The 54420-nt window shown below is 72.5% G+C and carries 53 protein-coding genes and 2 pseudogenes (1 of these 55 only partly in view); 25 read left to right on the forward strand and 30 right to left on the reverse strand.

The annotated features are described in order from the left end of the window. Positions 1-185: 185 nt before the first annotated feature. On the forward strand, positions 186-371 hold the full coding sequence (locus tag ACFHYO_RS08520) for a DUF1674 domain-containing protein (RefSeq protein WP_036700788.1): 186 nt from the start codon (positions 186-188) through the stop codon (positions 369-371). A 98-nt stretch (positions 372-469) separates the two neighbouring features. On the opposite strand, the gene ACFHYO_RS08525 is transcribed toward ACFHYO_RS08520, so the two are convergent. After that, entirely contained in the window at positions 470-1768 is a 1299-nt protein-coding gene (locus ACFHYO_RS08525; RefSeq protein ID WP_394319725.1) for a D-amino acid dehydrogenase, read from the reverse strand. 209 nt (positions 1769-1977) lie between these two features. Next, positions 1978-2814 (reverse strand): 4-hydroxy-tetrahydrodipicolinate reductase, encoded by an 837-nt coding sequence (gene dapB / locus ACFHYO_RS08530; RefSeq protein ID WP_168782751.1) that lies wholly within the window; start codon positions 2812-2814, stop codon positions 1978-1980. Positions 2815-2878: 64 nt separating this feature from the next. On the opposite strand from dapB, the pseudogene rbfA reads away from it, so the two are divergent. The 3 genes and pseudogenes from rbfA to truB all read left to right on the forward strand — a co-directional run. Beyond that, positions 2879-3292, forward strand: a pseudogene (gene rbfA, locus ACFHYO_RS08535) (30S ribosome-binding factor RbfA); the annotation flags it as partial. A 70-nt stretch (positions 3293-3362) separates the two neighbouring features. After that, on the forward strand, positions 3363-4121 hold the full coding sequence (locus tag ACFHYO_RS08540) for a phosphodiester glycosidase family protein (protein ID WP_168782753.1): 759 nt from the start codon (positions 3363-3365) through the stop codon (positions 4119-4121). Next, complete coding sequence (gene truB, locus ACFHYO_RS08545) at positions 4121-5017, forward strand: tRNA pseudouridine(55) synthase TruB (protein WP_394319727.1); 897 nt, start codon at positions 4121-4123, stop codon at positions 5015-5017. The genes ACFHYO_RS08540 and truB overlap by 1 nt, the downstream gene beginning before the upstream one ends. 60 nt (positions 5018-5077) lie before the next feature. Here the strand turns inward: truB and ACFHYO_RS08550 are convergent, their stop codons facing one another. The 5 genes from ACFHYO_RS08550 to ACFHYO_RS08570 form a co-directional block, all read right to left on the reverse strand. Then, entirely contained in the window at positions 5078-6394 is a 1317-nt protein-coding gene (locus tag ACFHYO_RS08550) for an MFS transporter (RefSeq protein WP_394319729.1), read from the reverse strand. Positions 6395-6476: 82 nt separating this feature from the next. Beyond that, positions 6477-6776: an HU family DNA-binding protein gene (locus ACFHYO_RS08555; protein WP_036700771.1), complete on the reverse strand. Its 300-nt coding sequence runs from the start codon at positions 6774-6776 to the stop codon at positions 6477-6479. 228 nt (positions 6777-7004) lie between these two features. Continuing rightward, complete coding sequence (locus ACFHYO_RS08560) at positions 7005-8612, reverse strand: calcium-binding protein (protein ID WP_394319730.1); 1608 nt, start codon at positions 8610-8612, stop codon at positions 7005-7007. Between the two features lie 94 nt (positions 8613-8706). After that, a complete protein-coding gene (locus ACFHYO_RS08565; RefSeq protein ID WP_168782757.1) occupies positions 8707-10191 on the reverse strand; it encodes an AMP nucleosidase in 1485 nt (494 codons plus the stop codon). Between the two features lie 115 nt (positions 10192-10306). Next, positions 10307-10693, reverse strand: coding sequence for an MliC family protein (locus tag ACFHYO_RS08570; protein ID WP_052513195.1), 387 nt, complete (start codon positions 10691-10693; stop codon positions 10307-10309). A 271-nt stretch (positions 10694-10964) separates the two neighbouring features. Between ACFHYO_RS08570 and ACFHYO_RS08575 the strand changes: the two genes are divergently transcribed. Next, positions 10965-11954, forward strand: a complete 990-nt coding sequence (locus ACFHYO_RS08575; protein WP_394319732.1) for an LLM class flavin-dependent oxidoreductase — start codon at positions 10965-10967, stop codon at positions 11952-11954. Further along, entirely contained in the window at positions 11951-12802 is an 852-nt protein-coding gene (locus ACFHYO_RS08580; protein WP_394319734.1) for an SDR family oxidoreductase, read from the forward strand. Before ACFHYO_RS08575 ends, ACFHYO_RS08580 begins: the two co-directional genes overlap by 4 nt. A gap of 36 nt (positions 12803-12838) precedes the next feature. On the opposite strand, the gene ACFHYO_RS08585 is transcribed toward ACFHYO_RS08580, so the two are convergent. Further along, positions 12839-13471 carry a COG3650 family protein gene (locus ACFHYO_RS08585; protein WP_394319736.1) on the reverse strand — a complete coding sequence of 211 codons (633 nt, stop codon included), beginning with the start codon at positions 13469-13471 and terminating at the stop codon, positions 12839-12841. A gap of 355 nt (positions 13472-13826) precedes the next feature. On the opposite strand from ACFHYO_RS08585, the gene ACFHYO_RS08590 reads away from it, so the two are divergent. After that, the gene (locus tag ACFHYO_RS08590) at positions 13827-14717 is read left to right on the forward strand and encodes a cation diffusion facilitator family transporter (protein ID WP_036699991.1); all 891 of its coding nucleotides are present in this window, start codon (positions 13827-13829) and stop codon (positions 14715-14717) included. Between the two features lie 77 nt (positions 14718-14794). Here the strand turns inward: ACFHYO_RS08590 and dxs are convergent, their stop codons facing one another. The 10 genes from dxs to bioB form a co-directional block, all read right to left on the reverse strand. Further along, a complete protein-coding gene (dxs, locus tag ACFHYO_RS08595) occupies positions 14795-16765 on the reverse strand; it encodes a 1-deoxy-D-xylulose-5-phosphate synthase (RefSeq protein WP_081969416.1) in 1971 nt (656 codons plus the stop codon). 60 nt (positions 16766-16825) lie between these two features. Then, positions 16826-17704, reverse strand: a complete 879-nt coding sequence (locus ACFHYO_RS08600; protein ID WP_394319739.1) for a polyprenyl synthetase family protein — start codon at positions 17702-17704, stop codon at positions 16826-16828. Between the two features lie 3 nt (positions 17705-17707). Beyond that, entirely contained in the window at positions 17708-17950 is a 243-nt protein-coding gene (locus ACFHYO_RS08605) for an exodeoxyribonuclease VII small subunit (protein ID WP_036699987.1), read from the reverse strand. Continuing rightward, on the reverse strand, positions 17947-18864 hold the full coding sequence (locus ACFHYO_RS08610) for a histone deacetylase family protein (protein ID WP_036707753.1): 918 nt from the start codon (positions 18862-18864) through the stop codon (positions 17947-17949). The genes ACFHYO_RS08605 and ACFHYO_RS08610 overlap by 4 nt, the downstream gene beginning before the upstream one ends. A 120-nt stretch (positions 18865-18984) precedes the next feature. Beyond that, complete coding sequence (locus ACFHYO_RS08615) at positions 18985-19263, reverse strand: I78 family peptidase inhibitor (protein WP_036707714.1); 279 nt, start codon at positions 19261-19263, stop codon at positions 18985-18987. A gap of 11 nt (positions 19264-19274) precedes the next feature. Next, complete coding sequence (locus ACFHYO_RS08620; protein WP_394319742.1) at positions 19275-19661, reverse strand: hypothetical protein; 387 nt, start codon at positions 19659-19661, stop codon at positions 19275-19277. Positions 19662-19843: 182 nt separating this feature from the next. Continuing rightward, positions 19844-21085 carry an adenosylmethionine--8-amino-7-oxononanoate transaminase gene (locus tag ACFHYO_RS08625; RefSeq protein ID WP_394319744.1) on the reverse strand — a complete coding sequence of 414 codons (1242 nt, stop codon included), beginning with the start codon at positions 21083-21085 and terminating at the stop codon, positions 19844-19846. A 61-nt stretch (positions 21086-21146) separates the two neighbouring features. Further along, positions 21147-21839, reverse strand: a complete 693-nt coding sequence (gene bioD / locus ACFHYO_RS08630) for an ATP-dependent dethiobiotin synthetase BioD (protein WP_394319746.1) — start codon at positions 21837-21839, stop codon at positions 21147-21149. Next, entirely contained in the window at positions 21836-22987 is a 1152-nt protein-coding gene (locus tag ACFHYO_RS08635) for an 8-amino-7-oxononanoate synthase (RefSeq protein ID WP_394319748.1), read from the reverse strand. Before ACFHYO_RS08635 ends, bioD begins: the two co-directional genes overlap by 4 nt. 4 nt (positions 22988-22991) lie before the next feature. Further along, positions 22992-24083: a biotin synthase BioB gene (gene bioB, locus ACFHYO_RS08640; protein WP_394319750.1), complete on the reverse strand. Its 1092-nt coding sequence runs from the start codon at positions 24081-24083 to the stop codon at positions 22992-22994. Positions 24084-24247: 164 nt separating this feature from the next. Between bioB and ACFHYO_RS08645 the strand changes: the two genes are divergently transcribed. The 7 genes from ACFHYO_RS08645 to ACFHYO_RS08675 all read left to right on the forward strand — a co-directional run bounded on the left by ACFHYO_RS08645 (position 24248) and on the right by ACFHYO_RS08675 (position 33399). Continuing rightward, a complete protein-coding gene (locus tag ACFHYO_RS08645; RefSeq protein ID WP_394319752.1) occupies positions 24248-25237 on the forward strand; it encodes a BMP family lipoprotein in 990 nt (329 codons plus the stop codon). 45 nt (positions 25238-25282) lie between these two features. Further along, a complete protein-coding gene (locus ACFHYO_RS08650; protein ID WP_394319794.1) occupies positions 25283-26920 on the forward strand; it encodes an ABC transporter ATP-binding protein in 1638 nt (545 codons plus the stop codon). Further along, entirely contained in the window at positions 26917-28011 is a 1095-nt protein-coding gene (locus tag ACFHYO_RS08655) for an ABC transporter permease (protein WP_036699969.1), read from the forward strand. Before ACFHYO_RS08650 ends, ACFHYO_RS08655 begins: the two co-directional genes overlap by 4 nt. Then, positions 28011-28976, forward strand: coding sequence for an ABC transporter permease (locus ACFHYO_RS08660; RefSeq protein WP_036699966.1), 966 nt, complete (start codon positions 28011-28013; stop codon positions 28974-28976). The genes ACFHYO_RS08655 and ACFHYO_RS08660 overlap by 1 nt, the downstream gene beginning before the upstream one ends. Beyond that, entirely contained in the window at positions 28960-29757 is a 798-nt protein-coding gene (locus ACFHYO_RS08665; RefSeq protein WP_394319754.1) for a purine-nucleoside phosphorylase, read from the forward strand. The genes ACFHYO_RS08660 and ACFHYO_RS08665 overlap by 17 nt, the downstream gene beginning before the upstream one ends. A 173-nt stretch (positions 29758-29930) precedes the next feature. Then, entirely contained in the window at positions 29931-32369 is a 2439-nt protein-coding gene (gyrB, locus tag ACFHYO_RS08670) for a DNA topoisomerase (ATP-hydrolyzing) subunit B (RefSeq protein WP_036733922.1), read from the forward strand. A 265-nt stretch (positions 32370-32634) separates the two neighbouring features. Further along, the gene (locus ACFHYO_RS08675; protein WP_394319756.1) at positions 32635-33399 is read left to right on the forward strand and encodes an outer membrane protein; all 765 of its coding nucleotides are present in this window, start codon (positions 32635-32637) and stop codon (positions 33397-33399) included. A 61-nt stretch (positions 33400-33460) separates the two neighbouring features. On the opposite strand, the gene pdeM is transcribed toward ACFHYO_RS08675, so the two are convergent. The 5 genes and pseudogenes from pdeM to ACFHYO_RS08700 all read right to left on the reverse strand — a co-directional run bounded on the left by pdeM (position 33461) and on the right by ACFHYO_RS08700 (position 39953). Beyond that, on the reverse strand, positions 33461-34123 hold the full coding sequence (gene pdeM, locus ACFHYO_RS08680) for a ligase-associated DNA damage response endonuclease PdeM (protein ID WP_394319758.1): 663 nt from the start codon (positions 34121-34123) through the stop codon (positions 33461-33463). 9 nt (positions 34124-34132) lie between these two features. Beyond that, the gene (locus ACFHYO_RS08685; protein WP_394319760.1) at positions 34133-36655 is read right to left on the reverse strand and encodes a ligase-associated DNA damage response DEXH box helicase; all 2523 of its coding nucleotides are present in this window, start codon (positions 36653-36655) and stop codon (positions 34133-34135) included. Positions 36656-36891: 236 nt separating this feature from the next. Beyond that, a pseudogene (locus ACFHYO_RS08690) lies at positions 36892-38436 on the reverse strand (cisplatin damage response ATP-dependent DNA ligase); the annotation flags it as partial. Further along, complete coding sequence (locus tag ACFHYO_RS08695; protein WP_394319796.1) at positions 38433-39428, reverse strand: ligase-associated DNA damage response exonuclease; 996 nt, start codon at positions 39426-39428, stop codon at positions 38433-38435. The gene ACFHYO_RS08695 and the pseudogene ACFHYO_RS08690, both read right to left, overlap by 4 nt. Before the next feature lie 36 nt (positions 39429-39464). Next, positions 39465-39953 carry an Lrp/AsnC family transcriptional regulator gene (locus ACFHYO_RS08700; RefSeq protein WP_036733323.1) on the reverse strand — a complete coding sequence of 163 codons (489 nt, stop codon included), beginning with the start codon at positions 39951-39953 and terminating at the stop codon, positions 39465-39467. A 74-nt stretch (positions 39954-40027) separates the two neighbouring features. On the opposite strand from ACFHYO_RS08700, the gene ACFHYO_RS08705 reads away from it, so the two are divergent. Continuing rightward, the gene (locus ACFHYO_RS08705; RefSeq protein WP_394319762.1) at positions 40028-41425 is read left to right on the forward strand and encodes an aminotransferase class V-fold PLP-dependent enzyme; all 1398 of its coding nucleotides are present in this window, start codon (positions 40028-40030) and stop codon (positions 41423-41425) included. Between the two features lie 166 nt (positions 41426-41591). Then, a complete protein-coding gene (locus ACFHYO_RS08710) occupies positions 41592-41888 on the forward strand; it encodes a hypothetical protein (RefSeq protein ID WP_394319764.1) in 297 nt (98 codons plus the stop codon). Here the strand turns inward: ACFHYO_RS08710 and ACFHYO_RS08715 are convergent. Continuing rightward, on the reverse strand, positions 41885-42598 hold the full coding sequence (locus tag ACFHYO_RS08715; RefSeq protein ID WP_394319766.1) for a helix-turn-helix transcriptional regulator: 714 nt from the start codon (positions 42596-42598) through the stop codon (positions 41885-41887). The two genes, ACFHYO_RS08710 and ACFHYO_RS08715, sit on opposite strands and share 4 nt — an antisense overlap. Positions 42599-42714: 116 nt before the next feature. On the opposite strand from ACFHYO_RS08715, the gene ACFHYO_RS08720 reads away from it, so the two are divergent. After that, positions 42715-43302: a glutathione S-transferase family protein gene (locus ACFHYO_RS08720; RefSeq protein WP_394319768.1), complete on the forward strand. Its 588-nt coding sequence runs from the start codon at positions 42715-42717 to the stop codon at positions 43300-43302. Here the strand turns inward: ACFHYO_RS08720 and ACFHYO_RS08725 are convergent. Next, entirely contained in the window at positions 43263-44174 is a 912-nt protein-coding gene (locus ACFHYO_RS08725) for a DMT family transporter (protein ID WP_036699945.1), read from the reverse strand. The genes ACFHYO_RS08720 and ACFHYO_RS08725 overlap by 40 nt on opposite strands. Further along, positions 44165-44803 carry a molybdenum cofactor guanylyltransferase MobA gene (gene mobA / locus ACFHYO_RS08730; protein WP_394319770.1) on the reverse strand — a complete coding sequence of 213 codons (639 nt, stop codon included), beginning with the start codon at positions 44801-44803 and terminating at the stop codon, positions 44165-44167. Before mobA ends, ACFHYO_RS08725 begins: the two co-directional genes overlap by 10 nt. Positions 44804-44983: 180 nt before the next feature. Between mobA and ACFHYO_RS08735 the strand changes: the two genes are divergently transcribed. From ACFHYO_RS08735 to ACFHYO_RS08755, 5 genes are all read left to right on the forward strand, one after another. Further along, positions 44984-45490: a DUF2478 domain-containing protein gene (locus ACFHYO_RS08735; RefSeq protein WP_036699943.1), complete on the forward strand. Its 507-nt coding sequence runs from the start codon at positions 44984-44986 to the stop codon at positions 45488-45490. Next, positions 45487-45747: a sulfurtransferase TusA family protein gene (locus tag ACFHYO_RS08740; RefSeq protein ID WP_394319772.1), complete on the forward strand. Its 261-nt coding sequence runs from the start codon at positions 45487-45489 to the stop codon at positions 45745-45747. The genes ACFHYO_RS08735 and ACFHYO_RS08740 overlap by 4 nt, the downstream gene beginning before the upstream one ends. A gap of 72 nt (positions 45748-45819) precedes the next feature. Beyond that, positions 45820-46746 (forward strand): AEC family transporter, encoded by a 927-nt coding sequence (locus tag ACFHYO_RS08745; RefSeq protein ID WP_394319774.1) that lies wholly within the window; start codon positions 45820-45822, stop codon positions 46744-46746. A gap of 3 nt (positions 46747-46749) precedes the next feature. Then, positions 46750-47547: a crotonase/enoyl-CoA hydratase family protein gene (locus ACFHYO_RS08750; RefSeq protein ID WP_036699939.1), complete on the forward strand. Its 798-nt coding sequence runs from the start codon at positions 46750-46752 to the stop codon at positions 47545-47547. Continuing rightward, positions 47544-48341: a hormone-sensitive lipase gene (locus ACFHYO_RS08755; RefSeq protein ID WP_394319776.1), complete on the forward strand. Its 798-nt coding sequence runs from the start codon at positions 47544-47546 to the stop codon at positions 48339-48341. The genes ACFHYO_RS08750 and ACFHYO_RS08755 overlap by 4 nt, the downstream gene beginning before the upstream one ends. Positions 48342-48519: 178 nt before the next feature. Here ACFHYO_RS08755 and ACFHYO_RS08760 read toward each other — a convergent pair whose 3' ends face one another. After that, positions 48520-49845, reverse strand: coding sequence for a 4-aminobutyrate--2-oxoglutarate transaminase (locus ACFHYO_RS08760; RefSeq protein ID WP_394319778.1), 1326 nt, complete (start codon positions 49843-49845; stop codon positions 48520-48522). A 220-nt stretch (positions 49846-50065) separates the two neighbouring features. Here ACFHYO_RS08760 and ACFHYO_RS08765 point away from each other — a divergent pair, with 220 nt between their 5' ends. Next, a complete protein-coding gene (locus ACFHYO_RS08765) occupies positions 50066-50476 on the forward strand; it encodes an META domain-containing protein (protein ID WP_394319780.1) in 411 nt (136 codons plus the stop codon). Between the two features lie 136 nt (positions 50477-50612). Beyond that, entirely contained in the window at positions 50613-51338 is a 726-nt protein-coding gene (locus ACFHYO_RS08770) for a rhomboid family intramembrane serine protease (protein ID WP_036699934.1), read from the forward strand. Here ACFHYO_RS08770 and mnmC2 read toward each other — a convergent pair. After that, complete coding sequence (mnmC2, locus tag ACFHYO_RS08775; protein WP_052174834.1) at positions 51335-52033, reverse strand: tRNA (5-methylaminomethyl-2-thiouridine)(34)-methyltransferase MnmC2; 699 nt, start codon at positions 52031-52033, stop codon at positions 51335-51337. The two genes, ACFHYO_RS08770 and mnmC2, sit on opposite strands and share 4 nt — an antisense overlap. A 60-nt stretch (positions 52034-52093) precedes the next feature. On the opposite strand from mnmC2, the gene ACFHYO_RS08780 reads away from it, so the two are divergent. Further along, positions 52094-53131, forward strand: coding sequence for an NAD(P)/FAD-dependent oxidoreductase (locus tag ACFHYO_RS08780; protein ID WP_394319798.1), 1038 nt, complete (start codon positions 52094-52096; stop codon positions 53129-53131). Between the two features lie 20 nt (positions 53132-53151). Here the strand turns inward: ACFHYO_RS08780 and ACFHYO_RS08785 are convergent, their stop codons facing one another. Then, the gene (locus ACFHYO_RS08785; RefSeq protein ID WP_036699930.1) at positions 53152-53472 is read right to left on the reverse strand and encodes a DnaJ family domain-containing protein; all 321 of its coding nucleotides are present in this window, start codon (positions 53470-53472) and stop codon (positions 53152-53154) included. After that, positions 53472-54420, reverse strand: the final stretch of a protein-coding gene (locus ACFHYO_RS08790; RefSeq protein WP_394319783.1) for a valine--tRNA ligase. It continues 2114 nt past the right edge of the window; only the last 949 of its 3063 coding nucleotides appear in the window; its start codon lies beyond the right edge, outside the window; its stop codon occupies positions 53472-53474. Before ACFHYO_RS08790 ends, ACFHYO_RS08785 begins: the two co-directional genes overlap by 1 nt.

Here is a 54420-nt window from a genome sequence, read left to right on the forward strand (position 1 = left end):
CAGCAGCGCCAGCGCCCCGGCGCGAGCATCGGCCGGCCCGGCGTCGCGCCGCGCCTGACGCTGGCCCTGACGCCGCCCGTCCTGCCCGCGCTGCCCGTCGCCCCGCGGCCTGTCCTTGTTCTTGTCCATCGCGTCCCCGGCGCTTAGCTGAGGGTCAGCGTTACGCAATCAGCCGGGGATGCGCCATGAGTGATGAGACTCTGCCGAAACCGGACCTCCCGCCCGCCGCCCAGCGCGCGCTGGCCGAGGCCGAGGCCCGCCGCAAGGCGGCCGCGCCGCTCGACCTGCCGCCCGAACTCGGCGGCCGCGACGGGCCCGAGCCGGTGCGCTTCGGCGATTACGAGCGCAAGGGCATCGCCGTCGACTTCTGACCCGGCCCGCGGTGGCCCGGCCCGCCGGACCCGTAGCTTTCTTTCTGGAAAATAGACCCGCGAGGTCCGGGGCGTCAGCCCCGGTCCCGCGCCGCCGCTCAGGCCGCCTGCGGGTGCAGCGCCGGCGCCGCCGCCCGGCGGCCGCGCCCGTAGCGCGCCGCCGACAGGTCGTCCGACCGGATCGCCGGGGTCCGGCCGCTCATCAGGTCGGCCAGCACCCGGGCCGAGCCCGCCGCCATCGTCCAGCCCAGCGTCCCGTGCCCGGTGTTCACCCACAGGTTCCCGGTCGCCGTGGCGCCGATGATCGGCGTCCCGTCCGGCGTCATCGGGCGCAGGCCGGTCCAGAACGTCGCCCGCTCCAGATCGCCCGCCCCGCCGAAGAGCTCGCCCACCGACTTGGCCAGCGTCGCCCGCCGCCGCGGCGACAGGGTGAGGTCGAACCCTGCCAGCTCGGCCAGCCCGCCCACGCGGATGCGGTCGCCCAGCCGGGTGATCGCCACCTTGTAGGTCTCGTCCATCACCGTCGAGACGGGCGCCCGCGCCTCGTCCACGATCGGCAGGGTCAGCGAGTAGCCCTTGACCGGGTGCACCGGCAGTTTGATCCCGAACGGCGCCACCAGCGCCGGCGAGTGCGACCCCAGCGCCACCACAAAGGCATCCGCCTCAAGCCGCCCGGCCGAGGTCAGCGCCGCGGTGATCCGGCCCCGCGTCCCCTCGAGCCCGTGGATGGTGGTGTCGTAGTGGAACACCACCCCCGCCTCGGCCGCCAGCGCCGCGAGGGCTTGCGTGAAGATGTGGCAGTCGCCGGTCTCGTCGCCCGGCAGCCGCAGCCCGCCGACGAGGCGCTCGCGCGCGCCCGCCAGCCCCGGCTCGGCGGCGATGCAGCCCGCCACGTCGAGCTCTTCATAGGCCACGCCGTCGGCCTTGAGCACCTTGATGTCCTTCTGCACCGCCACGAGCTGCTCGGGCTTGCGGAACACCTGCAGCGTGCCCTGCGTGCGCTCGTCGTAGCGGATGCCGGTTTCCTCGCGCAGCGCCTGCAGCCGGTCGCGCGAATACTCGGCGACCCGCATCATCCGGGACTTGTTCACGGCATAGGCGTCCGAGGTGCAGTTCCCCAGCATCTTCGCCATCCAGCCCGCCCGCACCGGGTCGGCCGAGGCGTGCAGCACCAGCGGCGCGTGGCGCTGGAACATCCAGCGCAGCGCCTTCTGCGGGATGCCGGGGGCGGCCCAGGGGGTCGAGTAGCCGGGCGAGATCTCGCCGGCGTTGGCGAACGAGGTCTCCATCGCCGCCGCCGGCTGGCGGTCCACGACCGTGACCTCGTGCCCGGCCCGGGACAGTTCCCACGCCGAGGTGACGCCGATCACACCCGCTCCCAGCACGACGATCTTCATGGCCCCGCCCCCTTGCGATGATTGCCCGGCAAGGATCGGCGAAAGCCGCGGCAAGGTGCTGCCGAAGTTGTGCGCGTTTGTCGCAGGCGGGCGAAGAAACGCGCGTTTCAGGACCCTTGGGCCGCGGATCGTTGCTCGATTACGCAAATGAGCCGACAATCAGCCCGCCAGCGCCCGCCCGCGCGCAACATCCTGCCGAATCGGTGCGGCTACAGCCCCAGAACGTCGGCCATGTCGTATTCGCCCGGCCCCTTGTCCTGCCCCCACAGCGCCGCGCGCAGCGCGCCGCGGGCGAAGATCGCCCGGTCGGTGGCGAGGTGGCGCAGCACCACCCGCTCGCCATCGGCGGCAAAGATCACGTCGTGCTCGCCCACCACGTCGCCACCGCGGATGGCCGAGAACCCGATGCTGCCCGCCGCGCGCGCGCCGGTCACGCCCTCGCGGGCCGGGGTCCGCACGGCGTCGAGCGTCACGCCCCGCCCCTCGGCCGCCGCCTCGCCCAGCATCAGCGCGGTCCCCGAGGGCGCATCGACCTTCATGCGGTGATGCGCCTCGACGATCTCGATGTCCCAGTCGGTCCCCAGCGCCGCCGCCACCCGCCGCGTCAGCCCGACCAGCAGGTTGACCCCCAGGCTCATGTTCCCCGCCCGGATGATCGGCGCATGGCGCGCCGCCGCAGCGATGGCGCGCAGGTCGTCGGCCGAGAGCCCCGTCGTCCCGATCACATGGACCGCCCGCGCCTGCGCCGTCAGCTCGGCAAACCCCACCGTCGCCGCGGGGCTGGTGAAGTCGATCACCGCCTGCGCCCGCGCGATCGTGGCGATCGGATCGTCGCTGACGGTCACCCCCAGGTCCGCCCCGCCCAGCGCCGCGCCGAGGTCGCGCCCCACCCAGTCGTGCCCCGGCCGCTCGAGCGCGCCCACCAGCCGGCAGGCGTCCGACGCCAGCACCTCGCGCACGAGCATCCGGCCCATCCGGCCCGAAACGCCGGTGATGACGATGCCGGGCTTCTGGGGGCCGGGGGTCTGGGTGCCGGGGGTGTCCATGCGCGCGCTCCGTCTTGATTTCCCCGATGCCTATCCCGTTGCGAGCCGCCCCGCGACCCCCTAGATGGGGCGCATGGCTTCCAATCGCTTCCATCACGGGTCCGGCCCGTCCCAGCGCCAGCTGCGCGTCGGTGAACTGATCCGGCGCACGCTGTCGGACGTGCTCATGCGCGGGGACGTGCACGACCCCGAGCTGAACCGCCACTCGATCACCGTGGGCGAGGTCAAGGCCTCGCCCGACCTCAAGGTCGCCACGGTCTACGTCATGCCGCTGGGCGGCCATGATGCCGACGAGGCGCTGGCCGCGCTGCGCCGCAACACCCGCGAGCTGCGCCACCACGTCGCCCGCGAGATGACGCTGAAATACGCCCCCGACCTGCGCTTCATCCTCGACGAGACGTTCGACCGCATGGACGACACCCGCCGGATGTTCGCCGACGAGCGCGTCCGCCGCGACATCGAGGCCGACGACGACGAGGCCGACGCCGAGGACTGGGACGAAGGCGCCGACCTCGCCCGCGAGACCGGCGACGACACGCCCCGCGACGATGAGCCTCGCTGACCTCAAGCGGCGGCTCGGGCTGGCGGTCGGCGCGCTCGTCGCCATGACCCTGCCCGCGGTCGCCGACCTCTGCGAGCGGCGGGCGTTCGAGGGGACGGGCTACGCCGTCTGCACCGTCACCGGCGACCGGCAGGACCGGCTGCGGCTCTGGCTCGACGACGACAGCGGCAAGACGCTGGGCGACTTCACCGCCGTCCGCCGCACGCTCGGGTCCGGCGAGGTGCTGGGCTTCGCCATGAACGCCGGGATGTTCCACCCCGACTACGCGCCGGTCGGCCTCTACCGCTCGGGCGGGGTCGAGCGCGGGCAACTGGTTACCGCGGGCGGCGGCGGCAACTTCGGGATGCGCCCGAACGGGGTCTTCTGCGTCGGCGCCAAGGCGCCCTTTCAGGTGATCGAAAGCCGCCGCTTCGCCAAGGCAAACCCCGCCTGCCGGCTCGCGACCCAGTCCGGGCCGATGCTGGTCATCGACGGCGCGCTGCACCCGCGCTTCGACGCCACGTCGACCAGCCGCTACATCCGCAACGGCGTCGGCGTCTCGCGCGACATGAAGACGGCGTGGTTCGTGATCTCGGACCGGGCAGTGACGTTCCACGAATTCGCCCGGTTCTTCCGCGACGAACTCGGGGCGCGCAACGCGCTCTATTTCGACGGCTCGATCAGCCGCCTCTATGCGCCGGCGCTGAACCGCGCCGACTGGGGCCGGACGATGGGGCCGATCATCGGCTATGTGGAGCAGCCCTGATGGCACGCAAGAAGGGCCGCGACATTTCGGGCTGGCTGCTCGTGGACAAGCCCGCGGGGGTCGGTTCGACCGACGTCGTGGGCCGGGTCCGCTGGGCGCTGGACGCGAAGAAGGCCGGGCACGCCGGCACGCTCGACCCCGATGCGACGGGACTGCTGGCGGTGGCGCTGGGTGAGGCGACGAAGACCGTCCCCTACCTCGCCGAGGCGCTCAAGGCCTATGATTTCACGGTGACCTGGGGCGCCGAGACCAGCACCGACGACGCGGCGGGCACGGTGACCCGCACCGCCGACACCCGCCCCGCGGCCGCCGCGATCGAGGCCGCGCTGCCCGCCTTCCGCGGCGAGATCCTGCAGGTGCCCCCCGCCGTCTCGGCCGTGCGGGTCGAGGGCGCGCGCGCCTACGACCTCGCCCGAGCGGGCGAGACGGTGGAGCTTGCCCCCCGCACGCTCTGGGTCGAGGAGCTGTCCCTGACCGCCGCCCACGCGGACGGCGCCGACCTGCACATGGTCTGCGGCAAGGGCGGCTATGTCCGCAGCATCGCCCGCGACTTGGGAAGGACGCTCGGCTGCTTCGGCCATGTCGCCACGCTGCGCCGGGTCTGGTCGGGGCCGTTCGATGTGGCCGACGCGATCCCTCTCGACCGCGTGGACCGCGCCAACCAGGCGGAACTCGAGGCCGCGCTCAAGCCCATCGAGGCCGCGCTCGACCTGCCCGAGATGCGCGCGACCGATCAGGGCGCGGTGCGGCTCGGCCACGGCAACCCCGGCCAGGTGCTGGGTCACGCCGAATACGGCACCGAGGTCTGGGTCAGCCACGCCGGCCGCGCCATCGCCATCGGCCGCTATCTCGGCGGCGAGGTCCACCCCAGCCGGGTGTTCGTCCCCGCCGCCTGAAAGCTGGGGTTCTGGACCGGAAAGACGCCGTCTTTCCGGCTCAGATCCCCGCTCGACCGCTCACGCGATCGAGGCGTCCCGCGTCTCGCGCCCGATCATCAGCGAGGCGACCGCCGCCAGCGCCAGCAGCGCCGCAAACAGCCCGATCATCGCGTTGAAGTCGCGGGTGGCGAGCGCCGCCATGACCGACGGCGCGGCGAGGCCGCCCAGCCGCGCCACCGCGCCCGCCGTGCCCATGCCGGTCGCGCGCAGCGTCGTCGGGTAAAGCTCGGGCGTCAGCGCATAGAGCGCGCCCCAGGTGCCCAAGAGCGCAAAGCTCATCAGCAGCAGCGCCGCGCCCACCATCGTCCCCGACCCGGCGGTGACGAAGAGCAGACACCCCGCCGCCGACAGCATCAGGAACACCCTGAGCGTCGTCTTGCGGCCCAGCGTCTCGACCCCCCAGGCGGCGAGCGCGTAGCCCGGCAGTTGCGCGAGCGCCAGCCAGACGAGGAAGCTGTAGCCCTTGACGAAGCCGAAGCCTCCGGCGGCGAGCTTGCCCGGCAGCCAGACGAAGACCCCGTAGTAGCTGAGCGAGACGAGGAACCACACCGCCAGCACCGCGACCGTGGTGCGCGCCAGCGCCGGGGCGAAGATGCCCCCCTGCGGGGTCGGCGCGGTCGGCGGGATCACCAGCCGCTCGGCCTCGGCCAGCGGCGCGGTGCCGTTCACCCGGCGGATGCGGTTGACGATGGCGCGCGCCTCGGGCTCGCGGTCGCGGCGCAGCAGGAACATGGGCGATTCCGGCACCCAGAGGCGCAGGAAGATGCCCAGGCAGGCCGGCAGCGCCGCGACGAGGTAGATCAGCTTCCACGGCGCCGCGATCCCGGCACTCGCCGCCCACCACGCGGTCAGCGCCACGACCAGCGTGCCGACCGCCCAGAACCCCTCGAGCCAGACGAGCCAGCGGCCGCGGTTCTTCGGCGGCAGGAACTCGGCCATCATCGCGTAGTCGACCGGCAGCGTGCCGCCCACCGCGGCCCCGGTCAGGAAGCGCAGCGCCAGCAGCCAGCCGAAGCTCGGCGCGAAGATCGAGGCGATGCCGAACACCGCATCCGCCGTCACCGTCGCCAGCAGCACGTTGCGCCGCCCGATCCGGTCGGCCAGCCGCCCGAACAGGAAGGCGCCGACGAACATCCCCAGGAAGAACAGGGTGCCGGTCTGCAGCGCGACCTTCATCTCGACGCCGAAATGCTTGGCGATCGAGGGCGCCGCAAAGCCGACCGCGATCACCTGCATCGCGTCGGCGGCCCACACGAGGCCGAATATTCCCATCAGCCGAAGCTGAAAGCGTCCCGCGCCGGCCTCGGCCAGCGCCTCGTCAACGGTCCGGGTCATGCCGGCAGTCCCTTTCGCAGATCGAGAAAGGGGGCCGCAATGCCAGCGACCCCCTTTCGAACCTTGCAGCCGTCACGCCCGATCAGGCGTTGACGCTGTCCTTCAGCGCCTTGGCGATGGTGATCTTGACCACCTTGTCGGCCGGCTTGGTCATCATTTCCTGGGTCTGCGGGTTGCGGACCTGGCGCTCGGGGCGGGCGCGCACGCCGACCTTGCCGATCCCCGGCAGGGTCAGGGCGCCGCCTTCGGCGACGGTGCGGCTGACGACCGCCGAAATCGCGTCCAGAGCAGCCGTCGCGGATTTCTTGTCGCTGCCCATCTCATCGGCCAGTGCAGCCACGAGTTGCGTCTTGGTCATCGGCTTCGCCGGGGCTTTCGCCATGGCCTGTCTCCTCGTCTGTCGGTTTTCCGTGCCAGTCGCGCTGGCAATGCGACTGCTACAGCCGGTTTCACCCTGCATTTCAAGCCCTTTTGATGTCGCAATCGGGCACGGGCGCGGGATACGGCAAAAAAGAGCCGGGGGACGGACGCCAGAGAGGCCCCGCAGGAGGGGGCCGGATCGCGCCGTCGCCCCCTTCCCCACGTCGCGACCGTTGCGGCCCCGGCCGTCTCAGACGAACGCGAGGTCGCTGGCCGAGATCAGCGCGTGATCCACGCCGCTGAGCAGCACCCGCAGGCCGAGGCAGACCACCACCGCATCCGGGCCCTGGTCGATGACCTGGAACGCCGCCGGCCCGGAGCCGGGCGCGTCGAAGACCAGCCGGTCCAGCCCGTCCTCGAAATCCGCGACCCGGTCGGCGCCATCGCCCGGCAGGAAGACGAAGCGATCCGCCCCCGCGCCGCCGGCCAGCACGTCGTTGCCGGTCCCGCCCGCCAGCCAGTCGGCGCCCTCGTTGCCAAACAGCCGGTCGAGCCCCGCCTCGCCCGACAGCGTGTCGTCGCCGCCGGCGCCCACCAGCACGTCGCTGCCCGCGCCCGCGACCAGCACATTCGCCGCGGCCGAGCCGGTGAGCCCGTCGTTCCCCGCCCCGGTGGCAAGGTTCTCGATGCTGCTCAGCCGGTCCACGCCCTCGCCGGTCTGCTGGGCCGCGACCGCCGACAGCACCACCGCGACGTTCGCGCCCGAGCCATAGATGGCCCAGTCGCGGCCCGCGCCGCCCAGCAGCAGGTCGTTCCCGGCCCCGCCGTCCAGCCGGTCGTCGCCGGCGTTCCCGACCAGCTCGTCGGCCCCGGCGAGCCCGCGCAGCAGGTCGTGGCCCAGCCCGCCGTCCAGCCGGTTGGCCGCCGCGCTGCCGGTCAGGCTGTCGTGACCCGCGCCGCTCGTCGCATCCTCGATCCCGACCAGCGCGTCCGGCCCCTCGCCCCCGCTGGCCGCGCCTGCCCCGAGGTCCGCCGTCACCGCCCCCGCGCCGGTCCAGAGCACCCGGTCGCGCCCCGCCCCGCCGTCCAGCCGGTCCGCCCCGGCCCCGCCGACCAGCAGGTCGTCGCCCGTCCCGCCGATCAGCGTATCGGCCCCCGCCGCGCCCCAGAGCGTGTCCGCACCCGCGCCGCCCTCGATCCGGTTGGCCACCGCGCTGCCGCTCAGCCGGTCGCCGGCGGTCCCGCCGATCAGGTTCTCGACCCCCGAGACCCGGCCGCCCTCGACGTTCTGCGCCCCGGTCAGCCCGAGGTTCAGCGTCACCGCCCCGGTGATCCCGGCATAGCTCAGCGTGTCGATGCCGTCGTCGCCCTCGATCCAGTCGCCCGACACCGCCGCATCGGCCAGAAACAGGTCGTTGCCCGAATCCCCGTCGATGGTGTCGTTGCCAGCCCCGCCCTCGATCGTGTCGTGGCCCGCCCCGCCCCAGATCCGGTCATTGTCGGCAAAGCCGTTCAGCCAGTCGGCCCCCTGGCTGCCATAGATCGTGTCCTGATACTCGAGCGCGTCGATGAAGAACCGGGCATAGTCGAACCCCGTCAACACCGAGGGATAGGCCACGTTCAGCCCTTCCATCCACAGCGCGCGCACCCCGTCCCGCGCGTGCAGCACGGCCGAGACGGTGCCGGTCCAGTCGGGGTAATGCCCCTCGTTGTTGAAGCTGCCCGAAAAGGTCGTCGTCGCGCCGCCGTCCTGGTGGATCATCTCCGTCTCGGACGGCGCCGTCAGCGTCGTCGCCAGAAGCTGGTCGAGGTGGCCGACCGAGAAATCGCCAGCGAGGTCAAGTTGCAGTGTCGCCATGTCACGCTCCCTTCCGCCCGTCCGTTCGGGGAACGTATCATACCAGAAATCAACGCCCTGGCGGCGCTGACCCGTTGTCGCGGGGAGCTCGGCGCTAGAGGAACGCCGTCTCGTCGAAGGACCGCAGCTTGCGCGAGTGGATGCGTTCGAGCGGCATCTCGCGCAGCTTCTCCATCGCGCGGATGCCGATCAGCAGGTGGCTGGCGACCTGGGTGCGATAGAAGTCGGTGGCCATCCCCGGCAGCTTCAGCTCGCCATGCAGCGGCCGGTCCGAGACGCAGAGCAGCGTGCCGTAGGGCACCCGGAAGCGGAACCCGTTGGCGGCGATGGTGGCGCTTTCCATGTCCAGCGCCACGGCGCGCGACTGCGACAGGCGCTGCACCGGGCCGGACTGGTCGCGCAGCTCCCAGTTGCGGTTGTCGATGGTGGCGACGGTGCCGGTCCGCATGATCCGCTTGAGCTCGAACCCCTCGAGCCGGGTGATCTCGGCCACCGCCTCTTCCAGCGCCACCTGCACCTCGGCCAAGGCCGGGATCGGCACCCACACGGGCAGGTCGTCGTCCAGCACGTGATCCTCGCGCAGATAGGCGTGGGCCAGCACATAATCGCCCAGCCGCTGGCTGTTGCGCAGCCCGGCGCAATGGCCGACCATCAGCCAGGCGTGCGGGCGCAGCACGGCGATGTGGTCGGTCGCGGTCTTGGCGTTCGACGGGCCGACGCCGATGTTGACCAGCGTGATCCCCTGCCCGTCCGGGCGCTTGAGGTGATAGGCCGGCATCTGCGGCGTCTTGGTGCCGGTCACCAGCACGTCCTCGGGCCGTTCGAGCACTTGGTCCCCCGGCGCCACGAAGGCCGAGTAGCCCGAGGCCGGATCGGCCAGCGCGCGGCGGGCGAAGGCCTCGAACTCGTCGACGTAGAACTGGTAGTTGGTGAAGAGCACGAAGGTCTGGAAATGCTCGGGCGCGGTCGCGGTGTAATGCGACAGCCGCGCCAGCGAGTAATCCACCCGCTGCGCGGTGAAGGGCGCGAGGTGCCGCGTCCCGTCCGCGCCCGGCTGGGCGATGCCGTTCACGATGTCGTCGTTCATCGTGTCGAGGTCCGGGACGTCGAACACGTCGCGCAGCGAGAAGGTCAGCACCCCCTCTTGCGGGACGTTCAGGTCGGTCTGCGCGGCGACGGCGAAATGCACCGGGATCGGCGTGTCGCTGTCGCCCACCGCGACCGGCACCTGGTGGTTGCGGATCAGCAGGCCGATCTGCTGGATCAGGTAGTCGCGGAACAGGTCCGGCCGGGTGATCGTCGCCACATAGCTGCCGGGCAGCGCGACATGGCCGAAGGACAGGCGCGAGTCGCCCAGCGAGTGGCTGGCCGTGGTCAGCCGCAGCTCGGGGTAATAGGCGCGGTACCGCGCCTCGGGGGTTGCCCCGCCGATGCTGTCCACGAAGCGGTCCTTGAGCCAGCCCGTCGCGCGGGCGTAAAGCTCGGTCAGCCGGTCCACGGCCGCGACCGGATCGTCGAAATAGGTGCGCTCCACCGGCTCGGGGGTTTCGACCGGCAGCAGGCGGGTGGTCTGGGACATCGGGCGGCTCCTCTGGCGCGGCCAGACTGCCCGCGCCGCCTGACGGTGGCAAGACGCGGGGGGCAAGACGCGGGGGGCAAGACGCGGGGGGCCGGGCAGGTGAACCCGTCGCCCGTCAGTCGGCTTCGCAGGTCCCGAGGATCGTCGCCGGGTTGTCGTCGGCGCCGTAGAAGAACGTGCCCGCGCGGGACTGGGCGTGCAGCGCATAGGGCCGCTCGGCGTCGACCGAGCGGAAGCGCAGCCCCGACCCGGAGGCGACCTGCTTCATGGCGATCTGCTGCCCGTCGATCTGGACGACGGCAAAGCCCTCGGCCCCCGGCAGGTTCACGTAGGTGACGGGCACCACCGCCCCCCGCTCGCAGCGGAACGTGACCTGCGAGGTGAACGCGCCGTCCTCGGGCCGGTTCGAGGGCGTCTCGGCCAGACCCGGCGCCGCCAGCAGCGGGGCGGCGAGCAGCGGAAGGGCGAGCAGCGCGGCAGCGCGCAGGGGCAGGCGGGTCATGGGCAGTTTCTCCTTCGGGGGTCGGCCGCAGGGGTAACGCGGCGCGGCCCCAAGGGGAAATCACGCCGGGGCGAGGCGACCGGCGTCCCGCCCGTGACCGCCGCCGGCCGGGGCGCTGCCCCGGACCCCGGGATATTTGGGCAAGAAAGAAGCTTGGCGTTGGGCTTTCTCCCCGTCGCTGGTCTGCGGATCGCCCGCCCTCGGGCAACCCGACGTCAGCCGCCGGCCGGCGCCTCTGGCAAGGCCCCGGCGCGGCCCCTATCTCTGCGGCATGGACATCTCGCTTCTCGACCTCGCGCCGGTCCCCCAGGGGTCGGACGCGCGCGCCGCCATCGCCAGCAGCATCGCGCTGGCCCAGGCCGCCGAAACGCAAGGCTACGCCCGCTACTGGCTGGCCGAGCACCACAACCTGCCCGGCATCGCCAGCGCCGCCACCGCCGTGCTGATCGGCCACATCGCCGACCACACCAAGCGCATCCGCGTCGGCGCCGGCGGGATCATGCTGCCGAACCACGCCCCCCTCGCCGTGGCCGAGGCGTTCGGCACCCTCGCCACGATCCACGGCCCGCGCATCGACCTCGGGCTCGGCCGCGCGCCGGGCGGCGACGGGGCGGTGATGCGCGCCCTGCGCCGCGGCATGAGCCGCAACGACGATTTCCCGAACGACGTGGTGGAGCTGCTCTCCTACCTCGGGCCTGAGCGTCCCGGCGCCCCGGTCGCCGCCCACCCCGGGCAGGGCACCAACGTCCCGGTCTGGATCCTCGGCTCGTCGCTCTACGGGGCAAGCCTCGCCGCGGCGCTTGGCCTGCCCTACGCCTTTGCCAGCCACTTCGCGCCGAACGACCTCGACGAGGCGCTGCGGCTCTACCGCAGCCGCTTCGAGCCCGGCCCCTGGGGCCAGACCCCGCGCTTCATGCTGGCCGCGAACCTGGTCGCCGCCGACACGGACGCCGCGGCGCGCAAGCTGCGGACCAGCCAGCAGCAGAGCTTCTACCGCCTGCGCACCGGCACCCCCGGCAAGCTGCCGCCCCCCGTCGATGACCTCGACAGCGTGGTGCCGCCGCAGTTCCAGCCGATGGTGGACAGCCTGCTCAGCGTCTCGGCCGTGGGCGGGCCCGAGGCGGTCAAGGCGCAGCTCGATGCGCTGGTCGCCCGCTACCAGCCCGACGAGCTGATCCTGACTGGCAACATCTGGGACCCCGAGGCGCGGCTGCGGTCCTTCGCCATCGGCGCCGAGGTGATGGGCCTGTCGCGTCCATGAGGCTTTTGGTCCTCGGCCACGGCTATTCGGCCGGCTTCCTGACCCGGCTGCTGGTCCCGCAGGGCTGGGCCGTCACCGGCACCACCCGCGACGACCCCGCCCGCGTGGCGGAGGCCGGCGCCACCCCGCTGCGCTGGCCGGGCGAGGAACCCGCGATCCGCGCCGAGATCGCCCGCGCCGACGCCATCCTGATCAGCGCCGGCCCCGACGCCGAGGGCGACCCGGCGCTGCGCGACTTCGCCGACGCGCTGGCGGCCGCCCCGGCCCGCTGGCTCGGCTATCTCTCGACCACCGGGGTCTACGGCGACCATCAGGGCGGCTGGGTGGACGAGACCACCCCCCTCACCCCCGCCACCCGCCGCGGCCAGCAGCGCGTCGCCGCCGAGTCCGCGTGGCAGGCGCTGGCCGCGGCCCACGGGCTGCCGCTGCACATCTTCCGCCTCGCCGGGATCTACGGCCCCGGCCGCGGCCCGTTCCAGAAACTGCGCGAGGGCACCGCGCGGCGCATCGTCAAGCCCGGCCAGGTGTTCTCGCGCATCCACGCCGAGGACATCGCCCAGACCCTCGCCGCCTCGATCGCGCGGCCGAACCCGGGCGCGATCTACAACCTCTGCGACGACGACCCCGCCCCGCCCGAGGCGGTGATCGCCCACGCCGCCGAGTTGCTCGGCGTGCCGGTCCCCCCGGCCGAGGACTACGCCACCGCCGAGATGACCCCGATGGCGCGCAGCTTCTATGCCGAGAGCAAGCGGGTGGCCAACGACCGCATCAAGCGCGAGCTGGGGGTGGATCTGCGCCACCCGGACTATCGCAGCGGCCTCAAGGCGCTGCTCGCCGCCGAGGGCTGAGGCCGCCGTCGCGGCCCGCGCCGGCCGCGTCGCAGGTCAGGGCGCGAGGCGGCAGCAGCCGGTCTGCATCCGGCTCGCCTGCCCGGCGCCGTCGAAGATCAGCACCGCCGACAGCCCGTAGACCCGGTCCGACATCCCGTCGCTGCACTGCGCCGGCTGGATCACCGCCGTCATCCGCCCCTGCCCGTCGCCGGCGATCACCGCCCGCGCCGGGCTGCGCGGCAGGCCGTCGTCCAGCACCACGCGCCGCTCCATCGCGCGGGCGCCCTCGGGCGTCTCATAGACCACCTGCGACCCGACCTGCCGCACCGACCAGAACGGCTCGGTGCCAAGGCAGTTCAGCCCTGCCGGCAGCCCGCCCGGCAGCCACACGTCGGTGCGATAGGCGAGGTAGCGGGCGTTCACCCACCCCGCCCGCTCGGCGGTGTTGACCTGCGCCCAGCCGGCGCGCTCGGCCACCACCTCGACCCCTTTGGCGTCGGCGGGCAGCGTGCCGATGATCCGCGCCTGCGCGCTCGGCGTCTCGCGGATGTTGAGCTTGTCGCCGGCCGCCACCCCGGTCACGTCGAAGAGCGTCGGCAGCACGTATTCCGGCGTCGCCGCGGCCGGGCCGCCGAGCAGCGACAGGCCGAGCGAGAGCGCGAGGGCAGAAGCAGGGGCAAGGCGCATGGGGCAGGCTCCGACAGGACGGTGAGCCCCCATCCTGCCCCACGATGCGCCGCCCCGCCACCGCGCAGAGCGCCCGGGCCCGCCCATCGGCGGACACGCTTTGGCGAGGCGAGCGCGCGGCCCGCTCCCACCGGCGCCGCCCGCACCGCCTCCCGCATCTGCCGTCCCCGCTCCAAACGCCCTCCGCGTCCGCCGTCCCCGCCGCACCGCCCCCGCGTCCGCCGCCCTCTCCCCGCCAGCCAACCCCCTCTCCCCTGCCCAAATATCCCCGCCGGAGGCGCCCCGCGCCCGCCGGTTGCCCCGCCCCGCCCCCGGGTCTATACGCGCCCCGAACCCGAACTGCCCGGCGGTCCCCGTGTCCACGACCCTCAAACTCGCCATCGGCAGCCTGGTGATCGGGGTCATCGTCCTCGGGCTCAAGACGCTCGCCTGGTGGATCACCGGCTCGGTCGCGCTGCTGTCGGACGCGCTGGAAAGCACCGTCAACCTCGCCACCGCCATCGCCGCGCTGGTGGCGATCCGCGTCGCCGCCCTGCCCGCCGACGCCAACCACCCCTTCGGCCACCACAAGGCCGAGTTCTTCAGCGCCGTCCTCGAGGGGGTGATGATCATCATCGCCGCGATGCTGATCCTGCGCGAGGCGTGGGACGGGTTCTTCGCCCCCCGCGCCCTCGACGCCCCGATCGAGGGGCTGCTGCTCAACGGCGCCGCCACCGCGATCAACGCGGTCTGGGCCGGGGTGCTGGTGCGGCAGGGGCGGCGGCTGCGCTCGCCCGCGCTGGTGGCGGACGGGCGGCACCTGTGGACCGACGTCATCACCTCGGCCGGTGTCGCGCTCGGCGTGCTTGCCGCGATCGTCACCGGCTGGCTGGTGCTTGACCCGCTCATGGCGGGGGTGGTGGCGCTCAACATCCTGTGGTCGGGCGCCCGCGTGGTGCGCGATTCGCTCAGCGGGCTGATGGACGAGGCGGTGCCCGAGGACACGCTCGACCGCATCCGCACCGCCATCTCGACCGAGGCCCACGGCGCGGTCGAGGCGCATGACCTGCGCACCCGCCACGCCGGCGCCGCGACCTTCGTCGAGTTCCACCTCGTCGTGCCGGGCGCGATGACGGTACTCGACGCGCACGAGATCTGCGACCGGGTCGAAGCGGCGATCAAGCATGAGGTGCCCGACACCCGCGTGACGATCCACGTCGAGCCCGAACACAAGGCCAAGCACAGCGGGATCGTGGTGCTGACCTGAGGCGGGCGGGCGCCTGACCAGTGCGGGCCGCCCGTGTGGGCTAACCCGTCTCGGCCAGGCCCCGCCTTTCCCCGGCGTCAGGCCCGCCGCCCGAGCGACGCGACCCCCAGCACCTCAAGCACCTTGGCCTCGATCTGCGGCGCGTTCATCGCGGCTGCCGCATACATCGCCTCGGGCGAGGCATGGTCGATGAACGTGTCGGGCAGGACCATGCTGCGGAACCTCAGCCCGCGGTCGAACACGCCCTCATCCGCCAGAAGCTGCGCGACGTGGCTGCCGAAGCCGCCGACCGCGCCCTCCTCGATGGTGATCAGCGCCTCGTGCTCGCGCGCCAGCCGCAGGACCAGCTCGCGGTCGAGCGGCTTGGCGAACCGCGCATCCGCCACCGTGACCGCGATGCCGCGCTGCGCCAGCGCCTCGCGCGCCACCATCACCTCGGCCAGCCGGGTGCCGAACGACAGCACTGCCACCCGCCCGCCCTCGGCGATCATCCGGCCGCGCCCGATCTCCAAGGGCTCGGCCCGCTCGGGCAGTTCGACCCCCACGCCCTCGCCGCGCGGGAAGCGGAAGGCCGAGGGCCGGTCGTCCAGCGCCGCCGCGGTGGCGACCATCCGCGTCAGTTCCGCCTCGTCGGCGGCGGCCATGACCACGAAGCCCGGCAGGTTGGCGAGGAAGGCCACGTCATAGGCCCCGGCATGGGTCGCCCCGTCGGCACCCACCAGCCCGGCCCGGTCGATGGCAAAGCGCACCGGCAGGCGCTGGATCGCCACGTCGTGCACGACCTGATCGTAGCCGCGCTGCAGGAAGGTCGAATAGAGCGCGCAGAACGGCCGCAGCCCGCCCGCCGCCAGCCCTGCGGCGAACGTCACCGCGTGCTGCTCGGCAATTCCCACGTCGAAGCAGCGGCGCGGGAAGCGCTCGGCAAAGAGGTTGAGCCCGGTCCCGTCCGGCATCGCCGCGGTGATCGCCACGATCTTCTCGTCGCGTTCCGCCTGCGCGATCAGCGCCTTGGCAAAGACCGAGGTATAGCTCGGCGCGTTCGACTTGGCCTTGGCCTGCTCGCCCGTCACCACGTCGAAGCGCGCCCGCGCATGGCCGCGGTCGGCCGAGGATTCCGCCGGCGCGTAGCCCTTGCCCTTCTTCGTCACTGCATGGATCAGCACCGGCCCGTCGGCCCGCGCCTTCACCGTCCTGAGCAGCGGCAGAAGCTGCTCGAGGTCGTGGCCGTCCACCGGCCCGATGTAGGAAAACCCCAGTTCCTCGAACAGCGTGCCGCCGATGGTCATGCCCTTGAGCATTTCCTTGGCGCGCCGCGCCCCCTCCTGCATCGGCGGGGGCAGCAGGCTCACGGCGCCCTTGGCCGCGGCCTTGAGTTCCTGGAACGGGCCGCGGGTGTAGAGCCGGGTCAGATAGGACGACAGCGCCCCGGTCGGCGGGGCGATGGACATCTCGTTGTCGTTCAGAATCACGAACAGCCGGCTGCCCAGGTGACCGGCGTTGTTCAGCGCCTCGAAGGCCATGCCGGCGCTCATCGCCCCGTCGCCGATCACCGCCACCGCGTCGCCCGGATCGCCGCCCAGATCGCGCGCCACCGCAAACCCCAGCGCCGCCGAAATGGACGTGGACGAATGCCCCGCGCCGAACGGGTCATGCGCGCTCTCGGCGCGCTTGGTGAAACCCGAGAGGCCGCCCTCCATCCGCAGCGTGCGGATGCGGTCGCGCCGCCCGGTCAGGATCTTGTGCGGATAGCACTGGTGGCCCACGTCCCAGATGATCTTGTCGCGCGGGCTGTCGAAGACCGCGTGCAGCGCCACGGTCAGCTCCACCACGCCCAGCCCGGCGCCCAGATGGCCGCCGGTGACGCTCACCGCGCTGATCGTCTCGGACCGCAGCTCGTCGGCCAACTGGCGCAGCTCGCGGTCGCTCAGCGCCTTGAGGTCAGCCGGCCCCGACACCCGGTCGAGAAGCGGCGTCGCGGGCCGCGGCTGCGGCGCCGCGGCGGGGGCCGAGAGCACGGGCTCGGGGGCGGGAGGGGTCGTGTCGGTCATCGGCTGGCCCTTTCCGGGCGCTGGCAGGGGCGCGCGCCCCCGCCAGAGACAGGTGCCGCGTCAGGTCTGGCGGTGGATAACGAAACGCGCCAGTTGCCGCAAGTTTCCGGCCGCGTCGGGGTTCACCCCCTCGGCCTCGTCGTTCAGCGCCGCCTCGGCCCGCGCCACGATCGCCGCGGCCTTGTCGCGCGCCTCGTCCAGCCCGAGCAGTGAGACGAAGGTGGCCTTGCCCAGCCGCGCGTCCTTGCCGGTGCGCTTGCCGGTCTGCTCAGGGTCGCCCGTCACGTCGAGGATGTCGTCGGCGATCTGGAACGCGAGCCCCAGCCCCTTGGCATACTCGGAGAGCGGCGCCGGATCGGCCCCCGCCATCACCGCGCCGGCGGTGGCCGCGAACTGGATCAGCGCCCCGGTCTTGGCCTGCTGCAGCGCCTTGACCTCGGCGAGGTCCAGTGGCTCGACCGCCGTTTCGGCGGCGATGTCGCGGGCCTGCCCCCAGACCATCCCCCGCGCGCCCACGGCGGCGGCAAAGCGGCGCAGCAGCGCCACGCGGATCTCGCAATCCCCGATCGCCGGGTCGGCCAGCATCTCGAACGCCCGCGCCTGCAGCGCGTCGCCGGCGAGGATCGCCGTCGCTTCGGACCACTGGACGTGCACCGTCGGCATCCCGCGGCGCAGATCGTCGTCGTCCATCGCCGGCAGGTCGTCGTGGACGAGGCTGTAGGCGTGCAGCATCTCGACCGCCACCGCGACCGGCATCGCGTGGGCATCCGCGACCCCGTGCAGCCGCGCCGATTCCAGCACAAGGAAGGCGCGGATGCGCTTGCCGCCGACGCAGGCATAGCGCATCGCATCGGTCAGGTCGCCGTCCGGCAGATCGGCCAGCGCGGCCTCGAGCGCCGCGTTCACCGCCGCGCGCACCGCCTCCATCCGGGCGATCATCGCCTAAAGGCCCTCGACCGGCGTGGTGCCCACCGGCTCGCCCGAGGCCGAGAGCATGATCTTCTCCACCCGCTCCTCGGCCTGCCGCAGCCGCCGCTCGCAATGGGCGCGCAGCTTGGCGCCGCGTTCGTACAGCGCGATCGACTCGTCCAGCGTCGCCTCGCCATGCTCGAGCTTGCCCACGACGGACTCGAGCTCCTTCATCGCGTCCTCGAAGGACATCCGGTCGATCTCGGGGTCGGTCATTGAGCGGCTTCCTTGAGTGTTTCGACGTGCACGCGGGCCGAGCGGCCCAGCGCGGCGAGATCATAGCCGCCTTCCAGCACCGATACCACAGGCGCCCCCGCGGCCCGCGCGGCGTCGCGGATCAGCGCCGTGACGGCGGCGAAATCGGCCTCGGTCCAGTTGAGCTGCGCCAGCGGATCGGCGGCATGGGCGTCGAACCCGGCCGAGACGACGACCAGCCCCGGCCGCCAGTCGGCCAGCCGCGCGGCGATCAGCCGCCAGGCCGCGACCGCCTCGGCCCCGCCCGATCCGGGGCGCAGCGGGACGTTCATCACCTGCCCGTGGGCGCCCGTCTCGTGCGCCGCCCCGGTGCCGGGATAAAGCGGCATCTGGTGGGTCGAGGCGAAGAACGCCCGTCCCTCGGTCCACAGGATGTCCTGCGTGCCGTTGCCGTGGTGGACATCGAAATCCACCACCGCCACCCGGTCGAGCCCGTGATGTTCGAGCCCCCGCAGCGCCGCGATGGCGGCGGTGCCGAGCAGGCAGAACCCCATCGCCGTCTCGCGCTCGGCATGGTGGCCGGGCGGGCGCATGGCGACGAAGGCGCTTTCGTCCTCGCCGCCCAGCACCGCATCGACGGCCGCGCAGGCCCCGCCGGCCGCCTTAAGCGCCGCGGTCAGGCTGCCGGGGGAGAGGTGGGTGTCGGCATCCAGCGCCACGCTGCCCTGCGCGGGCACCGCCGCCCGCAGCCGGTCGAGGTACCGCGCCGGGTGGGCGCGCAGCAGGTCCGCTTCGTCCGCCTCCGGGCAGTCGCGCGGCGCCAGCGCCAGCGGCGCGAGGGCCTTCAGCACCGCGGCGTGGCGGGCGACCTGTTCGGGATGGCCGGGCGGGGTCAGATGCCCCTCGGCCGAAGCGTCAGAGTAAAGCAGCGTCATGCCCGCCACGCTGGCCCAACCGCGGCGATCCCGCAACCCTCGCGCGCCCGCGCCGCCGGCCCGCCCGGGTTGATGTTTCGCAGTCCGCGCGCGGGGAGTGCGCCCCGCGCGCGGCGCCGTTCAGTAGCAGCCGACCTTGGCGATCCGCCCGTCGGTGCCGGTCTCGATGTTCAGCCGGTCGGGCCGGAAATCCGCCGTTACCGCATCGCCCGGCCCGATCACCCGGCTGCCTGCCGGCAGCATCATGGTCCTGAGCACCGACTGCGGCTGGCCGACCAGCCCCTGGAACCCCGAGGCCTTGCAGAGGTCCGCGTCCGGCAGCGGCGCCGCGCCGGGCGGCGGCACCGGCTCGACGCAGGCGGCCAGCGCCAGCAGCGGCAGCAGCGCGAGCGCGCGCATCACCGCCGCCCTCAGCCGCAGGTCACGGCGGCGATGTTGCCGGCCGCGTCGAGCTGGAAGGCGATCCTGAGGGCGTTGTACTCCTCGGGTTCGATGCCGCGATATTCCGCGACCCGGTACTGCCGGGTGATGCCCAGCGTCGGGATCACGCTCGCCGGCTGGCCGATGGCGCTGCGGTAGTTGGCGGCGTGGCAGGCGTCCGGCTCGCGCGATTGCAGCCCGGCGACGCCGGTGATCGGGGGCGGGGCCACCTCGGGCATCGGGGCCACCACGGCCACCGGCTCAGGCGCCGGAGCCGGGGCCGCCATGCAGCCGGCCAGCAGGGCTGCGGCCGCCAGCGCGAGGCCGTGGGCCATCACGCGCTGCGGCACGAAAAGGGGAAATCTGGGTGTGGTCATCGCTCGTCCTCGTCTCTGTCGTCGGGGGTGCGCCGCGGTCTTGCGCCCGGCTCTGCCCGCTCCGCCTATAGCCGTGGCGCCGCCGCCAGCGCCAGCGCCTGCACGCCAGACTGCCGCACCCGCCCCGCCCCTGTCACCGCCGCGCATCAGCGCCGCCGGTCACATCCCCGCCAGCAGGCGGCTCAGGGCGCAAAGGCCGCGATCGCGTCCCACACACGGTGCAGCTCGGCCGCCGAGATGCCGTAGGGCGGCAGCACATAGACCGTGCTGCCGAGCGGCCGCAGCAGCACGCCCTGGTCGAGCGCAAAGCCCCTGAGCCGCTGCCCCGCCGCGGCGAGGTACCCCGCGCCGTCCACCCGCAGGTCCAGCGCCGCAATGGTCCCGCAGCGCCGCGCGCCGGTGAAGCGCGCCGCGCCGCCCACCGCCGCCAGCCGCTCGGCCTGCATCGCGCCCAAGGCGTCAAGCTGCGCCTGCATCCCCCCCGCCTGCCAGATCCGCGCATTGGCCAGCCCCGCCGCGCAGGCGATCGGGTTGGCGGTGTAGCTCGAGGAATGGAAGAAGGTCTTGGCCCGGTCCTCGGACCAGTGCGCGGCAAAGACCGCCTCGGTCGCCAGCGTCGCGGCCAGCGGGATGGCGCCCCCGGTCAGCCCCTTGGAGGTGCAGAGAATGTCGGGCGCGATCCCGGCATGGTCGCAGGCCCAGAGCCGCCCGGTCCGGCCCCAGCCGGTCATCACCTCGTCGGCGATCAGCAGCACCCCGTGCCGGTCGCAGGCGGCGCGCAGCCGCGCCAGCACCTCGGGCGGATACATCAGCATCCCGCCCGCCCCGAGCACCAGCGGCTCGACGATCAGCGCGGCAAGGTCGCCCTGCGCCGCCAGCGCCTCGAAGGCAGCCAGCGTCGCCGCCCCGTCGCCCGCGGGAAAGGGCAGGCTGTCGACCGCGAACATCAGGGGCTGGTAGGCGGCGTTGAAGACCCCGCGGGCGCCGACGCTCATCGTCCCGATGGTGTCGCCGTGATAGCTGCCGTCGAGCACCGCGATCCGGTGCCGGGGCCGGCCGCTGTTCGCCCAGAACCCTAGTGCCATCTTCAGCGCCACCTCGACGCTCGTTGAACCGCTGTCGGAATAGAACACCCGCGTCAGCCCCGCGGGGGCGAGGTCCACGAGCGCCCGGGCGAGGTCCTCGGCCGGCTGATGGGTCAGCCCGGCGAAGATCACCTGGTCCAGCCGCTCGGTCTCGGCCCGGATCGCCGCCATGATCGGCGGGTAGCGGTGGCCGTGGGTGATCACCCACCAGCTCGAGATCGCGTCGATCAGCGGGCCGCGGTCGGTCTCGATCACCGATCCCTCGGCCTTGAGCGCGCGCGGCGGCCGGGGCTCGGTCGCGTGCTGGGTGAACGGGTGCCAGACGGGCGAATCGGTCATCGGGGTCTCCGTTGCGCCGCAGGCACGGCCCGTGGCGGGGATGGGGCGGACCAGCGGGCGGTCAGGCGAAGTCCTGCGGGTCGAAGCCCGCGCGCATCGCGGCGGCAAGGCTCTCGGGCGTCAGCGGATCGAGCCGCGGCAACCGGCCCAGCACCCGCACCTGCCCGATCTGGCCGATGGTGGCGATGTTGTCGGGGTTGTCGTCGCCGACGAAGGCCACGCCATGCACACGGCACCCCCGCGCCCGCAGCGACTCGAGCGCGGTGAGCGTGTGGCTGATCGTCCCGAGCCCCGTCGTCGCGACGAGGATCACCGGCAGCCCCCAGCGCGCGAACAGCTCGGCCGACAGCAGCTCGCGGGTGATCGGGACGAGCACGCCGCCCGCCCCCTCGATCACCAGCGGGTCGGCGTCGGGCAGCGGCAGGTCGGGGATGGCGACACCGGCCAGTTCCGCCGCCCGGTGCGGCGAGAGCGGGTCGGGCAGCACCACCGCCTCGGGCAGGGTCGCGGCGCCGGTCATGCGGCGGACGAAGGCGCTGTCGCTTTCGGGGGCGTTCGCAGGATCGGCCGCAGGATCGTTCGCATGAACTGTGCATGAACCTTGCACGAACGGTGCAGGAACGTCGGACGGTTTGCGCATCGTCGGAACCGGGATGCCGGTCTGCACCGGCTTCCAGTAGCGCGCCCCGAGCAACCCCGTCAGCCCTGCCGCGAACACCGTCTTGCCGATGTCCGTCCCGGTCCCTGTGATCACAAATCGAGCCATAGTCGCTCCAACGTCGCGGCAAGCCGCACCACATCCTCGGCCGAGGCATTCAGCGTCAGCGACACCCGCAGCCGCGCGGTCCCTGCCGGCACCGTCGGCGGGCGGATGCCGCGGACGTCGAAGCCCTCGGCCTGCACCGCCGCGGCAAGCCGCATGGTGGCGGCGTCCTCGCCCACGATCAGCGGCACGATCTGGCTGCCCGACATCGGCAGATGCGGCAGCCGCGTCGACATTTCCTGTGAGAACAAGGCGATGTGATCGTGCAGCCGCTGCGGCAGATCGGGCTCGTCGCGCAGCAGGTCGAGCGCCGCGCCCCCCGCGACCGCCATCAGCGGCGAGGGCGCGGTGGCGAAGATGAATGGCCGGGCGCGGTTGATCAGCGCCGCGCGCAGCACCGCCGGCAGGCAGAGCAGCGCGCCCGACCCGCCCAGCGCCTTGCCCAAGGTGTGCAGCGTGATCACGTTCTCGCGCCCCTCGAGCGCGTGCGACAGGCCCCTGCCGCCCGGCCCCCAGACGCCGGTCGCGTGGGCCTCGTCGACGATCAGAAACCCTTCCCGATCCGCGAGTTGCGCCAGATCGTCCAGCGGCGCCCGGTCGCCGTCCATGCTGTAGAGGCTCTCGACCGCGATCCACACCGCGCCCGTGCCGCCCCGCACCCGCCAGCCTGTGATCACATCTTCGGCGTGGTCCGCGTCATTGTGCCGGAACTCGGCCACCTCGGCCCGCGCCAGCCGCGCCCCGTCACGGGTCGAGGCATGGCTCAGCGCATCCATCAGCAGCAGGTCGCCCCGCTGCGGCAGGGTCGAGACCACCGCCACATTGGCCTGATACCCGCCCCCGAAGCCCAGCGCGACCTCGGCCCCGAAGAAGGCTGCGGCGTTGATTTCAAAGGCTTCCTGCCAGTCGGTGTTGCCCCTGAGCAGCCGCGACCCGGCCGCGCCCACCGGCACGCCGTCCGCGAGCGCCGCCTGCACCGCGGCCGCCAACCGGGGGTGTCCGGCGAGCCCGAGATAGTCGTTCGAGGCGAAATCGACCCCCGCCCGCGGGATCAGCCGCCGGGTGCGCCCGGCGGCCTCGAGCGCGGCGAGATCGGCGCGGAACGGCGCCAGCCGGTCGGGCGTGCTGACGTCCCGCATCGGCTCAGCGCAGGATCGGAACCGGCGTCTCGCCCGCAGCCGCGCGCATCGGACAGGCCGCGGGCGCGCCCTCGGGGATCGCCGTGGGGGCCGGCGCGGCGGTGCCGTCGACGGGCGCGTGTTCCCACGCGACCATCGGCTGCATCCCGAGTTTCGCCAGCAGTTTCATGTCCTTGTCCTCGTCCGGGTTGCCCGCCGTCAGCAGCGTCTCACCCACGAAGATCGAGTTCGCGCCGGCGAAGAAGCACAGCGCCTGCATCTCGTCGGTCATCTCGGTGCGGCCGGCCGACAGCCGCACATGGCTTTCCGGCATCATGATCCGCGCCAGCGCGATGGTGCGCACGAAGTCGATCGGATCGACCGGCGGGGCATCGGCCAAGGGCGTGCCGGGAATCGGGATCAGCAGGTTCAACGGCACCGAATCCGGCGGCTCGGGCAGGTTCGCCAGCGTCACCAGCATGTCCACGCGGTCCTGCGCCCCCTCGCCCAGGCCCAGGATGCCGCCCGAGCAGACCTTGATCCCGCTGTCGCGGACCACGGCCAGCGTATCCAGCCGGTCGGCGTAGCTGCGGGTCGTGATCACATTGGAATAATGCGCCTCGGACGTGTCCACGTTGTGGTTGTAGTAGTCGAGCCCCGCCGCCGCGAGCCGCGTCGCCTGGGATTTGTCCAGCATTCCCAGCGTCATGCAGGTTTCCATGCCCAGCGCCTTGACGCCCTCGACCATGGCCACGATCTGCGCCATGTCGCGCTCTTTCGGGGACCGCCAGGCGGCGCCCATGCAGTAGCGGGTGGCCCCGGCGGCCTTGGCGCGGGCGGCCTCGGCGATCACCCGCTGCACCTCCATCAGCTTCGACGCCGACAGGCCCGAATCATGCCGCGCGGACTGGCTGCAATAGCTGCAATCCTCGGGGCAGCCGCCGGTCTTGATCGACAGCAGGCGGCTGAGCTGGATCCGGTTCGGGTCGAAATGCGCCCGGTGGACGGTCTGGGCGCGGAACAGCAGCTCCATGAACGGCAGATCGAAGATCTCGCGCGCGGCCTCGGGGGTCCAGTGCGGGCGGCCGGTGAGGGAGGGGGCGGTCGGGGCGTTCATCCGTAGCCTCGCAACATATGTTTGCAGGGGCGGGTTAGCAGGATTGACTGCCCCTGTTCAATGCCCTCGGGAATTGCCGCGCTGCGGGCCTGTCGCGGCGTTTGTCATTGACGCCGCCGGGCGCATTTCCTGTAATCCCCGCAAAACCAACGGGAGAGCTGACCATGACCCTGATGACCCGTCTTGCGGCCGGTGCCGCGGCGCTGGCGCTGACCTGCGGCGCCGCCGCGGCCGATCCGGCGCTGATCTTCGACCTTGGCGGCAAGTTCGACAAATCCTTCAACGAGGCCGCCTATCACGGCGCCGAGAAGTGGAAGACCGAGACCGGCGGCAACTACAAGGAACTCGAGATGCAGTCCGAGGCCCAGCGCGAACAGGCGCTGCGCCGGCTGGCCGAGACCGGGGCGAACCCGATCGTGATGACCGGCTTCGCCTTCGGCGACGTGCTGACCAAGGTCGCGCCCGACTATCCCGACACCCGCTTCGTCATCATCGACACCGTGGTCGAGGCGCCGAACGTCCAGTCGGTCGTCTTCAACGAGGGCGAGGGCAGCTATCTGGCCGGGATCGCGGCGGCGAAGGCCTCGAAATCCGGGACCGTCGGCTTCATCGGCGGGATGGACGTGCCGCTGATCCGCAAGTTCGCCTGCGGCTATGTGCAGGGCGTCAAGGCCACGAACCCCGACGCCAAGGTGATCCAGAACATGACCGGCACCACCCCGGCCGCCTGGAACGACCCGGTGAAGGGGGGCGAGCTCGCCCGCGCGCAGAAGGCGCAGGGCGCGGACGTGATCTATGCCGCCGCCGGCGGGACGGGGATCGGCGTGCTGCAGGCCGCGGCCGACGAGGGGATCCTCTCCATCGGCGTCGATTCGAACCAGAACCACCTGCACCCGGGCAAGGTGCTGACCTCGGTGGTGAAGGGCGTGGACAAATCGGTTTACGAGGCGTTCAAGGCCGGCACCGCGGTCGAGCCGGGCACCAAGGTCATGGACCTCAAGTCGGGCGGCGTCAGCCTCGCCATGGACGACAACAACAAGCCGCTGATGACCGACGAGATCACCAAGGCCATCGACGAGGCCTCGGCCAAGATCGCCTCGGGCGAGATCAAGGTCCACGACTACATGACGGACAACGCCTGCCCGGTCCAGTAAGTGACGCCGACCCAACCCGAGGCGGGGCCCGATCGCGGCCCCGCCGTGCCGACCGACCGGGGGCGCGCGGCCGCCCCCGGCACCCCGCCCGCCATCGAGCTGCGCGGGATCTCGAAATCCTTCGGGCCGGTGCAGGCCAATCGCGACATCTCGATGGTCGTCCCGCGCGGCACGATCCACGGCATCGTGGGCGAGAACGGCGCCGGCAAATCGACGCTGATGTCGATCCTCTACGGGTTCTACCGCCCTGACGCCGGCGCGATCCTGATCGGCGGCCGCGACGCGGGGATCACCGACAGCCAGTCCGCGATCCGGGCCGGGATCGGCATGGTGTTCCAGCACTTCAAGCTGGTCCCGAACATGACCGTGGTCGAGAACGTCATCCTCGGGGCCGAGGACAGCGCGCTCTTGGCCCCCTCGCTCAGCCGGGCGCGCAAGGAACTGCGGCGGCTCGCGGCGGAATACGAGATGCAGGTCGATCCCGATGCGGTGGTCGAGACGCTGTCGGTCGGCCACCAGCAGCGGGTGGAAATCCTCAAGGCGCTGTACCGCCAGGCCGACATCCTGATCCTCGACGAGCCGACGGGCGTGCTGACCCCGGCCGAGGCCGACCACCTGTTCCGCATCCTCCGCGGGCTCAGGGACGAGGGCAAGACGATCATCCTGATCACCCACAAGCTGCGCGAGATCATGGAGATCACCGACAACGTCAGCGTCATGCGGCGCGGCGAGATGGTGGCGACGGTGCGCACGGCCAACACCTCGCCCGAGCAGCTCGCCGAACTGATGGTCGGGCGCAAGGTGCTGCTCAGGGTGGACAAGACCCCGGCCCGGCCGGGGGCCCCGGTGCTCGAGATCAGCGGCCTCAGGATGCGCGACCGGCACGGGGTCGAGCGGCTGCGCGGCATCGACCTGACGGTGCGGGCGGGCGAGATCCTCGGCATCGCCGGGGTCAGCGGCAACGGCCAGACCCAGCTGATGGAGATCCTCGGCGGCTACCCCGAGCCCGGCGCCCGGATCGAGGGCGCGGCGCGGCTGAACGGCGCGGGGCTGCCCCTGACCGGCGCCGATGCGGCGGCGCGGCGGCGGGCGGGCGTCGGCAACATCCCCGAGGACCGGCAGGTCGAGGGGCTGATCATGGACTTCGACGCGTGGGAGAACACCGTCTTCGGCCACCACCGCGACCCCGAATACCAGTCCGGCCTGCTGATGGACCGCGAGGCGATCCGCAGCCGCGCCGCCCGCCTGATCGAGCATTTCGACGTCCGCCCGCCGAATCCTGACCTCGCGGCGCGCAACTTCTCGGGCGGCAACCAGCAGAAGATCGTGGTCGCGCGCGAGATCGAGGAACGCCCGTCGCTGCTGCTCGTCGGCCAGCCGACGCGGGGCGTAGACATCGGCGCCATCGAGTTCATCCACCGCCGCCTGATCGAGATGCGCGACGCGGGCGCGGCGATCCTGCTCGTCTCGGTCGAGCTGGACGAGATCCTTGGCCTCTCTGACCGGATCGCGGTGATGTTCGACGGCCGGATCATGGGCGAACGCCTGCCCGACCGGACGACGGCGGGGGAACTGGGGCTGCTCATGGCGGGGGTGGACCCGGCCACGCACCGGGCCGATGAGGGGATCACGCCCGCGACCGCCCCCGCCGCCGCCGGCGAACCGCTCAAGGTGATTTCATGACCCGCCTGCCCCGCTGGGCCGACCTCATCCTCACGCCGCTGATCTCGCTGGCGCTGGCCTTCGGCCTGTCGGCGCTGGTGATCCTCGCCATCGGCCAGGACCCGTGGGAGGCGCTCAGGACGATGGTCACCGGCGCGCTCGGGTCGTCCTACGGCTGGGGCTACACGCTCTATTACGCGACGAACTTCATCTTCACCGGGCTCGCGGTGGCGGTGGCGGCGCACGCGGGGCTGTTCAACATCGGCGCCGAGGGGCAGGCGACGCTGGGCGGCCTTGGCGTCGCGCTGGTGTGCCTGTCGCTGCCCTGGCCGCACTGGGCGCTGGCGCTGCCCGCGGCGATGGTGGGGGCGGCGCTCTTCGGCGCGGCCTGGGCGTTCATCCCGGCGTGGCTGCAGGCCAAGCGGGGCAGCCATGTCGTGATCACCACGATCATGTTCAACTTCATCGCCGCGGCGCTGCTGAACTGGCTGCTCGTCAACGTCATGCGCCCGGCGGGCAGCATGGACCCGGCGACGGCGCGGTTTCCCGCCGGCACCACCCTGCCGACGCTGAGCGACATGGCCGCCGCCGTGGGGATGAGCTGGGGCCGCTCGACGCCCGCCAACATCACCTTTCTGATCGCCGTCGCCGCCTGCGTCCTCGTCTGGGTGCTGATCTGGCGCACCCCGCTCGGCTACGAGATCCGCGCCTTCGGCAAGTCCGAGCGGGCGGCACGCTATGCGGGGATCTCGCCGGTGCGGATCACCGTGATCGCCATGCTGATCTCGGGCGCGCTCGCCGGGCTGATGACGATCAACAACGTCATGGGAGAGGCCGGGCGGCTGGTCCTGAACAACGTCGAGGGCGCGGGCTTCATCGGCATCGCCGTGGCGCTGATGGGGCGCAACCACCCGCTCGGCATCCTGCTGTCGGCGCTGCTGTTCGGGTTCCTCTACCAGGGCGGGGGGGAGCTCGCGCTCTTCTCGAACATCCCGCGCGAGCTGATCGTGGTGATCCAGGCGCTGGTGATCCTGTTCACCGGCGCACTCGACAACATGGTGCGGATGCCGCTCGAGCGGCTGTTCGCCGGTCGGTCGGGGGGGCGCGGGTGATGGACTACGCGACCGTCCTGCAGATCCTCGACAGCGCGGTGCGGCTGATGACGCCGCTGCTGCTCGCCTGCCTCGCGGGGCTCTTCTCGGAACGCTCGGGGATCTTCGACATCGGGCTGGAAGGCAAGATGCTGATCGCGGCCTTCGCGGCGGGCGCGGCGGGGGCGATGACCGGCAACCTGTGGCTGGGGCTCGGGGCGGCAATCGTGGCCTCGGGGGCGCTGGCGCTGATCCACGGGGCGACGGCGATCACCTTTCGCGGCAACCAGCTGATTTCGGGCGTGGCGATCAACTTTCTCGCCTCGGGGCTGACGGTGCTTCTGGGGCAGAGCTGGTTCGGGCTCGGCGGGCGCACCCCCTCGCTCGAGGCCGGGGCGCGGTTCCAGCCGATCACCCTGCCCTTCGCCGAGGCGCTGCGCGGCGTGCCGGTGCTGGGGCCGTTCTACGCCGAGGTCGTCTCGGGGCACACGCTGCTCGTCTATGTGGCCCTGGCGCTGGTGCCGGCGACGTGGTGGCTGCTCTACCGCACCCGCTTCGGGCTGCGGCTGCGCGCGGTGGGCGACAACCCGGCGTCGGTCGATACCGCCGGCGTCTCGGTCGTGCGGCTGCGCTGGACGGCGGTGCTGATCACCGGGGCGCTGTGCGGCCTCGCGGGGGCCTATCTCGCCGCCGGGCTCTCGGCCGGGTTCGTCAAGGAGATGACCGCCGGGCGCGGCTACATCGCGCTCGCCGCGCTGATCTTTGCCAACTGGCGGCCGTGGCGGGCGCTCGGCGCCACCTTCCTCTTCGGGCTGATGGAGGCGGTGGCCAACCGCTACCCCGAAATCGACCTCGGGCCGGTCACGGTCCCGTCCATGTTCATGCAGGCGCTGCCCTATATCCTGACCGTCGTGATCCTTGCCGGGTTCATCGGCCGCGCCACGCCCCCCCGTGCCGGAGGAGAGCCCTATGTCAAAGAACGCTGAGCTGGCGCGCCTGGTCCGCGACCGCGCCGGGTCCGAGCCGCCGGCCTACGGGCTGGTGCTGGGCTCGGGGCTGGGCCACCTCGGCGGCATGGTCGAGGGGGTGGCGATCCCCTATGCCGACCTCGACGGGTTTCCCCATGCGGGGGTCTCGGGGCACGTTCCGCAGCTTTACCTCGGCCAACTCGAGGGGCGGCGCGTGGCGGTGTTCGGCGGCCGGTCGCATTACTACGAGACCGGGCGCCCCAACGCGATGCGCCTGCCGCTCGAGCTGCTGGCCGAACTCGGCTGCGACCGGCTGATCCTGACCAACGCCGCCGGCAGCCTGCGCGAGGACATTCCGTCGGGCGAGCTGATGCTGCTCTCGGACCACATCGCCTTCGCCGGCACGAACCCGCTGATCGGCGAGCGCGACGAGCGCCGCTTCGTCCCGCTGACCGACGCCCACGACCCCGGCATCCGCGCCGACCTGCGCGCCGCCGCGGCGGCCGAGGGGGTGGCGCTGCCCGAGGGGGTCTATGCGTGGTTCTCGGGTCCGTCCTTCGAGACGCCGGCCGAGATCCGCGCCGCCCGCGTCCTCGGCGCCGACGCGGTGGGGATGTCCACGGTGCCCGAGATCATCCTCGGCCGCTTCCTCGGCCTGCGCTGCGCGGCGGTGTCGGTGATTACCAACATGGGGGCGGGGCTCTCGACCGAGCGGATCAGCCACGACCACACCAAGCAGATGGCCCCGATCGGGGCGGAGAAGCTCGAGCGGGTGCTGCGGCGGTTCCTGCGGGACTGAGCGCGGCGCGGGGTGGCGCGCGCCTGCCGCCGTCGACACCCCGACCGGACGGCGCCGTGACGCCGGACGGATGGGGGGCGCGTGGGCAGAAGCCCACCAAATCCTGTGTCATTGCGTGACATTGGCGGGGGCGGTCGCTATATGATGCGGGTCAATCGCAGGATACCAGACGCATGACCGCAGTCCCCGCGGCGCAGCCCGAATACGGCGCCGATTCCATCAAGGTTCTCAAGGGTCTCGAGGCCGTCCGCAAGCGGCCCGGGATGTATATCGGGGACACCGACGACGGCTCTGGCCTGCACCACATGGTATATGAGGTCGTGGACAACGGCATCGACGAGGCGCTGGCCGGCCACGCCGACGTCGTCTCGGTCAAGATCCACGCCGACAGCAGCGTGAGCGTGCGCGACAACGGTCGCGGCATCCCGGTCGACAAGCACCCCACCGAAGGCGTCAGCGCCGCCGAGGTCATCATGACCCAGCTTCATGCCGGCGGGAAGTTCGACCAGAACAGCTACAAGGTCTCGGGCGGCTTGCACGGGGTCGGCGTCTCGGTGGTCAACGCGCTGAGCGACTGGCTCGAGCTGCGCATCTGGCGGGGCGGCAAGGAACACTACGCCCGCTTCGAGCACGGCGACACGGTCGAGCATCTGCGCGTCGTGGGCGACGCGGCGCCGGGCGAAAAGGGGACCGAGGTGCGCTTCCTCGCCAGCTCGCGCGAGCATGGCGGGACGGGCACGTTCTCGAACCTCGACTACAGCTTCAAGACGCTGGAAAACCGGCTGCGGGAACTCGCGTTCCTCAACTCGGGCGTCCGCATCGTGCTTGAGGACGAGCGCCCGGCCGAGCCGCTGCGGACCGAGCTGTTCTACGAGGGCGGGGTGCGTGAGTTCGTCCGCTACCTCGACCGCTCGAAGAACCCGGTGCTGCCCGACCCGATCTTCATCACCGGCGAGCGCGGCGGGATCGGGGTCGAGATCGCCATGTGGTGGAACGACAGCTACCACGAGACGGTCCTGCCCTTCACCAACAACATCCCCCAGCGCGACGGCGGCACGCACCTTGCGGGCTTCCGCGGCGCGCTGACGCGGGTCATCAACGCCTATGCCCAGTCCTCGGGCATCGCCAAGCGCGAGAAGGTGGACTTCACCGGCGACGACGCCCGCGAGGGGCTGACCTGCGTGCTGTCGGTCAAGGTGCCCGACCCCAAGTTCTCGAGCCAGACCAAGGACAAGCTGGTGTCGTCCGAGGTGCGCCCGGCGGTCGAGACGCTGATGAACGAGAAGCTGGCCGAGTGGTTCGAGGAGAACCCGACCGAGGCCAAGGCCATCGTCGGCAAGATCGTCGAGGCGGCGCTGGCGCGCGAGGCGGCGCGCAAGGCGCGCGAGCTGACCCGGCGCAAGACGGCGATGGACGTGGCGAGCCTGCCCGGCAAGCTCGCCGACTGCCAGGAGAAGGACCCGGCGCTGGCCGAGCTCTTCATCGTCGAGGGTGACAGCGCCGGCGGCTCGGCCAAACAGGGCCGCTCGCGCCAGAACCAGGCGGTGCTGCCGCTCCGCGGCAAGATCCTGAACGTCGAGCGGGCGCGCTTCGACCGGATGCTCTCGTCCGAGATGATCGGCACGCTGATCACCGCGCTCGGCACCGGCATCGGGCGCGACGAGTTCAACCTCGGCAAGCTGCGCTACCACAAGATCGTCATCATGACCGACGCCGACGTGGACGGCGCGCATATCCGCACGCTGCTGCTCACCTTCTTCTTCCGGCAGATGCCGCAGCTGATCGAGGCCGGCCACCTCTACATCGCCCAGCCGCCGCTTTACAAAGTCGCGCGCGGCCGGTCCGAGGTCTATCTCAAGGACCAGCAGGCGCTTGAGGATTACCTGATCGCGCAGGGGATCGAGGGCGCCAGCCTGCGGCTCGGCTCGGGCGAAGAGATCACCGGCGCGGACCTCGCGCGGGTTGTGGACGAGGCGCGGCTGGCCCGGCGGGTGCTCAGGGCCTATCCGACCCACTACCCGGCGCACATCACCGAGCAGGCGGCGATCGCCGGCGCGATGGTCGCCGGCGCGCTCGAGGCGGATGCGGGCGCGGTGGGCGCGGCGGTAGCTGAGCGGCTCGACATGGTGGCCGAGGAGTATGAGCGCGGCTGGGCGGCGCGGCCGACGCAGGACGGCGGCCTGCGGCTGGCGCGGATGCTGCGCGGGGTCGAAGAGAGCCGGCTGCTCGACGGGCCGATGCTGCGCTCGGGCGAAAGCCGGCGGCTGGGGCAGATGACCGACGCGCTGCGCGAGGTCTATGGCCAGCGCGCGACGCTGGTGCGCAAGGACCGCGAGCTGCCGATCATGGGTCCGCTGTCGCTGCTGGACGCGATCTTCGCCGAGGGCGAGAAGGGCCTGAACCTGCAGCGCTACAAGGGTCTGGGCGAGATGAACCCCGAGCAGCTGTGGGAGACGACGCTCGACCCCGAGGCGCGCACCATGCTGCAGGTGCGGATCGAGGACGTGGCCGAGGCCGACGACATCTTCACCAAGCTGATGGGCGACGTGGTCGAGCCGCGGCGCGACTTCATCCAGCAGAACGCGCTGAGCGTGGAGAACCTCGACGCCTGACGGGAGTGCGGGGGGCTGCAATGCGCCATGCGCAATGCCGTAACCCAGGCAGTGCCCCCGCTGGCGCAGTGTCTTGCATTTGACCGAAAGCTGACTGGCTTCAACGGGTTGCAGAATGCTAGCGGTATGCCGATCGACCGTGGCGCGGAATCGACACGCTTGGTCCGTCGCGGGTGCTGCCCTTGGGAATCAGGGGCGGTTGTGCCATCAATGCTTAACGCCATCGCAGCGACCCGCGTCGCTGCTGTCAGGACAGGAGACGACCATGCGCACAGCGCTCACCTTCGCCACGGGGATCACCCTTTTCGCCGCCGTCGCCGCGCAGGCGGGCGGCTATGCTGCCCCCGTGGTCGAGACTGCGCCGGTCGTCGCCGTGACCCCGGCGCCGCTGTCGGATTGGGCGGGCGCTTATGGCGGCGCGTCGATCGGCTATTCTGGCCTCTCCGACGATGTCGTCGGGCTGGATTACTATCTGTCGGGCCGGCGGATCAGCCACGGCACGGACCTCGGTGCCACGGATATCAAGGGTCCGACGTTCGGATTGAACCTCGGCTATCGCTGGCAGCGTCAGAACTGGGTGTTCGGCCCCGAACTCTGGATCGAGGGTGGGAACGTCAAGGCCGACGACGACATCGTCTACAAGGGTGAGGCCAACGGCGTACAGATCGACGTCGAAGGCAACCTGGAATCGAAGCTCAAGAACCTTGTCGGCCTGCAGTTCAAGACGGGCTATCTCGTGAACCCCGAAACGCTCGTCTACGGCACCGCCGGGGTGGTGCGCGGCAAGTTCGAGCTGACGGCCACCAACCCCCGGGGGTCGCTGACCGAGAGCTATTCGTCCAGCGGCTATACGCTGGGACTCGGCGCCGAGCGCAAGATCCGCGACAACCTGTCGGTCTATGGCGAGTGGCAGTACCGCGACTTCGGTCGCACCGATGTGCTGTTCGACCTCGGGCAGGGCGAGGTGCTGGACACCGTCGCGACGCCCGTTCACCACAACATCAAGATGGGTCTGAACTTCAAGTTCTGAGGTTGCTCGCGTTGCGATGGGGGGCCGTCGGCGTGAGCCGGCGGCCTTTTTGCTTGAACCGTCAGGCGCTCATCCGGCGCGGCAGCGGCACCGGCAGGGCGCGGTGGACGCAGGCCACGGCAAAGCCCTCGGCCACCCAGGCCCGCAGCGCCGGATCGGCGGCGTCGAGCCCACCTGTGTAGGCGCCGAAGGCCGGCAGGATCATGTGATCGGCCCCGACCAGCAGCGCACGGCGACGGGCGCCGGCCAGCCGCAGGACCGGGTGGAAATGCCCGGCGATGTCCGGGCCCTCGCCCTCGGGCTGGTGGCGCAGCACCGCCCCGCCCAGCACCGCCTCGGGCGCGCAGCGACCGGGCAGCCGGCCCGCCGCCGGGCGCGGGTCGTGGTTGCCCGCGATCCACAGCCAGTCGCGCCCCGCCGCGAGCGCCGCGATCCCCTCCCCCACCTCGGGCTCGAGCCCCTCGACGGCCGCATCGTCGTCGAACCCGTCGCCCAGGCTGACCACGCAGGCGGGGTCGAGCGCCGCGACCTCCTCGGAGAGCCGCCGCAGGGTCTCGCGCCCCTCATAGGGCGGCAGCAGCGCACCGCCGCGGCGGGCCATGCGCTCGGACTTGCCGAGGTGCAGGTCGGCCACGATGAGCCAGCGACCCTCCGGCCACCACAGCGCGCCGGAACAGCGTGCCTCGAACACCAGCCCGTGCCAGCGGAAGGGGAAGCCCGTCACGGCCGGCCCTCAGTGTGCCCGCGGCACCGTGGCCGGGCGCGGACCGCGCCGGGGCCGGCGCGCCGCCTCCGGGTCGCGCGACTTCAGCCCGGTCGCGGGGCGGTTCACCCCGTCGCCGATCCCGGCCATCCGGGCCGCCTCGGCCGGGTCGGCCGACAGCGTCAGCCCCGCATCTGCCATCATCGCCTCTGCCTCTGCCTCGGCCAGCCGCATCCGGCCCTGCCCGTCGATCCTGACCCGCCCCATCTCGAGCATGAGCGGCGCGGCCAGCGGCGATACCCGGTCGAGCATCCGGTGGTCAAGCCGGGGCGAGCGGTCCAGCATCTCCTCGATCCGGCCGAAGTCGACGAGGCCGCGGCCCGCCTCGATGGCGGTGATCCGCAAGAGCAGGTGGTCGGGGTCGTGGCGGCGCAGCGTGTCATACAGGATGTCGCTGGAAAACGTCGCCTGCTTGCCCGATCGCCGCCCGCCCGGCAGGTTGCGCTGAATCAGCCCGGCGACGATGGCCACGTTGCGGAAGGTCCGCTTCATCACCGCATTGCCGCCCAGCCAGTCGCCCAACCCCTCGCGCAGCGCGGCGCGGTCCAGCAGCGTTTCGGTCTCGGTCACCGGGTCCACCGACCAGATCAGCAGCGCGTAATCGGTGGCGAGGAACCCGAGCGGCCCCAGCCCCGCCAGCTCCATCGTCCGGGTCATCAGCAGCCCCAGCGTCTGCAGCGCGTTGCGCCCGGCAAAGCCGTAGAGCGCGAAGTGCCAGCGCCCGTCATAGCGGAAGCTTTCCGACAGAAGCGTGCCGGGCTGCGGCAGCGCCGATTGCTCGGCCTGCAGCGCGAGCCAGTCGCGGGTGTCGGGGGGCAGCGCCGACCAGCGCGCGGGGTCGCCGATCAGCGCCAGCACCCGGTGGCTGAGCTCGGTCGAGGTCGCCAGCTTCAGCCCGTTGAAGGTAGCGATGCGCGGCTCCTTGTGAGGGTTCGGCGTGACCTCGATGCTGAGCTCGCGCAGCCCCTCGTACCGCACCGTCTGGCCGCCGATCAGGAAGGTGTCGCCGGGGACGAGGGTGGCGGCGAACCCCTCCTCGATCTCGCCCAGAAGGCCCTTGCCGCGCTGCCAGCGGACCTTGAGCGTCTCGGGGTCGATGATCGTGCCGATGTTCATCCGCAGGTCGCGGGCGGCGCGGGGGTCGCGCAGGCCCCACAACCCGCCGCGCTGGACGAGCCGCTGCCAGCGGTCATAGGCGCGCAGGGCATAGCCGCCGGTGGCGCAGAAGTTCAGGCAGTCGTCGAAATCGGCGCGGGTCAGCGTGGCGTAGGGGCCGGCGCCCGCGACCTCGGCATAGAGCGCGTCGGCGTCGAAGGGCGCGGCGCAGGCGGTCAGCAGGATGTGCTGGCAGAGCACATCGAGCGGCCCCGGCCCGCGCGGATCGCCGTCCAGGTCGCGCGCCCGCACGGCCTCGAGCGCGGCGATGCACTCGATCACCTCGAAGCGGTTGGCGGGCACGATGCGGGCGACCGAGGGGGCGTTGTAGCGGTGGTTGGCACGCCCGATGCGCTGCACCAGCCGCTTGACGTTCTTGGGCGCGCCGACCTGGATCACCAGATCGACGCCGCCCCAGTCGATCCCGAGGTCGAGGCTGCCCGTCGCCACCACGGCGCGCAGCGCGCCGGCGGCCATCGCCGCCTCGACCTTCTGGCGGGCCTCGCGTGACAGGCTGCCGTGGTGCAGGCCGATCGGCAGGTTGTCCTCGTTCGCGGCCCAGAGCTGCTGGAAATAGAGCTCGGCCTGGGCGCGGGTGTTGATGAAGACGATGGTCGTGTTGGCGCCCCGGATCGCGGCCAGCACCTCGGGCACCGCGTAATGGCCGTTGCCGCCGGCCCAGGGGGCGGGGCGGGCGGTGGGCAGCATGGCGATGTCGGGATCGGGGCCGGGGTCGGCGTGGATCACTTCGGCCCAGCCCATGAAGCGGGCGAGCGCGGCGGGGTCCTCGACCGTGGCGCTGAGGCCCGTGGCGCGCAGGCCCGGGGACAGCGTCCGCAGCCGCGCCAGCCCCAGCATCAGCTGATCGCCGCGCTTGGATTCGGCCAGCGCGTGCAGCTCGTCCAGCACCACCCGGCGCACGCTGCCGAAGATCTTCGGCGCCTCGGGGTAGCTCAGCATCAGCGCGAGGCTTTCCGGCGTGGTCAGCAGGATCTGCGGCGGATCGGTCCGCTGCCGGGCGCGGGCGGCGGACTTGGTGTCGCCGGTCCGGTCCTCGACCCGGATCGGCAGGCCGAGCTCGGCCACCGGCCGCGCGAGGTTGCGGCCGATGTCGGCGGTCAGCGCCTTGAGCGGCGAGACATAGAGCGTGTGCAGCCCCGTATGCCCCCCCGCGAGCTCCACCAGCGACGGCAGGAACCCGGCGAGCGTCTTGCCGCCCCCGGTCGGCGCGACCAGCAGGCTGTCGCCCGTCGCCTCGAGCAGCGCGAGCTGGTGCGGGTGCGGCGCCCAGCCCTGGCGCGCGAACCAGTCTTCAAAGGCGGGGGGCAGGCTGGTCACGCCGCGCCCCCGTCATCCGCCGGACCGGGGGCTTTGCGCCCCCGGAGCCCCGCAGGATATTTTTTGTCAGGAGAACTTGGGGCGTCCGCGCCCCCCGCGGACCGGTCCGCACCGTCATTCTGGCCCAAGTCTGACTCCGTCGCCCCCCCGGGCGGCTGGGCCTCGTCGCGGCGCTTCTTGCGGCCGTGGCGGGTGCCGGCGCGGGCGGTCTCGGCGTCGAAGGCGTTGGGCGTGTCGATCATCGCGGCCAGCGTCTCGAGCCGGTCGGCCTCACCCGGGGGCTTGTCCCAGCGGATGCGGCTGATGCGGGGAAAGCGCATCGCCACGCCGGACTTGTGCCGCGCCGAGCTGTTCACCCCCTCGAACGCGACCTCGAGCACCAGCTTCGGCGCCACCGCCCGCACCGGGCCGAAGCGCTCGGTGGTGTGGTTGCGCACGAAGCGGTCGAGCTCGCGCAACTCCTCGTCGGTGAAGCCGAAATAGGCCTTGCCGACCGGCACCAGCATCTCGCCGTCCCAGAGCCCGAAGGTGAAGTCCGAGTAGAACCCCGAGCGCTTGCCGTGCCCGCGCTGCGCATACATCAGCACCGCGTCCACCACCCGCGGGTCGCGCTTCCACTTGAACCACGGTCCCCGCGGGCGGCCGCCGACATAGACCGAATCGCGGCGCTTGATCATCACGCCCTCGATCACCGCGTCGGGCGGATCGGCCCTGAGCGCGGCGAGGTCGTCCCACGTCTCGAAGGGCAAGAGCCCCGACAGGTCGATCCGCTCCGAGCCGAAGTCGGCCGCTTCCAGCACCGCGCGGCGCTCGGTGAAGGGCAGGCCGCGCAGGTCGCGGCCCTGCCAGATCAGCGCGTCATAGATCCGCAGCCCCGCCGGGTGGCTGGCCAGCATCGCCCGGCCCACCCCCTTGCGGTTCAGCCGCTGCTGCAGGTCGTTGAAGCTGGCCACCGCGCCGTCGCGGCGCACCACCAGCTCGCCGTCCAGCGCGCCGTCATAGTTCATCGCCGCGATCACGTCCGGGAAGGCGGCCGAGATGTCCTCGCCCGTCCGCGAATAGAGCCGCCGCACGCCGCCGTCGCTGACCGCCTGCACGCGGATGCCGTCCCATTTCCACTCGGCCGCGTGCTCGGCCGGGTCGAGCGCACGCAACTCGTCCAGATCGGTCGGGGTGGACAGCATCACCGGGCGGAACGGCGCCAGCGCCGCCTGTTCGGGGCGCGGGCCGCCCTCGATCCAGGCGAAAAGCTCGGTGAAGGGCGGGGTCAGGCCGTGCCACAGCTCTTCGATCTCGGCGAGGCCCGGCCCGCCCATCTGCGCCAGCGCCGTCCGCGCCAGCCGCCCGGAGAGCCCGATCCGCAGGTTGCCGGTGGCGAGCTTGAGGAACGCGAGCCGTTCCGACGCGCCGAGCCGGTCGAGCACCCCGGCGATGGCCGCGGGCAACCCCGCCTTGCCGGTGGTTTCCAGCAGATGCACCGCGTCGGTGACGCTGAGCGTGGCGCCGCCCTCGCCCTCCCACAAGAGCGCGATGGTCTCGGCCAGGTCGCCGACGAAGTCGTAGCTGAGCGCGAAGAGCTCGTCGTCGAAGCGCTCGACGGCCAGCCCGCGCAGCAGCGAGGGGGTGACGGTCCGCAGCTTCAGGTCGCCGGTCAGCGCGGCGAAGGCATAGCCGCGATCGGGGTCCGGGGTGCGTTCGAGGTAATGCTGCAAGAGTTGCAGCTTGGCGTTCCGCGAGGGCGTGAACGCCAGCCGCTCGAGCAGGTCGGCGAACCCCTTCATTCCGCCTCGTCCTCATAGCCCACCAGCCGCAGCGGCCGGGCGCGCATCTGGTTCAGCGCGCACCAGCGCAGCACCCCCTCCTCGGCGCCGTGCGTGACCCAGACCTCTTCGGGGCGCAGCTCCTGCAGGGTCTGGGTGAGTTGCGGCCAGTCGACGTGATCCGAGATCACCAGCGGCAGCTCGACCCCGCGCTGGCGGGCTCGGGCGCGCACCGTCATCCAGCCCGAGGCGAAGCCGATCACCGGGTCGCGGAAGCGCTGCACCCAAGGCGAGGCGAACGCCGAGGGCGGGGCGATCACCACCTGCCCCTCGATGTCCTTTGGCGTGGTGGCCGGGCGCAGGTCGCCCAGCGCGATGCCCTGCGCCACGTGATATTCGGTCAGCCGTTGGGCCGAGCCGTGCAGGTGGATGGGGGCGTCGTAGCCCTCGGCCCTGAGCAGCGCGATGACCCGCTGCGCCTTGCCCAGCGCATAGGCGCCGATCAGGTGCTTGCGGTCGGGAAACTCGGCCATGCTGGCGAGCAGGCGGCGCGTCTCGGCCGCGGGGTCGGGGTGGCGGAAGACCGGCAGGCCAAAGGTCGCTTCGGTCACGAAGATGTCGCAGGCCACCGGCTCCCACGGGGCGCAGACGGGGTTCGGGGTGCGGCAATAGTCGCCCGAGACGACGATCACCGGCCCGTCCGCACAGGCGAGGCGGATCTGCGCCGAGCCGAGGATGTGGCCGGCAGGGTGGAAGCTCACCTCGACGCCGCCCAGCCGCAGGGGGCCGTCCGCGACCTGCCGCCGGGCGGTGAAGTCCTCGCCATAGCGGATCGCCATGATGTCGAGCGTCTGCGCGGTGGCCAACACCGCGCCGTGGCCGGAGCGGGCGTGGTCGCCGTGGCCGTGGGTGATCAGCGCGCGCGGCACCGGGCGCACCGGGTCGATGAAGAAGTCGCCCAGCGGACAGTAAAGCCCGGCATCGGTGGGATAAAGGCAGTCGTCGGCGCGCAGCATCCCGCCCAACGCCGGTGCGGCGGCTTGGTTCACCTATCGTTCACCCGCCCGGCGGGTCGGCAGCGGGCGGTCGGCGAAGATCGTCTCCATGCTGAACATCCCGGTGACGCGCTCGAGGTCCAGCCCCTCGATCAGCGCCTTGTAGACCCGGTCATACCCCGCCATCGAGCCGGTCGAGACCTGCGCGAGATAGTCCCACTCGCCGCCGATGCGGTGAAAGGCGGTGATCTCGGGGATCGACTCCGCCCGGCGGCGGATGCGGTCGGCCCAGCGGTCGTCGTGGTGGCGGGTGCGGATCAGCACGAACACCGTCAGCCCCAGCCCGACCGCGGGGGCGTCGATCACCGCCCGGCTGCCGCGCAGGACCCCCGCCGCGCGCAACTGCCCGATCCGCCGCCAACAGGCGTTCTGCGACAGCCCCAGCCGCTCGGCGAGTTCCCGCTGCGAGAGGCTTGCGTCGGCCTGAAGCTCGGCGAGGATGCGGTGGTCGGTTTCGTCAAGTCTGGGCGTTGAGGCGATCATATGACAACCAAACAGCTCTGCGAGTTATGACATTGATGATGATCCATCGCGTGGCATGGGTCAAACTGGATCGCATGACCCAGCCTGATCTCTTCACCCGCTTTCGCGCCGCGCTCGGCCCCGACCCGGCCCCTGCCCTTCACGCCGGGCTGATCGGCCACGGCGTCCCGGTGGACGGCCCGTTCGGCCCGCACCCGCTGGTCTATGCCGATTACGTCGCCTCGGGACGCGCGCTGCGGCAGGTCGAGCGGTTCGTCATGGACGAGATCCTGCCGTGGTACGCCAACAGCCACACCGAGGCCTCGGCCTGCGGGGCGGCGATGACCCGCGCCCGCCGGGCCGCGCGGGCCGAGATCCTGCGTTGCTGCCACGGCGACGAGGGCCACGCGGTGATCTTTGCCGGGTCGGGTGCGACGGCGGGGATCAACCGGCTGGTGCATCTGATGGGCGTCGGGCCGGGGACGACGGTGATCCTCGGGCCCTACGAGCATCACTCGAACATCCTGCCGTGGCGCGAATCGGGCGCCACGGTCGTCGAGCTGCCCGAAGCGGCGGGCGGGGGCCCCTGCCCCGACGCGCTCGAGGCGGCGCTGGTGCCCGACGCGGTGGTGGCGCTCTCGGCCTGTTCCAACGTCACCGGCATCACCTGCGACGTGGCGGCGCTGACCGCGCAGGTCCACGCGGCGGGCGCCCGCGTGGTCTGGGACTACGCCGGCGGCGCCCCCTACCTGCCCATCGACCTGAGCCTGGGGATGGAGGCGGTGGTCGCCTCGCCCCACAAGTTCGTCGGCGGGCCGGGCGCCTCGGGCGTGCTGATCGTCCGCCGCGACGCGGTGCGCGCGGACCGGCCGAGCAGCCCCGGCGGCGGCACGGTGCGTTTCGTCTCGCCGCACGGCCACGACTATGCCGCGGGCGTCGAGGCGCGCGAGGAGGCCGGCACCCCCAACGTCATCGGCGACATCCGCGCGGCGCTGGCGTTTGCGGTCAAGGACGCCATCGGGCAGGCGGCGATCGACGCGGCGCACGCGCGCTGGTGGGCGATGGCGCGGGCGCGGCTGGCCCGCGACCCCCGGATCGAGCTGCTGGGCAATCTCGACTGCCCGCGGGTGCCGATCCTGTCGTTTCGCCTGCGCGACAGGCAGGGCGGCCATGTCCACCAGCAGCTTGCCACCCGGATGCTGAGCGACCTGCACGGGGTGCAGGCGCGCGGCGGCTGCGCCTGCGCGGGGCCTTACGTGCACCGGCTGCTCGGGCTGGACCGCGATGCCTCGGACCGGCTGCGGGCCGCGATCCTCGCGGGGCACGAGGTCGAGAAGCCCGGCTTCGTGCGGCTCAACCTCTGCTGGCTCGCGCCTGAGGCCGAGGTCCGCTTCATCCTCGACGCCATCGCCGACGTGGCGGCCCGCGCCCCCGGCCTCGCCCCGCGCTACGCCTGCGACGAGAGCCGGGCGATCTTCTCGCCCGCTGCCTGAGGGGCCCGGTCGCGGGTCTTGCGCGAATCGGCGGGCCGCCCCACTCTTCACGGAAACGTGAGGCCGCGGCCCCTGCCCGGCGCGCCACCCCGGAAGGTGACCGATGCCCCGCTTCCCCCTCTGCCTCGCGCTGGCGCTGGCCCTCGCCACCCCGGCCGCCGCCTAGGTGACCGAAGAGGACGTGTGCGAGGTCGCGGGCGACCTGATGCACATCGCCGTCACCCAGCGCGAGGGCGGCGCCACCCAGCGCGAGGCCGCCCGCTACATCGCCGCCGGCATCGGCGAGGCGGCGAGCAACCAGTCCGGCAGCCGCGCCGACCGCCAGCACGTCGCCAACCTGCTGGGCGGGATGGCCACGACGCTGCTGCGGATCGCCTATTCGCTCGACCTCGACCCGCGCATCGACAACGCGCAGGTGGCCGCGCGCACCGTCTATGCGATGTGCCTGCGGGACGAGCTCTAGGCCCCGGCCCCCGCGCCGCGCCGCTCGCACATCCGCTGGGCCACATAGTCGCGCAGCAGCGCCACCCGGCGCGGGCGAAAGCTGGTGCCGCCCGGCGACAGGCGCTCGATCCGCGGGATGTGGAAGATGCGGAAATCCATCCGCAGCCGGCAATGCGCCAGCAGCATGAGCGAGCGGTCGGCGTGGCTGATCCCCAGCGGCCAGACCTCGCGCTCGGTCACCGCGTCGCTCAGGTCGCGGTAGCGGATCACGAGGCTGGTCTCGTCCCAGCACGCCTGCCGGATCGCGCCGAGGTCGAGGTGCGGCGGCACGAGCTCGGTCGGCGCCGGGGTCCAGACGCGGGCCACCGCGTGCAGCGCCATCTGCGCCTGCCGCTCGGGCAGGGTGGCGATGATCCGCGCCAGCGCATTCTCGCCCGCCCGCGTCAGCGCCGGGTCGCCCAGCCGGGGCAGCTGCGCCACCGCCAGCCGCAGCGCCTCGATCTCGAGCCGGTCGAAGCTCTGCGGCGGCAAGGCCGGGTCCTCGGTCAGGCGATAGCCCACCCCCGCCGCGCCGTCGATCAGTGCCCCGCCGGCGCGCAGGCTGGCGATGTCGCGGTAAAGCTGGCGCAGCGAGACGCCGGTTTCCGCGGCCAGCCGCTGCGCGGTGACCGGCGCCGGCAGGCGGCGCAGCGCATCCATCAGGCGCATCAGGCGGTCCGAGCGGGCCATGCCGCGACCTTCGGTGAGCGCACGGCGCCGCGCAAGCCGCCCGCCCGGTGGGCTGCTGCCCGATCCTGTCAGCAGCGCCGTGCGATGACGGGGCCACGCAACCTCGAGAGGCTACGATGCTCACCCTCTACCACGCCCCGAACTCGCGCTCGACCTCGGTCGTGCAGCTCCTCCACGAACTCGGCATCACCGACCAAGTGACGGTGCGCGAGGTCACCATCCCGCGCCAGGACGGCAGCGGCGGGCGCGACCCGGCCAATCCCCACCCTGAGGGCAAGGTGCCCTATCTGACCGACGGCACCGACCAGGTGCGCGAGCGCGGGGCGATCATCCTGTATCTCGCCGACCGCTTCCCGGCCGCGGGGATCGGCCGCCCGGTCGGCGACCCGCAGCGCGGCGAGCTGCTGTCGTGGCTCTTCTGGTATCAGGGCGTGTTTGAGCCGCTGGCGATCCTGCACTGGGCGGGCATCGACCACCCGGCGATCACCGCCAGCCTGCGCGACTTTGACACCGCGATCCGGCGGCTTGATGAGGTTCTGGGCCGCCAGCCCTATCTGCTGGGCGCAGGCTTCAGCGCCGCCGACCTGCTCTGCGCGGCGCCGTTCGCGTGGTTCGGCGACCGGCTGCCCGCGACCCCAGCGATCCGCGACTGGGCGGCGCGCTGTCAGGACCGCCCGTCGGTCCGTGCGGTGGGCGAGCGCTGAGCGGCGGGCGGCACCCGCGCCAGCTGCACCATCAGGATGCCGGCCGCGACGATGAGCGAGCCGATCACGTCCGACCAGCCGAAGCGCTCGCCCAGCGCGAGCGCTGCGATCGTGACCCCCAGCGGCGGCGACAGGAAATGGAACGCCGCCGCCCGCACCGCCCCGATCCGGGTGACCAGCCGGAACCAGATGAAGGTCGCCAGAATCCCGGGAATGAAGATCGAGAACGCCAGCGCGCCCACCAGCCGCGGCGTCCACCGCACCGGTTCGCCCCATTCCAGCAGCAGCGACGGAAGGGCCAGCGCCACCGCGCCGACCGCCATCTGCCAGCCGACGATGGCCATCAGGTTCGACCCGCCGCCGGTGCCACGCACCACCAGCGTGGCCACGGTCAGCGCCACCACCGCGACGAGGCACATGGCGACCCCCACGAGGTCGAGCCCGTGGCGCAGCCGCACGCTCATGATGACAACGACGCCCGTCACCCCCAGCAGCAGGCCGAGGGCCGCCTGCGGGCGCAGCGGCTCGCGCCCCGCGGCCCAGCCGAAGAACGCCACCAGCAGCGGCATCATCGAGGCGATGATCGCGGCGGCGGACGCCTCGACCCGCTGCATCGCCATCCAGTTGAGCCCGAGGTAGAGGGCGTTCTGGCAGAGGCCGAAGATCACCACCGTCCGCGCCTCGTCCCGCGTCAGGCGCAGCGACTGGCCCATCGCCCGCGCGAGCCCGAGCGCGATCACCGCCGAGATGGCGAAGCGGACCACCAGCGCGAACAGCGGCGGCATCTCGACCACGACGATCCGCGTCGCGGTGAAGGCCGAGGCCCAGATCGCCGCGAAGGCGAGGCCCATGAGGACGGACTTCAGGTCCATGCGGTCTCCTCGCCCTCGGCGAGGCGGCGGCGGGCCTCGGCCAGATCCTCGGGGGTGTTGATGTTGAAGAAGGGGTCGGCGCCCGCAAAGGCGACGCGGGCGGCGCCGAGCGCCTCCATCACGCTGCGCATCCGCCGCTCGCCCTGCAGCAGCGCGTCGCGCAGGGGCGCGCGCAGGGAGGTGTCCCAGGCGGCGAAGGCGGGGTGGTCGCGGCCCGCGTGGGTGGCGAGTGCCACGGGCGCCGGATCGGCGGCCAGCCGGGCGGCGAGGTCCGGGGGGAAGAACGGCGTGTCCCCGGCCGCGGTGACGACCCGGGCGTGCCCCTGAGCCGCCGCCCAGTCGAGCGCGGCGAGGACGCCGGCCAGAGGGCCGGGAAAGTCGGGCAGCGAATCGGGAAGGATCGGCAGGCCGAAGGCGGCGAGGCGCGCGGGGTCTCCGTTCGCGCTGATCGCCTGCGCGCAGCCCAGCCGGGCGAGGACATGGGCGAGAATCGGCCGCCCGCCGAGATCGAGCAGCGGCTTGTCGCCGCCCCCCATCCGCTGCGCGCGCCCCCCGGCCAGCACGACGCCGACCGGCGCGCCCCGGTCGGGCGCGGCGTCAGGCTGGGCAGGGGTAGAGGTCGGGTGCATGGGCGGCACCATGCGTTGCGCCCAAGGCCGCCGCAAGCGCCCCGCCCTCGGTGCGCCCCCTCCGGTGGGCGCCCCACGCTCGCCCGTCGGTTGCGCGCCGCCGCGACGGATCACCTGCGGCGGTCGGCTGCGGCAATGCTGTCCTTTACGCCGGCGGGGGCGAGCCGCTAGGGTGGTGCCATGCTCGGCTATGTGATCCACGAGGACCGCGGGGACCCCAACGCGCGCATGGCCGAGATCGCCATGTCGCTGATGGCGGACGGATTCCGGCTGGCCGGGGCGGTGCAGGCGAACCTCGACCCCCGCCACCGCCACGAGTGCGACGTCGAGCTGACGATCCTCGGCGCCTCGAGCGCGCCGCTGCGGATCTCGCAGTCGCTGGGGCGCGGCTCGCACGGCTGTCGGCTGGACAGCGACGCGCTTGAACGGGCGGTGGCGATGGTGGCGGCGCGGCTGACCCGGACGACTGACCTGCTGATCATCAACAAGTTCGGCAAGCAGGAGGCCTCGGGCCGCGGTTTCCGCGACCTGATCGGGCTGGCGCTGTCCGAGGGCGTGCCGGTGCTGACCGCGGTGCCGCCCGCCTATCTGCCCGCGTTCCTCGAGTTTGCCGACGGCATGGCCGTGCGCCTCGACTGGGACGGGGCGACCGACTGGGCCCGCGGAAAGCGCCCGGCCGCCGCATGAGCGCCCCTGACGAGGCCGACACCGCGACCGACGCGGTGACCGAGATCGACGCCCGCCACCTGCTCTGCCCCCTGCCCGTCCTACGGCTGCGCAAGGCGCTGCTGCCGCTGCCCCCCGGCGCCCGCGTGGCGCTGGTGGCGACCGACCCGGCGGCGGTGCTGGACGTGCCGCATTTCTGCGCCGAGGGCGGGCACCGGCTGCTCGACACTACCTCACTCCCCGACGGCGCGCGGCGCTATCTGGTGCAGCGCGGCTGAGACCCCGACCTTGCGCCCGCGCGCGCAGAGTGGTTCTGTCCCCGGCGGGAGGCGGATCGAGGGGGGACGCCCATGCTGGCGATCTTTCTCAAGACGCTGCCGTTCTTCGCGCTGATCGGCACCGGCTGGCTGGCCGGGCGGCTGCGGCTCTTTTCGGCCGAGGCGACCGCGGCGCTGACCAACTTCGTCTTCTACTTCGCGCTGTCGGCGATGCTGTTCGGCTTTGCCGCGCGGCTCGACCTCGGCGCGCTCTTCGACCTGCGCTTCGTGCTGGCCTATCTCGCCGGGTCGCTGGCCGTCTGGGCGGTGGTCTTCGCCGTCGCCCGCAGCCGCGGCAGCGGGGCGGCCGAGGCGGCGATGCTGGCCCACACCGGGATGATCGGGAACACCGGCTTCCTGGGCGTGCCGATGCTGGTGGTGATCCTGGGCGAGGTCGCCATCGGCCCGGTGCTGATGGTCCTGACGCTGGACATGCTGGTGTTTTCCACCCTCATCACCCTGATCATCGCGGCCGTGCGGCACGGGCGCATCGGCCCCTCGACGCTCAGGCCGGTGCTGCGCGGGATCGTCGCCAACCCGATGATCGTGGCGATGCTCGCGGGCCTCGCCTGGGCGGGGCTCGACCTGCCGCTGCCCGCGCCCGCGGCCGAGTTCCTCTCGCTGCTGGGCGCCGCCGCCACCCCCGGCGCGCTCTTTGCCATCGGCGCCTCGCTGGCGCTGCGCCCGGCCCGGCGCGTCGGCCCGGCGCTGGCGCTGAGCGGGGTCAAGCTGGTCCTGCACCCGCTGGCCGTCGGCCTCGCGGCGCTGGCGTTCGCCGTCGATCCGGTCGCGGCCGGTGTCATGGTCGCCGCCGCCGCGCTGCCGGTGGCGGGCAACGTCTACATCCTCGCCCACCACTTCGGCATCGCCGAGGAACGGGTGTCGGCGGCGATCCTGATCTCGACCGCGCTCAGCGTGGCGACCCTTCCCTTTGTCATCCACCTGATCCCGAAAGGCTGATCCATGAAGAAGATCTCGCAACTCTCGCTCGAGAACGTGGTGCTGGACGTGGACGAGGACGGCATCGCCACCGTCACGCTGAACCGCCCCGCCAAGCGCAACGCGCTGGACGCGGCCACCATCGACGAGCTGATCGAGGTCTTCGCCACCCTGCCCCGCGCCGGCGTGCGTGCCTGCGTGCTGCGCGGCGAGGGCACGCATTTCAGCGCCGGGCTGGACCTGGTGGAGCACTACCACGCGGACCGCTCGGCCGCCGATTTCATGCACGTCTGCCTGCGCTGGCACGAGGCGTTCAACAAGATGGAGTACGGCGGCGTGCCGGTGATCGCGGCGCTGAAAGGCGCGGTGGTGGGCGGCGGGCTGGAGCTTGCTTCGGCCGCCCATATCCGGGTCGCCGACGAGACCACCTATTTCGGCCTGCCAGAGGGGCAGCGCGGCCTCTTCACCGGCGGCGGGGCGACGATCCGGGTGGCCGACCTGATCGGCAAGGCGCGGATGATCGACATGATGCTGTCCGGGCGCCTCTATCGCGGGCAAGAGGCGGTGGACGTGGGGCTGGCGCAGTATCTGGTCGAGGACTCCGAGGCCAAGGCCTATGAGATCGCGCGGGCGGCGGCGCAGAACCCGCCGCTCTCGAACTTCGCCATCTGCTCGGCGATCAGCCACATGCAGAACATGAGCGCGCTGGACGCAGCCTACGCCGAGGCGGTCGTCGCGGGCGTGGTCAACACGCAGGAGGCCGCGAAGGCCCGGCTCGAGGCGTTTGCCAAGGGAACCGCGGCGAAGGTGAAGCCGGAATGAGCGACCCGGTCGAGCAGATCACGGACTGGGACGACGCCTACGCCAACGTCGCCCACATCCCCGGCGGCGAGGGCTTCGCCCCGCGGTGGGAGGGTGAGGCCGAGGCGTTCCGCGCCGCACACCCGCCCGAGGCGGTGGGCCACGGCGAGCTTTACCTTCCCGCCGGCACGCCCAAGGGCCTCGCCGTGTTCATCCACGGCGGCTACTGGCTGCGGTTCGGGCCGCGCTGGTTCTCGCACCACGCGGGCGGCGCGCTCGCGCGGGGCTGGGCGGTGCTGCTGCCCGGCTATCCGCTCGCGCCCGAGGCCGGGCTGCGGCAGATGCGCGACGCGGTGGCGGCCGAGATCGACGCGGCGGCCGAGCGGGTCGCGGGGCCGATCAGCCTCAGCGGCCATTCGGCGGGCGGGCATCTGGCGGCGCGGATGATCTGCGAGGACAGCCCGCTCAAGGCGCTGGACCGGGTGGCGCGCTGCCTGCCGATCTCGGGGCTCTTCGACCTGCGGCCGTTGCAGCTTACGGCGATGGCGGGCGACCTCGGGCTCGACGACGCAACCGCAGCGGCGGAAAGCCCGCTCTTCCACGCGCCCGCGCCGCATGTCGATCTGCACGTTTGGGTCGGCGCCGACGAGCGCCCGGTCTTCCTGCGCCAGTCCCATCTCATCGCCGACGCCTGGTCCGGGATGCCGCGCACGACGCGCCTGACGGTGGAACCGGGCCGGCACCACATGGACGTGATCGCCGGGCTGACCGAGGCCGACGCGCCGCTGACCGAGGCGCTGGTGGGGGCGCTCTAGGAACCGGCGCGAGTGCCGGAGGGGGCTGTCTGCCCCCTGCGCGCGTTCCGCGCTCCCCCCCGAGGATATTTGAAACCGCCTGAGTGGCCGATCCCTGCGCGGATCGGACAAGCCCCCCTCGGGCTGGACCCAAATATCCCGCGGGGGTCCGGGGGCGCGAAGCCCCCGGCCTTCCTTCTCAGGCCTCCTGCGCGCCCGGCGCCAGATCGCCGTCCTCGTCCGCCTGATGCGCCCCCGGCCCGCGGGCGGCGCGGATCGAGTCCTCGAGCAGCCCCAGCGCCTCGTCGAACACCGCGTCCGGCACCGTCAGCGGCGGCAGGAAGCGGATCACGTTGCCGTAGACGCCGCAGGTCAGCAGGATCAGGCCGCGCTTCAGCGCCTCTTCCCGCACCTTGTTGGTGAACTCGGGCGAGGGCGTGTCGGTGCCCGCGACGTTGAACTCGACCGCGTTCATCAGGCCGGGGCCGCGGATGTCGATGATCTCGGGCACGTCGTCGCGCAGGCTGGCGAGCCGCTGCTTGAGGCGCTGGCCCAGGCGCTCGGCGCGCTCGGACAGGCCCTCCTCCTCGATCACGTCGAGGACGGCGTGGGCGGCCGCGACCCCCAGCGGGTTGCCGGCGTAGGTGCCGCCCAGGCCCCCGGGGTTCGGCGCGTCCATTACCTCGGCGCGGCCGGTGACGGCCGAGATCGGCAGGCCGCCGCCCAGCCCCTTGGCCATGGTGGTGATGTCGGCGGCGACGCCGTGATGCTCCATCGCGAACAGCTTGCCGGTGCGGGCGAAGCCGGTCTGCACCTCATCGGCGATCAGCAGCATCCCGTGCTCGTCGCAAAGGCTCCGCAGTTTCTGCATGAAGCCCGCGGGGACCGGGTAGAACCCGCCCTCGCCCTGCACCGGCTCGACGATGATCGCGGCGACGCGCCTGGGGTCCACGTCGGCCTTGAACAGCTTGTCGAGCGCCGCAAGCGCGTCGTCCTGGCTGACCCCATGCAGGTCGTTCGGGAACGGCAGGTGATAGACGTCGGGCATCATCGCCCCGAACCCGGCCTTGTAGGGCTGGACCTTGCCGGTCAGCGTCATGCCCATGAAGGTGCGGCCGTGGAAGGCGCCGGTGAAGGCCACGATGGCGCTGAGCCCGGTGGCATAGCGGGCGATCTTGACGGCGTTCTCGACCGCCTCGGCGCCGGTAGTGGCGAAGATGGTCTTCTTCTCGAAGTCGCCGGGCACGAGCCGGTTCAGCCGCTCGGCGAGCGCCACGTAGTTCTCGTACGGCACGACCTGGTGGCAGGTGTGGGTGAAGCGGTCGAGCTGGTCCTTGACGGCCTGGATGACCTTCGGGTGGCGGTGGCCGGTGTTCACGACCGCGATGCCGGCGGCGAAGTCGATGTAGCGCTTGCCGTCCTTGTCCCAGATTTCCGCGTTCTCGGCGCGGTCGGCGTAGATCTGGGTGGTCATCCCCACGCCGCGCGAGATGGCGGCGTTCTTGCGGTCGGTCATCGTGGTCATCTGGCGGTCCCCCTCGCGGCTCGCGCGCCCCGGAACGGGCGCCGGGGCGCAATCTAGCCGCCCCGCCGAGGGGGGACAATCGCCCCGCCCCCGGCGTTCTGACGCACCGTGCCAACGGAACGCCCGGCAGGGCGGCACGGGCGACTGCACGGGGACCGCTTTACCTGCGCGCAGGCGCAGGGCAGCATGGCCGCACCCCTGTCCCAGCCAAGGCGCCGCCATGCGACTGCCCATCCCGCTCGTCCTCATCCTGCCGCTGCTGGCCGCCTGCGCGCCGACCGACCCCGCCGTGCCGACCGGCGGCCCCGAAGCCTGGCGGGTGCTGTCGGTGGGCGAGGCGCGCCCGCCGCAGGGCACCTCGCCGGTGATCCGGTTCGAGCCGGGCGGCCGCGTCAGCGGCACCGGCGCCTGCAACGGGTTCTTCGGTCCCGGCCAAATCACGCCGCCGGTCCGCATCGGCCCGCTGGGCGCCACGCTGATGGCCTGTGCGCCCGCGGCGATGGAGTTCGACGCCCTGCTGCACGCGGCCCTCGGCCGGGTGGACGGCGCGGCCCCGCAGCCGGGCGGGCAGCTCGACCTGACCGCGGCGGGGCGGCCCGTCGTCCGCCTCGGGCCCGCGCCTGCGCCCTGACCTCGCCGGGCCGGGACCGCGGCCCCGGGCTTGACGCCAGCCGCGCGGCGGTGCCCGATCACGCCGCGCGGGCACCGGACCGCAACCTTGCCGCCCCGCCCGCGTTCGCCCTGCACCCGTCAGCCCAAGGCCCTCCATGTTCCCGATCCGCGACCACAACCCCTCCGAGACGACGCCCTACGTCACCATCGGGCTGATCTTCGTTAACGTGGTGATGTTCCTGCTCACCATGCCCTGGGGCGGCGGGATGGAGGGGCTGTGGGAGGATCTGGCCCTCTACCCCGTGGCCGTCACCAACGGCGCGCATCTGTGGGGCCTCGTCACCCATATGTTCCTGCACGCGGGGCTGCTGCACATCGCGGGCAACATGCTGTTCCTGTGGATCTTCGGTGACAATCTCGAGGACCAGATGGGTCACTTCGGGTTCCTCGCCTTCTACCTTGCCTGCGGGCTGGCGGCGGCGGGGTTCCAGATCGCCGCCGACCCGTCCGAGGGCATCCCGATGGTCGGCGCCTCGGGCGCCATCGCCGGGGTGATGGGGGGGTATCTGCTGCTCTTTCCCAAGGCCAAGGTGGACGTGGTGGCGATCATCATCATCCTGATCAAGGTGTTCACCATCCCCGCCTGGGTGATGCTGGCGGTCTGGTTCGGGGTGCAGGTGTTCTCGGGCTACGCCATGCACGGGGGCGAGGCCGGGGTGGCCTATTGGGCGCACGCCGGGGGCTTTGCCGCGGGCCTCGTGCTGACGCTGCCGCTGTTCTTCCGCCGCGGCGGGACTGCCTTCTGGGCGGTCACGCGGGGGCGGCCGCCGCACCTGCCGCTCGACTACGCCCCGACGCGCATCCCGCAGGTGCGCCGCTAGGCCAGCACGCCGCGGCTCATGTGGCGCTTGCCGGCGAAGCCCGGCGCGCGGCTGACCGCGAACCCGGCCTCGGCCAGCGCGCGGCGGACGTGGCCTGCGGCGGTGTAGGTGGCGAAGCTGCCGCCGGGGGCGGTGTGGCGCGCGACCTGCGCCATCAGGTCGGGGCCCCACAGTTCGGGGTTCCGGGCCGGCGAGAACCCGTCAAGGAACCACGCATCCGCCCGCCCGTCCCACGCCGCCAGCGTCTCGCGCGCGTCGCCCACGATGACCGTCGCCGTCACCGACCCCACGGTGAAGCTCGGCTGCCCCCAGCCCGCCCGCAGTTGGGCCGAGAGCGGCGCGAGGGCGGGGAAGGCCGCGTGGGCGCGGGCAAGGTCGGCCTCTGACAGCGGGAACGCCTCGAAGCTGGTGAAGCGGACCGGGACGCGCGCCACCTCGGCCAGCGCGAGCAGGTTCAGCCCGGTGCCGAACCCCGTCTCGGCAACGTGAAAGCCGGGCACCAGCCGTGCCGGCAGGTCGTTGCCCGAAAGGAACACGTGACGCGTCTCGTCCAACCCGCCGGCGAGGCTGAAGAACGGGTCGTCGAAGCGGCGCGAGACGGGGATCTCGCCCGCCTGCGTCGCCCGCCAGTCGAGGCCAGATTCCTCGCCAGATTCCTCGCCCGTCTGGTCGCCCGATTGCTCGCTGGGGGTCATCCGCGCTACTCCTGCCGCCTTGGGCGGCATTGGCGGGGACGCGCGGCGGTGGCAAGCGGGATCACGTTGGGCGAGATCACGGTGGTGGGCGGCGGCATCTTCGGCCTCGCCTGCGCGTGGGAGCTGGCGCGCCGTGGCGCGCGGGTGCGGCTGATCGAGGCCGACCGGCTCGGCGCGGGCTCCTCGGGCGGGACGGTGGGGGCGCTCGCGCCCCATGTGCCCGAGCCGTGGAACGACAAGAAGGCGCTGCAACGCGACGCGCTGGTGGCCGCCGAGGGCTGGTGGGCCGAGGTCGCCGCCGCGGGCGGGGTCGATCCGGGTTACGGCCGCACCGGCCGGCTGCAGCCGCTGGTCGAGGGGCCGGCGCTGGACGACCGCATCGCCGCAGCCAGGGCGCGCTGGCGCGGGTTCGCGATGTGGCGCGAGGGGGCGCCGCAGGGGCCGCTGGTTCCTGAGAGCGCGACCGGATGGCTCGCCGACGACATCACCGCGCGGATCGCGCCGCGGCGGGCGCTGGCGGCGCTGGCGGCGGCAATCCGGGCGGCGGGGGGCGAGATCGTCGAGGGCGCGGGCGCGCAGCATCCCGACCGGCTCGACGCAGGCGGCGGCCCGGTGATCTGGGCCACGGGCGCGCCGGGGCTCGCGGACCTCTCGGCCGATCTGGGGCGGCCGATGGGAAACGGGGTCAAGGGGCAGTCGGCGCTGCTGGGCTTCGCCGCGCCCGGCGCGCCGCAGGTCTTCGCGGACGGGCTGCACATCGTGCCCCACGCCGACGGCACCGTGGCCATCGGCTCGACGAGCGAGCGGGACGCGGTGACCCCCGGCCCCGACGCGCAGCTTGATGCGCTGATCGCCAGGGCGGTGGCGATCTGCCCGGCGCTGGCGGGGGCCGAGGTGATCGACCGCTGGGCGGGCGTGCGGCCGCGCGCCCTCTCGCGCGCGCCGCTGGTGGGCGCGTGGCCGGGGCGGCCGGGGTATTTCATCGCCAACGGCGGGTTCAAGATCGGCTTTGCGATGGCCCCGCCGGTGGCCGGGATGCTGGCCGACCTGCTGCTGACCGGCGCGGACCGCATCCCCGCCGGGTTCCGCCCCGATTAGCGCCCCGATTAGCGCCCCGCCTAGCGCATCGCGCGGCGGCGGGCGTCGGCGGCGACGTTGCGCTTGAGCTCCATCAGCGCGATCCGGCGTTGCAGGGCGCGGCGCTCGGCCTCGTCCTCGATCTGGTCCAGCACCGCCCGCTGCGCCTCGATTTCGCGGGCGAGCGTCACCTCGGGCGGCAGGAAACCGCCGTCGGCCATCATCCGGTGCAGCACATCGTCGGCGCTTTCGCGCAGTCGCTCGGGGTCGAGCGGACGCCCCTCGCCGGCCAGACCCGACAGCTTGCCCTCGGCCGCCGCCTTGTCGATGGCCCGCTGGGCGATCCGCTCGAACCAGTGCATCAGAAGGCGGAGAGCTGCGCGACGGCGGCGTTGAGGCGGGCGATTTCTTCGTCCAGATCGGCGAGCTTGGCGCGGGTCTCTTCGATCACCTCGGGGTCGGCGTTCTCGACGAACTTCGGGTTGCCAAGCCGCCCGCGCAGCCCGCCCGCGTCCTTCGCGGCCTTCTCGGCGGCCTTCCTGAGCCGCGCGGTCTCGGCGGCGGCGTCGATCACCTCGCCGATGGGCAGGGCGAAGGAGGCGCCGGGTGCCGCGACCGCGATCATCCCGCGGCCGGGCGCGCCGTCGCGGGCCGGGTTCACCCGCGCCAGCCGCTCGATCAGCGGGGCGTTGGCGGAAAGCGCGGCGCGGGCCGCGGCATCGGCCTCGGTCACGATCAGGTCGAGCTTGGCGCCCGCCGGCACCCCCATCTGCGCCCGGGCTGAGCGCAGCGCCTCGATCAGCCCGATGACCCAGTTCATCTGCCGGTCGGCGTCGGCGTCGATCAGCTCGGCCCCGTACTCCGGCCAGTCGCCGTGCACGAGCATCCGGTCGCGGGTGCCGGTCAGGGCCCAGATGTCCTCGGTGACGAAAGGCATCACCGGGTGCAGCAGCGTCACCGCCTGGTCGACCACCCAGGCCATCGTGGCGCGGGTTTCCTCGGCATGCTCGCCGTCGAAGAGCGGCTTCGCGAACTCGACATACCAGTCGCAGAGCTTGCCCCAGACGAAGGCGTAGAGCCCCTGCGCCGCGTCGTTGAAGCGATAGGCCGCCAGCGCCTCGTCAAAGGCGAGGCGGGCGCGCGCCGTCTCGCCCATGATCCAGCGGTTGACGGTGTGCCGGGGCGTGGGCGTGCCCGCGCGGGGGGCGGCAAAGACGCCGTTCATCTCGGCAAACCGCGTCGCGTTCCAGATCTTCGTGACGAAGTTGCGGTTCGCCTCGACGTGCTTGGGCCCCAGCTTCGGGTCGCGG

Origin of the sequence: Paracoccus panacisoli (assembly GCF_042435015.1) — a bacterium.
Taxonomy (GTDB): Bacteria; Pseudomonadota; Alphaproteobacteria; order Rhodobacterales; family Rhodobacteraceae; genus Paracoccus; species Paracoccus panacisoli.

What these genes read in the sequence shown, in the direction of transcription:
- ACFHYO_RS08520 (WP_036700788.1), top strand. Translation starts at nt 186, where the DNA reads ATGAGTGATGAGACTCTGCCGAAACCGGACCTCCCGCCCGCCGCCCAG.
- ACFHYO_RS08525 (WP_394319725.1), bottom strand. Translation starts at nt 1,768, where the DNA reads ATGAAGATCGTCGTGCTGGGAGCGGGTGTGATCGGCGTCACCTCGGCG.
- dapB (WP_168782751.1), bottom strand. Translation starts at nt 2,814, where the DNA reads ATGGACACCCCCGGCACCCAGACCCCCGGCCCCCAGAAGCCCGGCATC.
- ACFHYO_RS08540 (WP_168782753.1), top strand. Translation starts at nt 3,363, where the DNA reads ATGAGCCTCGCTGACCTCAAGCGGCGGCTCGGGCTGGCGGTCGGCGCG.
- truB (WP_394319727.1), top strand. Translation starts at nt 4,121, where the DNA reads ATGGCACGCAAGAAGGGCCGCGACATTTCGGGCTGGCTGCTCGTGGAC.
- ACFHYO_RS08550 (WP_394319729.1), bottom strand. Translation starts at nt 6,394, where the DNA reads ATGACCCGGACCGTTGACGAGGCGCTGGCCGAGGCCGGCGCGGGACGC.
- ACFHYO_RS08555 (WP_036700771.1), bottom strand. Translation starts at nt 6,776, where the DNA reads ATGGCGAAAGCCCCGGCGAAGCCGATGACCAAGACGCAACTCGTGGCT.
- ACFHYO_RS08560 (WP_394319730.1), bottom strand. Translation starts at nt 8,612, where the DNA reads ATGGCGACACTGCAACTTGACCTCGCTGGCGATTTCTCGGTCGGCCAC.
- ACFHYO_RS08565 (WP_168782757.1), bottom strand. Translation starts at nt 10,191, where the DNA reads ATGTCCCAGACCACCCGCCTGCTGCCGGTCGAAACCCCCGAGCCGGTG.
- ACFHYO_RS08570 (WP_052513195.1), bottom strand. Translation starts at nt 10,693, where the DNA reads ATGACCCGCCTGCCCCTGCGCGCTGCCGCGCTGCTCGCCCTTCCGCTG.
- ACFHYO_RS08575 (WP_394319732.1), top strand. Translation starts at nt 10,965, where the DNA reads ATGGACATCTCGCTTCTCGACCTCGCGCCGGTCCCCCAGGGGTCGGAC.
- ACFHYO_RS08580 (WP_394319734.1), top strand. Translation starts at nt 11,951, where the DNA reads ATGAGGCTTTTGGTCCTCGGCCACGGCTATTCGGCCGGCTTCCTGACC.
- ACFHYO_RS08585 (WP_394319736.1), bottom strand. Translation starts at nt 13,471, where the DNA reads ATGCGCCTTGCCCCTGCTTCTGCCCTCGCGCTCTCGCTCGGCCTGTCG.
- dxs (WP_081969416.1), bottom strand. Translation starts at nt 16,765, where the DNA reads ATGACCGACACGACCCCTCCCGCCCCCGAGCCCGTGCTCTCGGCCCCC.
- ACFHYO_RS08600 (WP_394319739.1), bottom strand. Translation starts at nt 17,704, where the DNA reads ATGATCGCCCGGATGGAGGCGGTGCGCGCGGCGGTGAACGCGGCGCTC.
- ACFHYO_RS08605 (WP_036699987.1), bottom strand. Translation starts at nt 17,950, where the DNA reads ATGACCGACCCCGAGATCGACCGGATGTCCTTCGAGGACGCGATGAAG.
- ACFHYO_RS08610 (WP_036707753.1), bottom strand. Translation starts at nt 18,864, where the DNA reads ATGACGCTGCTTTACTCTGACGCTTCGGCCGAGGGGCATCTGACCCCG.
- ACFHYO_RS08615 (WP_036707714.1), bottom strand. Translation starts at nt 19,263, where the DNA reads ATGCGCGCGCTCGCGCTGCTGCCGCTGCTGGCGCTGGCCGCCTGCGTC.
- ACFHYO_RS08620 (WP_394319742.1), bottom strand. Translation starts at nt 19,661, where the DNA reads ATGACCACACCCAGATTTCCCCTTTTCGTGCCGCAGCGCGTGATGGCC.
- ACFHYO_RS08625 (WP_394319744.1), bottom strand. Translation starts at nt 21,085, where the DNA reads ATGACCGATTCGCCCGTCTGGCACCCGTTCACCCAGCACGCGACCGAG.
- ACFHYO_RS08635 (WP_394319748.1), bottom strand. Translation starts at nt 22,987, where the DNA reads ATGCGGGACGTCAGCACGCCCGACCGGCTGGCGCCGTTCCGCGCCGAT.
- bioB (WP_394319750.1), bottom strand. Translation starts at nt 24,083, where the DNA reads ATGAACGCCCCGACCGCCCCCTCCCTCACCGGCCGCCCGCACTGGACC.
- ACFHYO_RS08645 (WP_394319752.1), top strand. Translation starts at nt 24,248, where the DNA reads ATGACCCTGATGACCCGTCTTGCGGCCGGTGCCGCGGCGCTGGCGCTG.
- ACFHYO_RS08655 (WP_036699969.1), top strand. Translation starts at nt 26,917, where the DNA reads ATGACCCGCCTGCCCCGCTGGGCCGACCTCATCCTCACGCCGCTGATC.
- ACFHYO_RS08660 (WP_036699966.1), top strand. Translation starts at nt 28,011, where the DNA reads ATGGACTACGCGACCGTCCTGCAGATCCTCGACAGCGCGGTGCGGCTG.
- ACFHYO_RS08665 (WP_394319754.1), top strand. Translation starts at nt 28,960, where the DNA reads ATGTCAAAGAACGCTGAGCTGGCGCGCCTGGTCCGCGACCGCGCCGGG.
- gyrB (WP_036733922.1), top strand. Translation starts at nt 29,931, where the DNA reads ATGACCGCAGTCCCCGCGGCGCAGCCCGAATACGGCGCCGATTCCATC.
- ACFHYO_RS08675 (WP_394319756.1), top strand. Translation starts at nt 32,635, where the DNA reads ATGCGCACAGCGCTCACCTTCGCCACGGGGATCACCCTTTTCGCCGCC.
- ACFHYO_RS08700 (WP_036733323.1), bottom strand. Translation starts at nt 39,953, where the DNA reads ATGATCGCCTCAACGCCCAGACTTGACGAAACCGACCACCGCATCCTC.
- ACFHYO_RS08705 (WP_394319762.1), top strand. Translation starts at nt 40,028, where the DNA reads ATGACCCAGCCTGATCTCTTCACCCGCTTTCGCGCCGCGCTCGGCCCC.
- ACFHYO_RS08715 (WP_394319766.1), bottom strand. Translation starts at nt 42,598, where the DNA reads ATGGCCCGCTCGGACCGCCTGATGCGCCTGATGGATGCGCTGCGCCGC.
- ACFHYO_RS08720 (WP_394319768.1), top strand. Translation starts at nt 42,715, where the DNA reads ATGCTCACCCTCTACCACGCCCCGAACTCGCGCTCGACCTCGGTCGTG.
- ACFHYO_RS08725 (WP_036699945.1), bottom strand. Translation starts at nt 44,174, where the DNA reads ATGGACCTGAAGTCCGTCCTCATGGGCCTCGCCTTCGCGGCGATCTGG.
- mobA (WP_394319770.1), bottom strand. Translation starts at nt 44,803, where the DNA reads ATGCACCCGACCTCTACCCCTGCCCAGCCTGACGCCGCGCCCGACCGG.
- ACFHYO_RS08735 (WP_036699943.1), top strand. Translation starts at nt 44,984, where the DNA reads ATGCTCGGCTATGTGATCCACGAGGACCGCGGGGACCCCAACGCGCGC.
- ACFHYO_RS08740 (WP_394319772.1), top strand. Translation starts at nt 45,487, where the DNA reads ATGAGCGCCCCTGACGAGGCCGACACCGCGACCGACGCGGTGACCGAG.
- ACFHYO_RS08745 (WP_394319774.1), top strand. Translation starts at nt 45,820, where the DNA reads ATGCTGGCGATCTTTCTCAAGACGCTGCCGTTCTTCGCGCTGATCGGC.
- ACFHYO_RS08750 (WP_036699939.1), top strand. Translation starts at nt 46,750, where the DNA reads ATGAAGAAGATCTCGCAACTCTCGCTCGAGAACGTGGTGCTGGACGTG.
- ACFHYO_RS08755 (WP_394319776.1), top strand. Translation starts at nt 47,544, where the DNA reads ATGAGCGACCCGGTCGAGCAGATCACGGACTGGGACGACGCCTACGCC.
- ACFHYO_RS08760 (WP_394319778.1), bottom strand. Translation starts at nt 49,845, where the DNA reads ATGACCACGATGACCGACCGCAAGAACGCCGCCATCTCGCGCGGCGTG.
- ACFHYO_RS08765 (WP_394319780.1), top strand. Translation starts at nt 50,066, where the DNA reads ATGCGACTGCCCATCCCGCTCGTCCTCATCCTGCCGCTGCTGGCCGCC.
- ACFHYO_RS08770 (WP_036699934.1), top strand. Translation starts at nt 50,613, where the DNA reads ATGTTCCCGATCCGCGACCACAACCCCTCCGAGACGACGCCCTACGTC.
- mnmC2 (WP_052174834.1), bottom strand. Translation starts at nt 52,033, where the DNA reads ATGACCCCCAGCGAGCAATCGGGCGACCAGACGGGCGAGGAATCTGGC.
- ACFHYO_RS08785 (WP_036699930.1), bottom strand. Translation starts at nt 53,472, where the DNA reads ATGCACTGGTTCGAGCGGATCGCCCAGCGGGCCATCGACAAGGCGGCG.